This is a genomic window from Buttiauxella sp. JUb87 (assembly GCF_004361975.1).
Classification (GTDB): domain Bacteria; phylum Pseudomonadota; class Gammaproteobacteria; order Enterobacterales; family Enterobacteriaceae; genus Buttiauxella; species Buttiauxella ferragutiae.
The window spans coordinates 1-57,671 of the sequence record NZ_SNVY01000009.1 but is presented as its reverse complement, the minus strand read 5'-3'; the positions used below and the strand labels follow the sequence as shown (position 1 = coordinate 57,671).

Annotated in this window: 45 protein-coding genes and 1 tRNA gene (1 of these 46 running past the window's edge); 33 read left to right on the top strand and 13 right to left on the bottom strand. The window is 51.6% G+C overall.

Features of this window, described 5'->3' with window-relative positions; all coding sequences use genetic code 11:
- Positions 1–544, bottom strand: partial view of a helix-turn-helix transcriptional regulator gene (locus EC843_RS20940; RefSeq protein WP_133523015.1) — the 5' portion only. 326 nt of this gene lie to the left of the window's left edge; 544 of the gene's 870 nt are visible here — the first part of the coding sequence; its start codon is at positions 542–544; its stop codon lies off the left edge, out of view.
- A gap of 166 nt (positions 545–710) precedes the next feature.
- On the opposite strand from EC843_RS20940, the gene EC843_RS20935 reads away from it, so the two are divergent.
- The 5 genes from EC843_RS20935 (at position 711) to EC843_RS20915 (ending at position 5,812) form a co-directional block, all read left to right on the top strand.
- Positions 711–2,423, top strand: a complete 1,713-nt coding sequence (locus tag EC843_RS20935; RefSeq protein WP_133523014.1) for a solute:sodium symporter family transporter — start codon at positions 711–713, stop codon at positions 2,421–2,423.
- Entirely contained in the window at positions 2,423–3,922 is a 1,500-nt protein-coding gene (locus tag EC843_RS20930) for a sulfatase-like hydrolase/transferase (RefSeq protein ID WP_133523013.1), read from the top strand. The genes EC843_RS20935 and EC843_RS20930 overlap by 1 nt, the downstream gene beginning before the upstream one ends.
- A 72-nt stretch (positions 3,923–3,994) precedes the next feature.
- Entirely contained in the window at positions 3,995–4,342 is a 348-nt protein-coding gene (locus EC843_RS20925) for a YidH family protein (RefSeq protein WP_133523012.1), read from the top strand.
- Complete coding sequence (locus EC843_RS20920) at positions 4,332–4,688, top strand: DUF202 domain-containing protein (RefSeq protein ID WP_133523011.1); 357 nt, start codon at positions 4,332–4,334, stop codon at positions 4,686–4,688. Before EC843_RS20925 ends, EC843_RS20920 begins: the two co-directional genes overlap by 11 nt.
- Before the next feature lie 2 nt (positions 4,689–4,690).
- Positions 4,691–5,812, top strand: a complete 1,122-nt coding sequence (locus tag EC843_RS20915) for an anaerobic sulfatase maturase (protein ID WP_166642088.1) — start codon at positions 4,691–4,693, stop codon at positions 5,810–5,812.
- Here EC843_RS20915 and dsdA read toward each other — a convergent pair whose 3' ends face one another.
- Together dsdA and dsdX are read right to left on the bottom strand one after the other, a co-directional pair.
- On the bottom strand, positions 5,813–7,141 hold the full coding sequence (gene dsdA, locus EC843_RS20910; protein WP_133523010.1) for a D-serine ammonia-lyase: 1,329 nt from the start codon (positions 7,139–7,141) through the stop codon (positions 5,813–5,815).
- Positions 7,142–7,159: 18 nt separating this feature from the next.
- Positions 7,160–8,497 carry a D-serine transporter DsdX gene (gene dsdX / locus EC843_RS20905; RefSeq protein WP_064542110.1) on the bottom strand — a complete coding sequence of 446 codons (1,338 nt, stop codon included), beginning with the start codon at positions 8,495–8,497 and terminating at the stop codon, positions 7,160–7,162.
- 226 nt (positions 8,498–8,723) lie between these two features.
- Between dsdX and dsdC the strand changes: the two genes are divergently transcribed.
- The 4 genes from dsdC (at position 8,724) to EC843_RS20885 (ending at position 12,022) form a co-directional block, all read left to right on the top strand.
- Positions 8,724–9,647, top strand: a complete 924-nt coding sequence (gene dsdC, locus EC843_RS20900) for a DNA-binding transcriptional regulator DsdC (RefSeq protein WP_133523009.1) — start codon at positions 8,724–8,726, stop codon at positions 9,645–9,647.
- A 78-nt stretch (positions 9,648–9,725) separates the two neighbouring features.
- The gene (locus tag EC843_RS20895; RefSeq protein ID WP_064542115.1) at positions 9,726–10,505 is read left to right on the top strand and encodes a basic amino acid ABC transporter substrate-binding protein; all 780 of its coding nucleotides are present in this window, start codon (positions 9,726–9,728) and stop codon (positions 10,503–10,505) included.
- A gap of 43 nt (positions 10,506–10,548) precedes the next feature.
- Entirely contained in the window at positions 10,549–11,313 is a 765-nt protein-coding gene (locus EC843_RS20890; protein WP_064542117.1) for an amino acid ABC transporter permease, read from the top strand.
- A complete protein-coding gene (locus tag EC843_RS20885) occupies positions 11,300–12,022 on the top strand; it encodes an amino acid ABC transporter ATP-binding protein (RefSeq protein WP_064542120.1) in 723 nt (240 codons plus the stop codon). The genes EC843_RS20890 and EC843_RS20885 overlap by 14 nt, the downstream gene beginning before the upstream one ends.
- Before the next feature lie 101 nt (positions 12,023–12,123).
- On the opposite strand, the gene emrD is transcribed toward EC843_RS20885, so the two are convergent.
- Positions 12,124–13,308 (bottom strand): multidrug efflux MFS transporter EmrD, encoded by a 1,185-nt coding sequence (gene emrD / locus EC843_RS20880; protein ID WP_133523008.1) that lies wholly within the window; start codon positions 13,306–13,308, stop codon positions 12,124–12,126.
- 256 nt (positions 13,309–13,564) lie between these two features.
- Here emrD and EC843_RS20875 point away from each other — a divergent pair, with 256 nt between their 5' ends.
- Complete coding sequence (locus EC843_RS20875) at positions 13,565–13,912, top strand: DUF6404 family protein (protein ID WP_064542125.1); 348 nt, start codon at positions 13,565–13,567, stop codon at positions 13,910–13,912.
- A 60-nt stretch (positions 13,913–13,972) separates the two neighbouring features.
- On the opposite strand, the gene EC843_RS24605 is transcribed toward EC843_RS20875, so the two are convergent.
- Positions 13,973–14,062, bottom strand: a complete 90-nt coding sequence (locus EC843_RS24605) for a type I toxin-antitoxin system toxin TisB (protein WP_157092911.1) — start codon at positions 14,060–14,062, stop codon at positions 13,973–13,975.
- A 429-nt stretch (positions 14,063–14,491) separates the two neighbouring features.
- On the bottom strand, positions 14,492–14,794 hold the full coding sequence (locus EC843_RS20865; RefSeq protein ID WP_064542204.1) for a hypothetical protein: 303 nt from the start codon (positions 14,792–14,794) through the stop codon (positions 14,492–14,494).
- A gap of 198 nt (positions 14,795–14,992) precedes the next feature.
- On the opposite strand from EC843_RS20865, the gene EC843_RS20860 reads away from it, so the two are divergent.
- Positions 14,993–15,610 (top strand): DUF5666 domain-containing protein, encoded by a 618-nt coding sequence (locus EC843_RS20860; RefSeq protein ID WP_064542129.1) that lies wholly within the window; start codon positions 14,993–14,995, stop codon positions 15,608–15,610.
- A gap of 68 nt (positions 15,611–15,678) precedes the next feature.
- On the opposite strand, the gene EC843_RS20855 is transcribed toward EC843_RS20860, so the two are convergent.
- Complete coding sequence (locus EC843_RS20855) at positions 15,679–16,341, bottom strand: OmpA family lipoprotein (RefSeq protein WP_064542132.1); 663 nt, start codon at positions 16,339–16,341, stop codon at positions 15,679–15,681.
- Positions 16,342–16,507: 166 nt separating this feature from the next.
- Between EC843_RS20855 and EC843_RS20850 the strand changes: the two genes are divergently transcribed.
- On the top strand, positions 16,508–18,838 hold the full coding sequence (locus EC843_RS20850; protein WP_133523007.1) for a molybdopterin guanine dinucleotide-containing S/N-oxide reductase: 2,331 nt from the start codon (positions 16,508–16,510) through the stop codon (positions 18,836–18,838).
- Here the strand turns inward: EC843_RS20850 and EC843_RS20845 are convergent.
- Together EC843_RS20845 and tag are read right to left on the bottom strand one after the other, a co-directional pair.
- The gene (locus tag EC843_RS20845) at positions 18,807–19,247 is read right to left on the bottom strand and encodes an N-acetyltransferase (RefSeq protein ID WP_133523006.1); all 441 of its coding nucleotides are present in this window, start codon (positions 19,245–19,247) and stop codon (positions 18,807–18,809) included. The two genes, EC843_RS20850 and EC843_RS20845, sit on opposite strands and share 32 nt — an antisense overlap.
- Complete coding sequence (gene tag, locus EC843_RS20840) at positions 19,244–19,807, bottom strand: DNA-3-methyladenine glycosylase I (protein WP_121814672.1); 564 nt, start codon at positions 19,805–19,807, stop codon at positions 19,244–19,246. The genes EC843_RS20845 and tag overlap by 4 nt, the downstream gene beginning before the upstream one ends.
- A gap of 264 nt (positions 19,808–20,071) precedes the next feature.
- On the opposite strand from tag, the gene EC843_RS20835 reads away from it, so the two are divergent.
- The 4 genes from EC843_RS20835 (at position 20,072) to EC843_RS20820 (ending at position 24,422) form a co-directional block, all read left to right on the top strand.
- Entirely contained in the window at positions 20,072–20,785 is a 714-nt protein-coding gene (locus EC843_RS20835) for an autotransporter domain-containing protein (protein WP_064542143.1), read from the top strand.
- Between the two features lie 238 nt (positions 20,786–21,023).
- A complete protein-coding gene (locus EC843_RS20830) occupies positions 21,024–22,226 on the top strand; it encodes an MFS transporter (RefSeq protein WP_064542146.1) in 1,203 nt (400 codons plus the stop codon).
- A 336-nt stretch (positions 22,227–22,562) separates the two neighbouring features.
- Positions 22,563–24,245 (top strand): kdo(2)-lipid A phosphoethanolamine 7''-transferase, encoded by a 1,683-nt coding sequence (eptB, locus tag EC843_RS20825; protein ID WP_064542150.1) that lies wholly within the window; start codon positions 22,563–22,565, stop codon positions 24,243–24,245.
- Positions 24,246–24,345: 100 nt separating this feature from the next.
- Positions 24,346–24,422, top strand: a tRNA-Pro gene (locus EC843_RS20820).
- Between the two features lie 167 nt (positions 24,423–24,589).
- Here the strand turns inward: EC843_RS20820 and EC843_RS20815 are convergent.
- Positions 24,590–25,258, bottom strand: coding sequence for a DUF3829 domain-containing protein (locus EC843_RS20815; protein WP_133523005.1), 669 nt, complete (start codon positions 25,256–25,258; stop codon positions 24,590–24,592).
- Between the two features lie 774 nt (positions 25,259–26,032).
- On the opposite strand from EC843_RS20815, the gene dppA reads away from it, so the two are divergent.
- From dppA to dppF, 5 genes are all read left to right on the top strand, one after another.
- Complete coding sequence (dppA, locus tag EC843_RS20810; RefSeq protein WP_064542157.1) at positions 26,033–27,640, top strand: dipeptide ABC transporter periplasmic-binding protein DppA; 1,608 nt, start codon at positions 26,033–26,035, stop codon at positions 27,638–27,640.
- A gap of 333 nt (positions 27,641–27,973) precedes the next feature.
- Positions 27,974–28,993, top strand: a complete 1,020-nt coding sequence (gene dppB, locus EC843_RS20805) for a dipeptide ABC transporter permease DppB (protein ID WP_064542160.1) — start codon at positions 27,974–27,976, stop codon at positions 28,991–28,993.
- 9 nt (positions 28,994–29,002) lie between these two features.
- Positions 29,003–29,920, top strand: coding sequence for a dipeptide ABC transporter permease DppC (dppC, locus tag EC843_RS20800; protein WP_133523004.1), 918 nt, complete (start codon positions 29,003–29,005; stop codon positions 29,918–29,920).
- 11 nt (positions 29,921–29,931) lie between these two features.
- Entirely contained in the window at positions 29,932–30,915 is a 984-nt protein-coding gene (gene dppD / locus EC843_RS20795) for a dipeptide ABC transporter ATP-binding protein (RefSeq protein WP_064514762.1), read from the top strand.
- A complete protein-coding gene (gene dppF / locus EC843_RS20790; protein WP_064542167.1) occupies positions 30,912–31,916 on the top strand; it encodes a dipeptide ABC transporter ATP-binding subunit DppF in 1,005 nt (334 codons plus the stop codon). Before dppD ends, dppF begins: the two co-directional genes overlap by 4 nt.
- A 301-nt stretch (positions 31,917–32,217) precedes the next feature.
- Here the strand turns inward: dppF and EC843_RS20785 are convergent, their stop codons facing one another.
- Together EC843_RS20785 and EC843_RS20780 are read right to left on the bottom strand one after the other, a co-directional pair.
- The gene (locus tag EC843_RS20785) at positions 32,218–32,943 is read right to left on the bottom strand and encodes a DUF3142 domain-containing protein (protein ID WP_064542170.1); all 726 of its coding nucleotides are present in this window, start codon (positions 32,941–32,943) and stop codon (positions 32,218–32,220) included.
- Entirely contained in the window at positions 32,913–35,069 is a 2,157-nt protein-coding gene (locus tag EC843_RS20780) for a hypothetical protein (protein WP_133523028.1), read from the bottom strand. The genes EC843_RS20785 and EC843_RS20780 overlap by 31 nt, the downstream gene beginning before the upstream one ends.
- 502 nt (positions 35,070–35,571) lie before the next feature.
- On the opposite strand from EC843_RS20780, the gene bcsO reads away from it, so the two are divergent.
- The 10 genes from bcsO (at position 35,572) to EC843_RS20730 (ending at position 52,806) form a co-directional block, all read left to right on the top strand.
- The gene (gene bcsO, locus EC843_RS20775; protein WP_166642087.1) at positions 35,572–36,174 is read left to right on the top strand and encodes a cellulose biosynthesis protein BcsO; all 603 of its coding nucleotides are present in this window, start codon (positions 35,572–35,574) and stop codon (positions 36,172–36,174) included.
- Positions 36,165–36,968, top strand: coding sequence for a cellulose biosynthesis protein BcsQ (bcsQ, locus tag EC843_RS20770; protein ID WP_133523002.1), 804 nt, complete (start codon positions 36,165–36,167; stop codon positions 36,966–36,968). Before bcsO ends, bcsQ begins: the two co-directional genes overlap by 10 nt.
- A 19-nt stretch (positions 36,969–36,987) precedes the next feature.
- A complete protein-coding gene (gene bcsA / locus EC843_RS20765) occupies positions 36,988–39,108 on the top strand; it encodes a UDP-forming cellulose synthase catalytic subunit (RefSeq protein ID WP_064542179.1) in 2,121 nt (706 codons plus the stop codon).
- A complete protein-coding gene (gene bcsB, locus EC843_RS20760) occupies positions 39,105–41,462 on the top strand; it encodes a cellulose biosynthesis cyclic di-GMP-binding regulatory protein BcsB (RefSeq protein WP_133523001.1) in 2,358 nt (785 codons plus the stop codon). The genes bcsA and bcsB overlap by 4 nt, the downstream gene beginning before the upstream one ends.
- A 12-nt stretch (positions 41,463–41,474) precedes the next feature.
- Positions 41,475–45,323: a cellulose biosynthesis protein BcsC gene (locus EC843_RS20755; protein ID WP_133523000.1), complete on the top strand. Its 3,849-nt coding sequence runs from the start codon at positions 41,475–41,477 to the stop codon at positions 45,321–45,323.
- Between the two features lie 2 nt (positions 45,324–45,325).
- Positions 45,326–45,793 carry a cellulose biosynthesis protein BcsD gene (gene bcsD / locus EC843_RS20750; RefSeq protein WP_064542188.1) on the top strand — a complete coding sequence of 156 codons (468 nt, stop codon included), beginning with the start codon at positions 45,326–45,328 and terminating at the stop codon, positions 45,791–45,793.
- A gap of 9 nt (positions 45,794–45,802) precedes the next feature.
- Complete coding sequence (locus EC843_RS20745; RefSeq protein WP_064542192.1) at positions 45,803–46,798, top strand: glycosyl hydrolase family 8; 996 nt, start codon at positions 45,803–45,805, stop codon at positions 46,796–46,798.
- 840 nt (positions 46,799–47,638) lie between these two features.
- Positions 47,639–49,633 carry a biofilm formation regulator HmsP gene (gene hmsP / locus EC843_RS20740; RefSeq protein WP_064542208.1) on the top strand — a complete coding sequence of 665 codons (1,995 nt, stop codon included), beginning with the start codon at positions 47,639–47,641 and terminating at the stop codon, positions 49,631–49,633.
- A gap of 181 nt (positions 49,634–49,814) precedes the next feature.
- Positions 49,815–51,101, top strand: coding sequence for a dicarboxylate/amino acid:cation symporter (locus tag EC843_RS20735; RefSeq protein ID WP_064542210.1), 1,287 nt, complete (start codon positions 49,815–49,817; stop codon positions 51,099–51,101).
- Positions 51,102–51,318: 217 nt separating this feature from the next.
- Positions 51,319–52,806: a pitrilysin family protein gene (locus EC843_RS20730; RefSeq protein WP_064542213.1), complete on the top strand. Its 1,488-nt coding sequence runs from the start codon at positions 51,319–51,321 to the stop codon at positions 52,804–52,806.
- 689 nt (positions 52,807–53,495) lie between these two features.
- On the opposite strand, the gene EC843_RS20725 is transcribed toward EC843_RS20730, so the two are convergent.
- A complete protein-coding gene (locus tag EC843_RS20725; protein WP_133522999.1) occupies positions 53,496–54,428 on the bottom strand; it encodes a sugar kinase in 933 nt (310 codons plus the stop codon).
- Between the two features lie 232 nt (positions 54,429–54,660).
- Here EC843_RS20725 and pdeH point away from each other — a divergent pair, with 232 nt between their 5' ends.
- Both pdeH and EC843_RS20715 read left to right on the top strand, forming a co-directional pair.
- Positions 54,661–55,434, top strand: a complete 774-nt coding sequence (pdeH, locus tag EC843_RS20720; RefSeq protein WP_064542219.1) for a cyclic-guanylate-specific phosphodiesterase — start codon at positions 54,661–54,663, stop codon at positions 55,432–55,434.
- Positions 55,435–55,499: 65 nt separating this feature from the next.
- Positions 55,500–57,566, top strand: a complete 2,067-nt coding sequence (locus tag EC843_RS20715; RefSeq protein WP_064542221.1) for an AsmA family protein — start codon at positions 55,500–55,502, stop codon at positions 57,564–57,566.
- The last annotated feature ends 105 nt before the right edge of the window (positions 57,567–57,671 follow it).

Below are 57,671 nucleotides of genomic sequence, written 5' to 3'. Positions count from 1 at the left end.
ATTTGTCTTTAGAACCTGTTTGCACAATCAAGCACACCCATTGATAAATCAGCTTGGTGATAAACGCCACGGCAAGATTTTTGTTTAGCTCTATATCGCTGGTGATTAATTCGGTGATTTCACTTAACTCTTTATTAAAAAGATCACCGTTATAAATAATAGCTTGTTGCGATAAAGGGATTTCCATTGCACCAGTAGGAATGAACTCCATCCAGTATTGCTCCCAAACCAACCCTTCGCAGTGATAGGACTTTATATCCGTTGGTTTTAGGAATATGACACAATTGCCATTTAACAAAATTTGCGAATTATCTTTCAGAGTGATTTTACCTGAACCCTGGAGCGTGTAGACCGCCACCCATGAGTTTTCAATCAATGGTTTCTTTTTATCTCTTGGCCAGACAACCTGGTAGCTTACATCAGCGAGTGTATGCCATAGAGATATAAGTGATATGCCGCTTGAGATCACATTTTCGTCAATAACCAGCGGGATATTGTAGGTTGTTTCGTTTTTTACATCCCAGAGATTGTTTTTTCCATTCATTTATATTCTCCGCTGGAGTTTTATGCTCATGCCGAGCGCAGCTAATTTATCAGCTTTCTCTTGTCCCGGTAAAAATGACTATCTTAAACAGCCAGTGATCCGGTACAGGCGTAATTCCCTACAGATAACAATGCGCCGGAACATAACGATAAATAAGGGCAGTGAGATGAATGTGCAGCAAATTGTGAGCTTTTTTTCTTTCACCTTAATGGTGGCATTAATCACCTGGTGGAAGCTACGAAAAGCGGATACTGGTTCGCAGCAGGGTTATTTCTTGGCAGGGCGATCCCTTAAAGCACCGGTGATAGCCGCCTCCCTGATGTTGACTAATCTCTCCACCGAACAATTGGTGGGATTGAGCGGCCAGGCGTATCGCAGTGGGATGTCGGTGATGGCCTGGGAGGTGATTTCCGCGATTCCACTTATCTTCCTGGCATTGATTTTCTTGCCAAAATACCTGCAACGCGGTATCGCGACCATCCCGGATTTTATTGAAGAACGCTACGACAGAACCACCCGTATCATCGTGGATTGTTGTTTTCTAATTGCCACCGGCATCTGTTTTTTACCGATTGTTTTGTACTCTGGAGCGCTGGCGCTAAATAGCTTATTTCACGTCGGTGACTCTCTCGGTATTTCTCAGGGTGCGGCAATTTGGGTAATGGTCGTTCTGCTTGGACTGGCGGGGATTGCCTATGCAGTCGTCGGAGGCTTACGTGCCATTGCGGTTGCCGATGTGATTAACGGTATCGGTCTGGTAATTGGCGGTTTAATGGTGCCGGTTTTCGGCTTAATGGCGATGGGCGGCGGCAATATGCTGCGCGGACTGGAGCAACTCACCACCGTGCATAGCGAAAAGCTGAATTCTATTGGCGGAAGTAGCGACCCAGTGCCAATGGGGGCCGCACTTACCGGCCTGATTCTAGTGAACACGTTTTACTGGTGTACCAACCAGGGCATTGTGCAACGCACACTGGCATCCAAAAGCCTGGCTGAAGGGCAAAAAGGGGCGCTGTTAACGGCGGTACTGAAAATGCTCGACCCGCTGATTCTGGTTCTGCCAGGGTTGATTGCTTTCCATCTTTTCCAAGATTTGCCTAAACACGATATGGCTTACCCGGCGCTGGTGAATAAAGTGATGCCGCTGCCGCTGGTGGGCTTCTTTGGCGCGGTATTGTTTGGTGCGATCATCAGTACTTTCAATGGTTTTCTCAATAGTGCAAGTACCCTGTTTAGCCTCGGTATTTATAACCGCATCATTAATCAGAACGCGTCTTCTGAACAACTGGTGAGTGTTGGGCGTAAATTTGGCCTGGCTATCGCACTGGTTTCCGTGCTGGTTGCGCCATGGATAGCCAACGCGCCTGAAGGGCTATACAGCTGGATGAAACAACTCAACGGCATTTACAACGTGCCGCTGGTCACTATTGTTATCATGGGCTTTTTCTTCCCACGTATTCCGGCGATTGCAGCAAAAGCCGCACTGTTATTCGGCATTTGCAGTTATATCGTTATTAATTATCTGGTGTCGTTTAACTTCCATTTCCTGTACGTGCTGTTCTTCACTTTCTGCATCAACGTATTGCTGATGCTTTCCATTGGTTTCCTGAAACCCCGCGCCACTCCCTTTAAATTCCAGGATGCTTTTGCGGTGGATATGGTGCCGTGGCGTAACGCCAAAATTGCCTCGGTCGGCGTGCTATTCGCTATGATTGGTGTTTACGCCGGGCTTGCGCAGTTTGGTGGTTACGAAACCCGTTTGATCACTATCGCCAGTTACATGATTGTTGCGCTGGTGGTTATTTACCTTATTTACAGTAGCTGGCGTCAGCGTCAGGAACCCCATGTTGTCTATTCTTCTACCTCTGAGGATAAGTAATGGAACGTCCTAACATCCTATTTATTATGACCGATACCCAGGCTACCAATATGGTGGGTTGCTACAGCGGTAAAGCACTTAACACCGATAATATCGACAAGCTGGCCGAAGAAGGGATTCGCTTTAATTCGGCGTATACCTGTGCTCCGGTTTGTACTCCAGCACGAGCTGGGTTATTTACGGGTATCTATTCCAACCAGTCTGGCCCCTGGACTAATAACGTCGCACCGGGGAAAAATATCTCGACTATGGGGCGCTATTTCAAAGATGCAGGCTATAAAACCTGTTACATCGGCAAGTGGCATCTCGACGGGCACGACTACTTTGGAACGGGTATTTGCCCGCCAGAGTGGGACGAGGATTACTGGTTCGACGGTGCGAACTACCTCGCAGAACTGACAGAAAAAGAGATCGGCCTGTGGCGCAATGGCTTAAACAGCGTCGAAGATTTGCTGGAAAATGGCATTGATAAAACCTTCACCTGGGCACATCGCATTAGCAACCGGGCGATAGAGTTCCTCGCTCAATCGCCACGCCAGCAAGAGCCGTTCCTGATGGTCATCTCTTACGATGAGCCGCATCACCCGTTTACATGTCCGGTTGAATATCTTGAAAAATATCAAGATTTTTACTACGAGCTGGGCGAGAAAGCATTTGATGACTTAGCTAACAAACCCGTGCATCACCGCTTATGGGCGGAGGCGATGCCTTCACCAGTGAGTACGGATGGGCGCTACCATCACCCACTCTATTTCGCCTGCAATGATTTTGTTGATGATGAAATTGGTCGAGTCATCAATACCCTCACGCCTGAACAACGTGAAAACACTTGGGTGGTTTATACCTCCGATCACGGTGAAATGATGGGAGCGCACCAGCTCATCAGCAAAGGTGCGGCAATGTATGACGACATCACCCGTATTCCGCTGATCTTCCGTCCGCCAACCGGGCAAGCCGCTCCCGCCCAGATTGATACACCTGTCAGTCATGTGGATGTTCTGCCCACACTTATGAAGCTGGCGGGGATCCATAAGCCAGATATTTTGCCTGGTGAAAATCTTCTTGATGCTGAAGACTCACGTGGTGTGATGATTGAATTCAACCGTTATGAAATTGAGCACGACAGCTTTGGAGGGTTTATCCCGGTGCGCGGTTGGGTGACTAACCACTTTAAGTTGGTGTTGAATTTGTTCACCAGTGATGAGCTTTACGACAGGAAAAACGACACGCAAGAGATGAACAATCTTATTGATGACCCACGCTACGCCGAAAAGCGTGACGAGCTACACGATGAACTGATGGATTACATGGATAAAACCCGCGATCCGTTCCGCAGTTACCAATGGTCATGCCGCCCGTGGCGCAAAAGTGCCACTCCACGCTGGATGGGCGCATTCCGCCCACGGCCTGAAGATGATTATTCCCCAGTGGTTAGAGATTACGATACCGGGATGCCAACGCAGGGAGTGAAGGTGGAGGAGAAGAGGCTGAAGTTTTAGTTAAGTGCGGTCGCCCTCACCCTCAGGAGAAGATGAGGGTGGCCTTATAGGTATCACCAGAAAGGAAGCAGAATGAAAATCTCCAACGTAGGTGAAGCACCAGATTACCGTTTCTCACTCGCTAATGAACGAACCTTCCTGGCATGGATTCGCACCGCGCTAGGATTTCTTGCTGCTGGCGTTGGGCTGGATCAACTCGCCCCCGATCTCGCGACACCGTTAATTCGTGAAATCGTTGCGCTGCTGTTGTGCCTGTTCGCCGGAGTACTGGCGATTTATGGCTATCTCCGCTGGATGCGCAATGAAAAAGCGATGCGCCTGAAGCAGGATTTACCCTACACCGGCTGCCTGAAAATAATCAGCCTGGTGATGGTGATTGTTGCCTCGACGGTGATGGTGATGGTGGTGTATGTCGGATAATCGCCAGCGACGGCGTACCGACGATCCAGGATTACAGCCGGAACGCACTTCACTTGCCTGGTTTCGTACACTACTCGGCTACGGTGCATTGCTGGCTCTGGCGTTGCGTCATAGCTGGCATTATGCGGGTATATTTTTCTTACTGGTACTTATCATTCTGGCGACGGTGGCAATGGTGATTTATCGCTACGCTCAGTGGCGAAACCTGATGGATATCGCGATTAGCGATTTTGCAGACCGACGCACCATGCGTGCCAAATTGCTAATTGCACTGGCGGTTTGTAGCCTGGCGCTGCTATTTTCTGCGGCACATGTACGCCAGCTTGTCATGCTGGTGGGAGGTTGATAATGCGTGGTTGTCATGTGATGGCGAAGCCCACCAGTTCACAGTGCAATATTCAGTGCCAGTATTGTTTCTATCTCAATAAACCGCAGCAACCGGTGATGGACGATGCCACGCTTGACGCATTTATCCGCCAGCATATCGCCGCACAACCGAATGAGGTGGTGGAATTTGCCTGGCAAGGTGGCGAGCCAACTCTTGCCGGATTACCGTTTTATCAACGTGTGGTGGCGCTGCAAAAGCGTTATAGCGCAGGTAAACGAATCCAGAACAATATACAAACCAATGGCATTTTACTGAATGATACCTGGTGCCAGTTCTTCAAAGAAAACGGCTGGCTGGTGGGAATATCACTAGATGGCCCTGCCGATCTGCACGACCATTATCGGCGCACCCGGAGTGGCAAACCGACTCATCGCCTGGTCATTGCGGCCATTGAAAAATTAAACGCCCATCGCATCGAATTTAATTTGCTGGTGGTTATCAGCCAGCACAATAGCCAGCAACCGGAGCGCTTGTATCACTATTTGCGCACGCTCGGGACGCCGTTTTTACAGTTTATCCCGCTGGTGGAGCGCGACCACTTTGGCAACCTGACGGTTGAGTCGGTGCAGGCAGAACAGTGGGGAACCTTCCTCAAAACCGTTTTTAAACTCTGGATGCATGAAGATATTGGTCACGTCTTTGTGCAACTGTTTGATTCTACTCTCGGAGTTTGGGCGGGGTTTCCCTCGCAGATGTGTGTTCTGAGTAAAACCTGTGGACACGCTTTTGCCCTCGAGGCAAATGGCGCGCTGTATCAGTGCGATCATTATGTTGCTGCCCCGTATCTGCTGGGTAATATCCATGAAACATCGTTGAAAACGCTCAATCAGAGTCAGCAGGCGTACGAGTTTGCGCAGCAAAAACTCACGACATTGCCACCAGATTGTCGTGCCTGCTCAGAATTGCCGTTTTGCCACGGTGATTGCCCGAAACATCGCATAAAGGATAATAAAAGTGCGTTATGCGAGGGCTATCGGGCATTTTTCAGAGACACCGCGCCTTACATGAAAACGATGCGGGATTTGATCAGGCAGCACCGTTCACCGACTGAACTGATGCTGCTACTTCGTAATGCTGAGTAATTACTCCGCTTTCGCCAAATACTGCGCCATCTCAGCTTCTGGCACCATACCGCCGCCAGTCGCCCAAACGATATGCGTGGCGTTTTGCAGTTGTTCAGCGCTGAAGCCATGCATTTTATGGTAAGCCGCATTGGCGCTCACGTGCAGTGGGCCTGGCATACCTGCCAGCGCGGAAGGCTCGAGGCGAATGCTCTCTTCCTCTGCCAGCCAGCCGAGCAGCGTATACATGGTCTGGTCTTCAAGAGTATAGAAACCATCGAGCAGCCTTTGCATCGCGCGCCCAACAAACCCGGATGCCCGTCCAACCGCCAGGCCGTCGGCTGCGGTAACATTATCAATGCCCAAATCTTGCACTGAAATCTCATCATGCAGCCCGGTGTAAACACCCAGCAGCATACAAGGTGAATGAGTTGGCTCAGCAAACAGGCAGTGAACGTTGTCGCCAAACGCCATTTTCAGGCCAAATGCCACTCCACCAGGACCACCACCGACGCCACACGGTAGGTATACAAACAACGGATGTTGTTCATCAACAACACGCCCCTGCTGGGCAAACTGGTCTTTCAGACGCTGACCTGCAACCGAATAGCCAAGGAACAAGGTACGGGAGTTTTCGTCGTCGATAAAGAAACAATTCGGGTCGGATTCGGCGGCTTTACGGCCCTGTTCAACGGCGACACCGTAATCTTGCTCATACTCAACGACTGTAACGCCATGGCTGCGCAGTTTGGCTTTTTTCCAGGCGCGGGCATCGGCAGACATATGCACCGTGACATTAAAACCAATGCGTGCGCTCATGATGCCGATGGATAAACCCAGGTTGCCGGTGGAACCTACTGCAATGCTGTACTGGCTAAAGAAGTCTTTAAATTCAGGTGTCAGCAGCTTGCGATAGTCATCTTCAGTGGTCAGTAAACCGGCTTCGATTGCCAGCTTTTCGGCATGGGTCAGTACTTCATAAATCCCGCCACGCGCTTTAATCGAACCAGAAATAGGCAGATGGCTGTCTTTTTTCAGCAGTAATTGCCCCGCGATTTCTTGCTTAAACTCTTTTTCCAGACGCTTTTGCATTGCCGGAATGGCCACCAGCTCTGACTCGATAATACCGTTAGTGGCGGCTGTTTCAGGAAACGCCTGTGCCAGATAAGGTGCGAAACGTGTCAGGCGAGCATGAGCATCTTGCACATCTTCGCTGGTCAAACCTACGTAAGGTAAGCCCTCAGCGAGTGTTGTGGTTTCCGGGTTAAACCAACAGGTTTCTTGCAAATCAATCAGATCGCGAACCAGCGGAAACTCTTGAATCAATGTGTTTATTTCAGCGTTTTTCATAAGACAATCTCTTTGCGCTTAGATGATAAAGGAAAGCAGGAACGTCGCGCCCAGTGCCAGCAGGGAGGCGATAAATGTCGCCGTTGTATAGTATTTAAATGTTTCGTTAAGCGTTGCGCCGCAATATTGCTTCACCAGCCAGAATAATGAGTCGGTGACGATGGTGCAGCCAATCGCGCCGGAACCAATAGCAATGGTAATAATTTCAGGGCTGACGTTGGGATAGAGCGGTAGCATCGGCGCCACAATCGCAGTAGCTCCCATCATCGCCACTGTTGCAGAGCCAACCGCGGCATGCAGAATCAGGGCGACCAGCCATGCCAGCAGAATCGGGTGCATATGCAGGTTGGAGAGCAACACCGCCAGCGAATCCGCCAGACCACTGGTTTTCAGGATGGCGTTAAACGCACCGCCTGCACCGATAATCAGCAAAATGTTGGCGATAGAACCAAAGCCATTTTCTGTATGAGTTAACAACTGGCTCATGCCGATATGCTGGCGTAATCCGAGAACGTAATAGGCCACAAACACCGCAATAAACATGGCTGTGATTGGGTTGCCGATAAACTCCAGCACGGTATACAGCGTCCCGCCTTTCGCCATGTTCAGCTCGGCGAGCGTTTTCACCAGCATCAGGCCAATCGGCAGTAAAATTGTAAACAGTGTCGCGCCTAACGAAGGTAACGTTTCTTCTTTACGGACTTTCAGGTCGGAAAATTCGGCTGGCACGGTTTTAAACGGCAGGCGATTTCCCACTATTTTCAGGAACAACGGCCCACCGACTAACGATGCGGTTAACCCCACCAGCAAACCATACACAATCACCGTACCGACATCAGCGCCTAATTTGTTGGTGACAAACATGGCTGCCGGATGTGGCGGAACCACGCAATGCACCGCCATTAACGCAGTACATAATGGGATGGCGAGTTTCAACAGCGAGGTGTTGGTTTTTTTGGCGATAGAAAACGCCAGTGGGATCAGCAGTACCACACCGACTTCTACGAACAGCGTGATGCCACAGATCAACCCAACCAAAACCATGATCACATCAGCAGACAACCAGCGACAACGCTGCAAAGCCAGGCCAATTCGTTCAGCCCCGCCGGACACTTCCATCATTTTGCCCAGAATCGTGCCAAGGCCGATGACGGCGGCAAGGAAGCCCAGGGTGCTGCCGATACCGTTTTCAATGGCATTCACCATGTCCAGTGGGCTCATGCCCATCATGGTGCCGACAAAAAAACTAGCCAACAGCAAAGCAAGGAAAGGGTGAAACTTCAGTTTTACGATGGTAAAGACGATTAAAATTATGCTGCTAAGCAGCGTTCCCACAACCCAAATCTGAGATTCCATACCTACCTCACTCTGCGATTTATCTGCGGCTATTGGATAAAAAATGCTCCTTGCTGACAAACGATATTAATGGCACTTCACATGAGCCAGATTGATGCAAAAGAGTGATTAAGGTTGAAAAGTGACGGGTAAATTTGATTTTGGTTCGATTTTTTGCATCTTAGGACGACGTTTTCGGGGGCATATTTTACAATGCCGCCATGATCTTTTCTCTCTGGAGAGCACCATGGACCCGATTCGCGAAGTCAGAAACCGCTTACTGAATGGCTGGCAGCTATCAAAACTCTACACTTTTGAAGTTGCCGCCAGGCATCAATCCTTCGCGTTGGCGGCAGAAGAGCTTTCGCTAAGCTCGAGCGCCGTCAGTCACCGGATTAATCAGCTTGAGCAGGAGTTGGGGATTCAGCTGTTTGTGCGCTCACACCGTAAAGTAGAGTTAACACATGAAGGAAAAAGAGTTTTCTGGGCGCTGAAATCTTCGCTGGATACGCTCAACCAGGAGATCCTTGATATCAAAAACCAGGAGCTTTCTGGCCTGCTGACGATTTATTCGCGCCCTTCCGTTGCCCAGTGCTGGCTGGTTCCGCGGCTCGGGGATTTTACCCGCCGTTATCCGTCTATTTCCCTGACCATTCTCACCGGCAACGACAACGTGAATCTGCAACGCGCAGGAATTGATTTGGCACTCTATTTTGACGACACGCCTTCCTCGCAGTTGACCCATCATTTTCTGATGGATGAAGCTATCGTACCGGTATGTAGCCCGGAGTACGCGCAACGTTTTGAATTAAAAAATAAACCGGCTCACCTGCGCAATTGCACCTTGCTGCATGACCGCCAAGCATGGAGCAACGATTCGGGTACCGACGAATGGCACAGTTGGGCACAGCATTTTTCGGTCACGTTACCTTCTTCTTCCGGCATCGGTTTTGATCGTTCAGATTTAGCGGTAATTGCCGCCGTGAACCAGGTGGGAGTGGCGATGGGGCGCAAAAGACTGGTGCAAAAACGCCTCGATCGCGGTGAGCTCGTTGCCCCATTTGGCGATATGACGTTGAAGTGCCATCAGCATTACTACGCCACCACGCTGCCTGGGCGACAATGGCCGAAAATTGAAGCGTTTATTCAATGGCTTCAATCACAGGTGTAATTTTGTAGTTGCCGCCCTCCGTCAAATTATGTATTTTTATGCAAATTAAATGCATAAATAACTTATCGGGAGCGTCATATGTTAAGGAAGTTCGCAAAGTCAGTTCTTTTCGCCGGGTGCATGGTTTCTACCGTACTTTCTTCTGCTTATGCCGCACAGCAGACTTATGTCGTCGGTTCTGGTGGTACTTACCGTCCGTTTGAATTTGAGAACAGCCAGAAGCAACTGGAAGGCTTCGACATCGACATCATTAAAGCCATCGCCAAAGCCGAAGGTTTTGATATCAAACTGGTTAACACGCCGTGGGAAGGCATCTTCGCCACCCTGAATTCTGGCGACCGCGACATCATCATTTCCGGTATCACCATTACCGATAAGCGCAAAGCGATGGTGAGTTTCTCAGCACCTTATTTCCCGGCAGAGCAGTCCATTGTGGTTCCGGGTGATTCCAAAGTGGATTCCGTTAACGCACTGAAAGGTTTGAAAGTGGGCGTGGTGAACTCCAGCGCAGGCGACACCGTGGTTTCTGACACCCTGGGCAAAAACAGCACTGACATCAAACGTTTTGATAACACGCCACTGTTGCTGCAAGAACTGGCTGAAAACGGTATCGACGCCGCTGTTGGCGATGTCGGCGTGGTGAAGTACTACATCAAATCCCATCCGGATAAAGCGCTGAAAGCGGTTAAAGACAACAAATTTGAACGCCAGTATTTCGGCATCGCGGTAGCGAAAGACAATCAGGAACTGCTGGGAAAAATCAACTCAGGCCTGAAGAAAATCGTTGCTGATGGGACTTACGCCAAGATTTACACCACGTGGTTTGATAGCAACGTTCCGACTCTCCCCGCTGAATAATTTCGCATGACTCGGGGCCGTTTCGGCCCCAACAAGGACAGGTATGACCGGATTTCGCTGGGAGATAATCTCAGAATACGCGCCCCTTTTTATGCAAGGCGCGATAATGACCATCAAGTGCACCATCATTTGCGTGATTTTAGGCACCACCTGGGGCTTGCTGCTCGGGCTGGGCCGTATGGCGCATGCCGAAGACGGCCCATGGAAACATGTGCTGCGCTATGCAGTGCAGTGGCCAGTGCGCGTTTATGTTAGTGCGTTTCGTGGCACGCCGCTGTTTGTGCAAATCATGGTGGTTCACTTCGCGCTGGTGCCGCTGTTTATCAACCCACGTGACGGGATGCTGGTCACCAGCGGGCTGATGTCGGTAGATTTTGCCCGCGAACTGCGTTCTGAATACGGCGCGTTTCTGTCGTGTGTGGTGGCGATTACGCTAAACGCCGGGGCTTATGTCTCTGAAATTTTCCGTGCGGGTATTCAGTCAATCGACAAAGGCCAGATGGAAGCATCGCGTGCCTTGGGGATGGGCTGGGGCAAAACGATGCGCAAAGTGATTTTGCCGCAGGCGTTCCGCCGTATTCTGCCTCCGCTGGGTAATAATGCCATCGCGATTGTGAAAGATTCTTCGTTGGCTTCGGCGATTGGCCTGGCTGATTTGGCTTACGCCGCACGTACCGTTTCTGGCGCTTATGCGACTTATTGGGAGCCGTACCTGACGATCTCTCTGGTGTATTGGGTGCTGACGTTCATGCTCTCGCTGATGGTGCAACACATGGAAAAGAGGTTTGGCAAAAGTGATTCACGTTAAGGATTTACAGAAACAGTTTGGCAAAACTCATGTGCTGCGCGGCATCTCGTGTGACATTGCTCCGCAGGAAGTGGTGTGCGTGATTGGCCCGTCCGGTTCCGGTAAAAGTACCTTCTTACGTTGCCTGAATGCGCTGGAAAAGCCAGATGGTGGCGAGGTGGTGGTCAATGGTTTAGCGGTTCACGACCCGAAAACTAATCTCAACACCCTGCGTGCAGGCGTGGGCATGGTGTTCCAGCGTTTTAACCTGTTCCCGCATATGACAGTGCTGGAAAACCTGACGATGGCACCGATGTCGCTTAAAGGTTTGTCGAAAGCCGAAGCCGTGTCGCGCGCCGAAAAGCTGCTGCAAAAGGTTGGGTTGATAGACAAGATTGACGCCTGGCCATCGAGCCTATCTGGTGGGCAACAGCAGCGCGTGGCGATTGCCCGTGCGCTGGCAATGGAGCCGTCGATCATTCTGTTTGATGAGCCGACTTCCGCACTCGACCCGGAGTTAGTCGGTGAAGTGCTGGCGGTAATGAAACAGTTGGCGCTGGAAGGCATGACGATGGTGATTGTCACACACGAAATGGGCTTTGCCCGTGAAGTGGCCGACCGCGTGGTGTTTATCGATCAGGGTGTGATTCAGGAACAGGGGCCGCCGTCGCAGCTGTTTACTGCACCGCAAAACCCACGGACGAAAGAGTTTTTGAGTAAGGTGCTTTAAGTTTTTCCCCTCACCCCGACCCTCTCCCCGTAGGGGCGAGGGAGAAAACCGGTCTGTTCCCTCTCACCCTTGGGACAGAGTTAGGGTGAGGGTGAAAATCCTTACGCCGTTTCCTCATGCTGCTGGAATTTATGCGCCAGCGGCAGCCAGCAGAACAAAATCATCACGCCCATCGCGGTCATTAACATTCCGAGGCTAAACTGCCCGGTCTGTGGCAGCAAGGCGGAAAACCACGCCATTGCCCCAGAACCCATATTTTGCAGCCCACCAACCAATGCGCCAGCAGTCCCAGCGAGGAATGGGAATGGCTCCATTGCACCACTGGTAGCCAGCGGGAATAGCATTCCGGCGCCGAAGAAGAACAGCGCAGCAGGTACCAGTAGAGTCCAGATATTCATGAAACCGAGCCAGCCTGGGATCCACATTAAAATACCCGCAACCAGGCAGCTCAAAACCGCTTGCCACATCAACGATGAAAAACGTGCATTTTGACGGCCCGCGTACCACGAACCAAAAAATGCCGCCGGAATCGGCAGGATAAACAGAATACTCACCACCACGCCGTTAAGCCCCAGCACACCGCCCATCAATACGCCGGAACAGGCTTCAAAGACCGCTACACCCGCAAGACCACCTACCAGCATCAGCAAGTAGCAATTGAACGAGCCGCTACCCAGCAGCGTTTTGTAACTCGCCATCAGGCGTTGAGGAGTTGCCTGGACAGGGCGCGTTTCTGGCAGCCAGCGCAGCATGCAGAAACCGACAATGATGCACAGCACCAGCAGGAAGCCGTAACAAGCACGCCAGCCCCAAACGGAATCAAGCAAGCTGCCAATGATCGGTGCGATCAGCGGGCTGACCAGGATCCCCATGTTCAGCAAGCTATTGGCTGAACGAAGCGAGGCACCTTCGTAGAGATCTCGCGGCATGGTGCGCGCCATGACGCCAGCGACACCGGTTCCCATCCCTTGCAATGCACTGGCAATCACCAGGGCGGTTAAATTGGTGGTAAACAGCGCCCACACTGTTGCGAGGATGAAAATACTCATGCCCGCCAGAATGACCGGGCGGCGACCAATGCGGTCGGAAATTGGCCCGTAAACCAGTTGTGAAACGCCATAGGTCAGCAAATATGCCGCCATCACTTGCTGGATTGCACCGTTGCGCACACCGAAGTCGTGAGCCATATCGGGAATCGACGGGATATAAATGGTTTGCGTCATCTGCCCGACGGCAACCAAAAGAATTAACATCATCAGTAGGTGAATGTTGGCTAGCTTTTTCATTTTCTCAAGTGTGTTGTAGGGATTTAAATGCCAAAAGCCAGTTTATAAAACTGACTGCGTCAAAAAATCGAGAGGAATCTACCACACAAAGATAATGAAGCCCTATGGTGTCATGCTTTTTGATAGGGGATTTAATGGCAGCTTTTAAAGCCTGAACGGCAATTTTTGTTGCCAGAAATGAGTGATGTGCCGCAGTGCGATCTAAAGACGAGATATATCTTTGAAGTTAAAAATGATTATCAGGAGATACGCAGGGATGGATTTCGAAGCGAAGAAACAACGTGCGCTCAATTTACTTGCCAAAACAGGGATGTGGAAAAGCACTTATGCTCCACTCTATGTCAATTTGCTCTGGCGTTTTAATTTCAGGTGCCGGCCTCCTCATTTTGTTCCTTTTTACATGACTTTCCTGAACTTCAGCCTCTACTTTGGCGTGCTGTGGGGGGGAATTATGTGGTTTCTGCAATGGCGTCATGATGGAGATAGTGCTGAAGGTATATTGTTGAAAATACTGTCAGCGGGAGTGACGTTCGGTTTAATAATGACCATGTATTACGCCTTAAGTCGGTGGTATTACAGATTACCCGCCTGGGAAGATGTATAGCTTTTTTATTAAAAGGAGGCGGTTTCCCGCCTCCTTTTGGTGCGACTTGAAGGCCATGAATTACTTGAAGTATTTCATGGCAAGTTCAAGCAGTTGCAGCAAGGCAACCATGAGTTTCAGAAACGCAATTGCCAGTTCCATCAAGCCCATACGCTTTCTCCTGTGGCCAGGAGCACTTTCAGCCGACGAGCCTTTCCGCTGCCTGTTGCCTGCTGAATTTGTTGAGGTGATCCGATGTGCTCCTCTGAGGTTAAGGCACTGACGGCACCACCCGTTTCAGCCAGGACTTAAATTGCGCGGCGGTTTGCGGCCTCAGAGCACATCACATTCAACACACTCAGTATATCCATTATACTGTATAAATAAACAGGTAAAAGATGAAAATGCGAACAGCTTCGCAAGCCACAGATTTATGCGTTGTTCACATTAGCAGCAAGTATTTGCACCTGGGTGGGTTTCGTCGTATATTTTGGAGGTTGATGTGATCTGGTGTGCGAAGCAGTAAAAGCACTAGCAGCAAAAACAAAAAACCTCGCCTCACCAGCGGGGTTTTTTGTTTTTGTAGGTTCTGAAATTGACTTAGTTGTAAAACCCCTGGGGAACGGATTGCCCGAAACCATCGCCGCTGTCGGTGCTGTTATCCTGCCGTCCTCGTGCTTCCAGCCTGTCTGCACGCATTTTCTCACTTATTTCTCTGCGCTGCTCAGTGGTTAAATTTTCACGGCCATAATACTGATCCGGATATTGCGAGCGCATCATTAATGCCTCGTTAGTCTCTGCCGGACTAATAGTTTTATGCCCGTCATAGCCTGAAGTATCAGTCGATGAGCAGCCAATAATGGCGAGCGGGATAAGCAATATCAAAGCGTATTTATAAGCCATATTGTTTCCTGAACCAGCACGGTGGTTATCGAATTCACGCAGCGTATCACGATAGTTTAGTCGCGACTGCCAGCCGTAACACGATTCGAAGAAATCTTTAAACACACTCTTTCACGCCACTTTCCTCCCCGATTTTCATTCACGAATTACCCTTAATGAGCTTGCTAATTATTCATTCGCTGAAAACAGGAGAGAGACATGCTAAAGCATCGTTTGTCCGCTTTATTGCTCAGTGTTCTGATGCTGAGTACGGGAGTTGTGGCGGCTCAAGTTGATAATGTCATTAGGCCAATTCGCGGAACAATTGATTCGGTGAATGACCATTCAGTCATCATCACCACCCGACAGGGGGAAAAGCTCGATGTGGTTTTGACAGACAAAACCAAAGTGAACAGCATCAGCGAGGCCAAAATCAGTGATATCAAGCCTGATAGTTTTATTGGCACGGCTGCTGTCCAGCAGGCTGATGGTACGCTGAAGGCGCTGGAAGTCCATGTGTTTGCCCCAAGCTTGCGTGGCTCAGGCGAAGGCTTTAATCCCTTTGAATCTGCAGATGGTAACGTGAATACCATGACGAACGGGACGGTGGGTAAACTGGTGAATAGCCAGGGCCGCACCATGACAGTGAAGGTTAAAGACATGGAGAAAACGGTGATTGTGCCGGACGATGTACCCGTCGTCTTGATTACCCCAGGCTCACGAAACTTGCTGCAACCCGGTACCAAAGTGATGGTACATGCTGCGAAAGACGATAAAGGCCAGTTGGTGGCGCGTGGTATTTCTGCTGGCAAAAACGGGCTTACGCCACCGATGTGAATTTTTGGGTTTATACCAGGATGGAAAATCATCGCCCCGACATATGGCCGGGGCGAGAAAGCCAAAGATTAAGCTAATGGGCTCAATGTAATTTCTACGCGGCGGTTCTGCGCCTTGCCTTCAGCAGTGCTGTTGCTGGCAATTGGGTTCGCCGGGCCTGCACCGGTGGTGCGTACACGGTTAGCTGCCACGCCCTGGGTGATAAGCGCGCTACCTACGCCGTCGGCACGTTGCTGGGAGAGCTTCATATTCAGCTCGTTGCTGCCGGTGCTGTCGGTGTAACCTACGACGTTAACCGCAGTTTTCGGATATTCTTTCAGTACCATCGCCACGCCGGTCAGGGTGTTCGCCCCAGCAGGTTTAAGCGTTGCGCTGCTGCTGTCAAAAGTGACGTTGTTTGGCATATTAAGTACGATGTTGTCGCCATTACGCGTGACGCTTACGCCAGTTCCCTGCATTTTTTCACGCAGTTTAGCTTCTTGCACATCCATGTAATAACCAACGCCACCACCTAATGCAGCACCCGCTGCGGCACCAATCAGTGCGCCTTTGCCGCGATCTTTTTTCGATGAGGAAAGAGCGCCGATGCCAGCACCTACCAGTGAGCCAAGACCTGCTCCGACACCCGCTTTTCCAGCTTCACGCTCGCCGGTGTAAGGGTTGGTAGTACAGCCAGAAACTGCTAACGTGCCGCAAACTATGGCGGCAATCATCATGACGCGTTTTTTCATCTTATTTCCTTGGTGAATTAAATAAAGCAACCGCATGCTAAGCGGCGGTTGATTATGCCGTGTGAATATGTCGATGTTTCTATAGAGTCGTCTGAATTTGTAAACAAAATATCGAGTGGTCATTAGATCGCCACATGCCCATTACCTGCAAACACGGGAGCCCAAATTGGCTAGCGCATTCTCACCAAACAAGAAAATTCTCACGGCCGCACACTGGGGCCCGATGCTGGTTGAAACGGACGGCGAGCGTGTCCTCAGTTCCACTGGCGCACTGGAAACCGGGCATGAGAATTCATTGCAAAGTGCGGTTCCGGACCAGGTCCACAGTAAGGCTCGTGTGCAATTTCCGATGGCCCGAAAAGGTTTCCTGGCATCACCCGATGCGCCACAGGGTGTGCGTGGTGAGGATGAATATGTGCGGATTAGCTGGGATGAAGCGCTGCAACTCATTCACCAGCAGCATCAACGCATTCGCCAGACTTATGGTGCAGCTGCTATTTTTGCCGGTTCCTATGGCTGGCGCTCCAATGGTGTGCTGCATAAAGCAGCGACCTTACTGCAACGCTATATGAGCCTGGCGGGCGGATATACCGGGCATCTGGGTGATTATTCGACCGGTGCGGCACAGGTCATCATGCCGTATGTGGTTGGCTCCAATGAAGTTTATCAACAGCAAACCAGCTGGCCGCTGGTGCTTGAGCATAGCGAAGTGGTGGTGTTGTGGAGTGCTAACCCACTAAATACGCTGAAGATCGCCTGGAACGCCAGCGATGAGCAGGGGGTGAAGTATTTCGAACAGCTGAAGGCTAGCGGTAAAACTGTAATCGCCATTGATCCGATGCGATCGGAGACGGTGGATTTCCTCGGTGAAAAAGTGCAGTGGATTGCGCCGAATATGGGAACCGATGTGGCGTTGATGCTGGGCATTGCCCACACGCTGGCAAAAAATGGCTGGCACGATGTGCCATTCCTGGCACGCTGCACTCACGGTTACGACAAATTTGCGGCTTATCTGTTTGGCGAATCTGACGGCCAGCCAAAAACGGCGCATTGGGCGGCAGAGATTTGCGGCGTACCGGCGCAAACCATCGAAGATCTGGCGCGTTTATTTAGTGAAAAACGCACCATGCTAATGTCGGGCTGGGGAATGCAGCGCCAGCAGTACGGCGAGCAAAAACACTGGATGCTGGTGACGCTGGCGGCGATGCTTGGGCAGATTGGAACGCCCGGCGGCGGTTTTGGGCTGTCTTATCACTTTGCGAATGGCGGTAATCCGACGCGTCGCGCGGCAGTGTTGGGGTCTCTACAGGGGGCGGTGGCGAATGGAACTGATGCCGTGGAAAAAATCCCGGTGGCGCGCATTGTGGAAGCGCTGGAAAACCCTGGTGGCGAGTATCAGCATAATGGGCAGCAAAAAACCTTCCCGGACATCCGCATGTTGTGGTGGGCGGGCGGTGCCAATTTTACCCATCATCAGGACACTAACCGCCTGATTAAAGCCTGGCAGAAACCTGAGTTGGTGGTGATTTCCGAATGCTTCTGGACGGCTGCCGCAAAACACGCGGATATTGTGTTGCCGATCACCACATCTTTTGAGCGCAACGATTTGACGATGACTGGCGATTACAGCAACCAGCATCTGGTGCCGATGAAGCAGGTGGTTTCACCACAGGCGGAGGCACGTAATGATTTCGACGTTTTTGCACAGCTTAGTGCTCTCTGGGAAGAGGGTGGCGAAACGCGCTTCACGGAAGGCAAAACCGAGCTGCAATGGCTGGAAGAGTTTTACGAAATTGCGCGTAAGCGCGGAGCGGCTCAACAAGTAGAACTGCCCGATTTCCAGCAGTTCTGGGAATCTAACCAGTTGATAGAAATGCCAGAAAGTGAGAAGAACGCCGCTTTCATCCGTTTTGCTGATTTCCGCACCGATCCACAGGCTAATCCGTTAAAAACTCCGAGCGGTAAAATCGAAATCTATTCAGAGCGCATCGCCAGTTTTGCTTATGCTGATTGCCCGGGGCACCCGACCTGGCTTGCGCCGAATGAATGGCAGGGCAATGCCGCAGCAGGCCAGCTTCAACTGCTTTCATCGCATCCGGCGCACCGCTTGCACAGCCAACTTAACTATGCGGCACTACGCGAGAAATACGCCATTGCCGGACGCGAGCCGTTAACGCTACATCCTAAAGATGCCGCTGAACGTGGTATTGCGGATGGCGATTTGGTGCGAGTGTGGAATGCCCGTGGGCAGGTGTTGGTCGGGGCTTTAGTGACGGATGGCATCAAGCCGGGCGTAGTCTGTATTCATCAGGGCGCATGGCCCGATCTGAATGACGATAAGCTGTGTAAAAACGGTGCGGTTAACGTGCTGACGCTGGATATACCGACTTCGCGGCTCGCCAATGGTTGCGCGGCGAACTCTTCACTGGTGTGGGCCGAAAAATATCTCGGCCCTGCTCCGGAGGTTACAGCGTTTCTCCCTCCGGCCAGCTCATAATCCACGTCGGGTGGTGCGTCTCATTTTGCCAGGCGCTTTCTTCAATACGAAAGCCCTGGTGGTGGTAAAAATCCACTGCCCGATAATTCTTCTGGTAAACCTCAAGACTCAACGCGGGATACTGCTTTTTGACGTGTGCCATCAAAGCATTGCCAATTCCCTTGCCGATAAACGGTTCACTCACAAACAGCGCACCAATAAACAGTGAATCCATCACGCTGATAAAGCCGGCTATTTTATCGTTTTGGAGATAAACCCAGGTCACCGATTGTGGAATATAAACGTTCCGCACGATGGATTCGCTTTCATGCCAATAGCTTTCGCTAATAAACGGATGAGCATCAATGGTGCTGGCAAGCCAAAGTGCTATCAGCTCATCCATTTCATGGGGTTGTAGACGGCGGATCATTTGAGATTATCAGGGTGGCAGAAGCAACTCGTCACGTGGTCGTTGACCAGACCACAGGCCTGCATGAATGAGTAGCAGATCGTGGAGCCGACAAATTTGAAGCCACGTTTTTTTAGTGCCTTGGATAGCGCATCTGAAGCGGGGGTGGTAGTCGGGATTTCAGCAAGCGTAGCGGCTTGTGTCACTTGCGCCTGGTTGTCGACAAACGACCAGACAAATTCAGGGAATTTTTCGCCGTTGGCTTCCATCGCGAGGTACGCTTTTGCGTTATTGATAATGGCTTCTAGTTTTCCACGATGGCGGATAATGCTGGCGTCCTGAACCAGCAAGTCGACATCTTCTGGTTGCAGTAACGCCACGGCTTGCGGGTCAAAATTTTTAAAGCAGCGACGATAGTTTTCACGTTTTTTCAGCACCGTAATCCAGGACAAACCGGCTTGTTGTCCTTCAAGGCAGATCATCTCGAAAAGGTGTTGCCCATCGGTCACCGGTACGCCCCATTCTTTATCGTGATATTCCATGTAAAGCGGATCCTGAGACACCCATCCACAACGAATCATACGTTTCTCCTTCGATGAAATTTCTCGTGCCAACTTGACGTGCCAGATAAAGAGACAATAGTTAAATCAGGGCTATCCCCGTCATACTTCAAGTTGCCTCATCGTTGGCTGCGTTTACTCACCCGAATCACTTACTCATGTAAGTTCATCGGGACTCGCTCTCTGGCCGCCTCGATGCACCTTGAATTATTTTGGGGCTATCCGCAAGCCCGCCAAAAAGACTAAAAATATCGCCGGATTTGGCTCTTTCCTGGAGTCGCTTGAATGATCATAAATATATGCAGTGGTCGCCGTGTCACTTTCACCACGGTGCTGGCTTTGTGTTGTCTGTCTTATGCTACGAATGTATTTGCCTGGCAACAAGAATATGTTGTTGAGGATGCTCCAGGCGAAATGCAGGATCATTACACTTGGGACAGTAGTCACCAACCAAGTTATAACGATATTCTTGCAGAACGGATTAATTCTTCGTTTACCTCCCAAAACCAGGAGGGGCTGCTGCTCGTTTCTGGCAACGATAGTGTGACAGCTGATAGCTCACTTTTGGGTATTGGCTGGAATATCGATTTGCCTGGAAATTTCACCACCGGGCCGACCGCAAAGTACAGTTGGGATAGCTCATCGACTGGGATATATAACGAGTACGGTGATTCGGCGGTTGGCTCACGATTTACCGATCAACTGTGGCATGCCAGCGTGTCCACTGTGGGCTGGCGGGTAGATTCATCACTCGGTTATCTGCGCCCGTGGGCACAGGTAAGCTATAACCATCAGTACGGCGAGAACTTGTGGAAAGCCCAGTCCGGGATGAGGGCGAATACTGCGTCGGGCCAGGATAGCAACTGGATGGATATTACCGTCGGTGCCGATATGCCAATTAGTAAAAATATGGCGGCATTTGCTTCGATGTCACAAGCAGAAGGTTTAACCACTGGCGAGGCCTATATTTATAACGTCGGCGTTAGTGCGAAATTCTGATCATTGATTTAACCTTGGGCACTGATAATTAACATCTAATTATCAGTGTTTACGCAGCCTCCATTGATAGTAATTACTAACTGTTCAAAAAATTAAGACAACGTCCAGGTCATTCATTCCCTCTCAGAGGCATTTCATTCCGGCCTGAGTGCATCTCATGCCTTTTTCTCCTGGAATAAAATGCACTTCGTTACTCTTGGCAGCAGAAGATTTCTCTTAAATTTTGCGGACATCTGCCATGAATAATGCCAACTACAACCGTACACGCTGGTTAACTCTGATCGGCACCATCATTACTCAGTTTGCCCTCGGTTCCGTTTATACCTGGAGCCTGTTCAATAGCGCGCTGTCGCAAAAACTGGGTGAGCCAATCAGCCAGGTGGCGTTTTCCTTTGGTTTGTTAAGCCTTGGCCTTGCGATTTCTTCCTCCGTCGCAGGGAAATTGCAGGAACGTTTTGGTGTTCGTAACGTGACGATGGCTGCTGGTGTGCTGCTGGGGGTCGGCTTCTTCCTGACCGCTCACTCCGACAACTTGCTGATGTTATGGCTGAGCGCTGGTGTGCTGGTAGGCCTCGCTGATGGCGCAGGTTACCTGATAACACTCTCAAACTGCGTGAAGTGGTTCCCGGAGCGTAAAGGTCTGATTTCCGCCCTTGCCATTGGTTCATACGGCCTCGGCAGCTTAGGTTTTAAATATATCGACAGCCATTTGCTGGCAACCGTTGGCCTTGAAAGCACCTTTATGATTTGGGGTGGGCTGGCAATGGTGATGATTCTGTTCGGTTCAATGCTGATGAAAGATGCGCCATTGCAGGAAGTGAAAACAGTGAATGGTGTGACTGAAAAAGATTACACCCTTGCAGAATCTATGCGTCAACCACAGTACTGGATGCTGGCAATTATGTTCCTGACTGCCTGCATGAGTGGTTTGTATGTCATTGGTGTAGCGAAAGATATTGCCCAGGGTATGGTGCATTTGACTGCTGAATCTGCGGCTAACGCAGTCACTGTTATCGCCATTGCTAACCTGAGCGGCCGTTTAGTGCTTGGCATTCTGTCTGATAAAATCGCCCGCATCCGCGTTATCACTATCGGCCAGGTGATTTCTTTAGTCGGTATGGCGGCACTGCTGTTCGCCCCACTCAACGAAGCGACTTTCTTCGCAGCGATAGCTTGTGTGGCCTTTAACTTCGGCGGCACCATCACCGTTTATCCATCACTGGTCAGTGAGTTCTTTGGGCTGAATAACCTGACTAAAAACTACGGTGTGATTTACTTAGGGTTTGGTATTGGCAGCATCTGCGGTTCGATTATCGCGTCGGTCTTTGGCGGCTTCTATGTCACCTTCTGCGTTATCTTCGCGCTGCTGATTTTGTCCCTGGCGATTTCCACGACTATCCGTACGCCGGCACGAGAAGTTCTGCAACAAGCTCACGCTTGATAACCCTATATTAATGCCGCAAACCATGCCGCCGTGATGTTATACGGCGGCATAATTCATTGTGAAATCCCCGAAGTCATCCTTCCTTGTGTCTGTTCATTGTTATGTCGTCTAAAACGGTAAATCAGAGCGGAGAAATGTAAACAGCATCCCGGTTTAGGATTTTTGCCGATACTTTTTGCCAGCCCTATGCTCTACTAATCCGTTCCAAAAACTGGTTAATAATCGTCCTGAACGGGACTTTATTTTTTCATCGCTCAGAATTTTCCAGTCTAAAGGGAGTCTGAGTGGTGTTTATGACATTTCTTTTTTTGCTTTATTTTTTCGGACAACTGCATGAATTACGTTAAATCGATGACCCAACAGAAGCTGTGCTTACTGTTAGCGGTGTACATCGGACTATTTTTAAACCTTTCGGTTTTTTACCATCGTTTCGAAGGATTCATTCGGGAATTTAGCGGATTAAAAGCTGTCGCTATGCTGGCTGAAATCGCGGCATGCGTGCTGGTCACCTTCTTTTTGCTTCGTTTGTTATCGTTGTTTGGCCGCGCAATTTGGCGAATTTTCGCCACCCTGGTTGTAGTGTTCTCTGTTGCCGCCAGCTACTACATGACGTTACTTAATGTCGTCATTGGCTACGGGATTATTGCCTCGGTCATGACCACCGATATCGACCTTTCGAAAGAAATTGTCGGTTATCAGTTCGTGATGTGGATGATTTTGGTCAGCGTTATCCCGCTGGCGCTCATTTGGGGTAGCAACACGCGTGACACGCTGCTTCATCAGTTAAAAACACCGGGCCAACGGATCAAAAATGTGGCCATTGTGCTGCTGGCCGGGCTGATGGTTTGGGCGCCGTTGCGTTGGCTGGATAAACAACAAAACCGCACTGAGAAACGCTCGACCGTTGATATGCCGAGCTATGGTGGCGTGGTCGCTAACTCATATCTGCCATCAAATTGGGTTTCCGCATTAGGTCTTTTTGCCTGGGCTCAGGCTGATGAATCAACAGATAACAACTCGCTGATGAATCCAGCAAAGAAGTTCACTTATGTCGCGCCCAAAGAGCTGGATGATACCTATGTGGTGTTTGTGATTGGCGAAACGACACGCTGGGATCACATGGGGATTTTGGGTTATGACCGTGATACCACACCAAAACTCGCCAAAGAGAAAAACCTCGTCGCTTTCCGTGGCGAATCCTGCGATACCGCCACCAAGCTTTCATTGCGCTGTATGTTTGTGCGTGAAGGTGGCGCGGAAGACAACCCGCAGCGGACGTTAAAAGAACAGAACGTGTTTGCTGTCCTTAAGCAACTTGGCTTTAGTTCTGAGCTGTTTGCGATGCAAAGTGAAGTGTGGTTCTACGGTAATACCATGGCAGACAACTTCTCTTACCGTGAGCAAATCGCTGCTGAACCGCGTAACAGCGGCAAACAAGTCGACGATATGTTGCTGGTTGAGGAGATGAAGCGTTCGGTTGATAAGCATCCTGACGGCAAACATCTTATTATTCTGCACACTAAAGGTTCGCACTTCTCCTATGTGCAACGCTATCCGCGCAGCTTCGCTAAATGGGCTCCTGAGTGCGTCAGTATTGATTCAGAGTGCAGTAAAGAGCAGTTGATTAACGCATTCGATAACTCGGTGCTGTACACCGATACGGTGCTGGATAGCGTGATATCTGAGTTACGAGATAAACGGGCGATTATTTTCTACGCCTCGGATCATGGCGAATCGATTGATGAGAAGAAACATCTGCATGGTACGCCACGTAACATGGCGCCACCTGAGCAATTCCGTGTACCGTTGTTAGTCTGGGCTTCCGATAAATATCTGGAAAACCCGGAGCGGGCACGCGAGTTTGAGCACATGCAGGCACAAGCGAAAATGAAAGTGCCGCACCGCCATGTGGAGTTGTATGACACCATTTTGGGTTGCCTGGGATACACATCGCCGGACGGCGGTATTAACCAGAATAACAACTGGTGCCATGTGCCGAACAAGGCGAAACAGTAACTTTTTTGCCACATATGCTGGAATTTGAATCAAACGGACATAATTTTAAGTATCAGGGATTGACGGCTAAAACGGTGCGCAGTAAGATGCGCTCCGCATTCGGCGAGTAGCGCAGCTTGGTAGCGCAACTGGTTTGGGACCAGTGGGTCGGAGGTTCGAATCCTCTCTCGCCGACCAAATTCAAGAAAACCCAATCGAAAGATTGGGTTTTTTTACGTCTGTAGTTTATGGGTTTCGCGCAAATGGTGGATGACGCTAACGCTTATCCACCCTACCAAATCAAAATCAAAATCGAACCGTAGGTCGGATAAGCGTTAGCGTCATCCGACAAAACACCCGCATTGCTAATGCAGCGCATTAAAACTGCTCACCACATTGTTATAGCTGCGGGTCACTCTTCCCACCGAGCCTTTCACCATCCATTCAGTGACACCGCCAATCTGGCCTTTCTCGCCTTCGGTATAAGGAACGCTATTCTGATGTCGCTGAATGCGTTCTGCTAATAACTTGTCGTATTGGTCAGCCGCATCGAGCAGGAAGCTATAACGAATCAGGCTGGAATTATTTGATGACGGCGCTGCTTTATAACATTCTTGCGCCGCGTTAATCAGCGAATTGAGCTGCACCAACTGTAATTGTGCTTCTTCCGGGATAAACGTATCTTTGCTCACTACTTGTGTTGCTTTACTGGCATGAATAATAAGGGCGAGTGAATAATAGATTAATGTTTTCCCCTGGTTTTTTTCTATATCGGAAAGTGTGTTCAGGTAATTTTTAATATCACTTTCAGCTAAATTATCGCTCCAGTATGGGAAATCGCCATTTTGAATAGTCCCCGGGATTTTCGGAAGGTCACTACACAGGGCATGCCGGGTGTCTGTCTGTTCGGCACTGGCGCTTTCAGAAGTTTTAGGCTGCTTATCATCACATCCAGAAATTAATAAGCCTGCAAAAATGGTACTAATTAGAATTTTAGATGCTTTCTTGTGAAAGCATTCCTTGCGTAAATACATATTAATTCCAGGCGGAAAGACTCAAACATATTAATAATGCTGTAGCACGGTCAAGAATTATTCCGTACTAAAATAGGCTTGTTATTTATATTCCTTTAGTTGTTTTAATTTTTGGCACCAGTTATCCGCACCGGCATGACGACCTGTTTAACGACCAAAAGTGGGTTTCTGCCGCGGTTTGCGTTGTATCAACCTCGTGTGGACGATTTTGTGACATTTTCCATTGTATTTTGTTATGGAAAATCGTGGTTTATTACCTCGATGCTTATGTTTCATACCAGCATGATTCGCTGTAAGAGAAGTGGATCACAAAACATATCGTTCAGATAATCAGCATTCGGCAATAATTTTTACAGAAATGACACATCTGAATACGACTGTAGGTCGACTTTTAATCAGTGGAATATTCTATAAACATGGCAGTAGCATAAATTTCCCTGCTGGAAATAGAGCGACAGGCTTTTTTTTAACTTTGTTCGCCGATTCTCACCTCGGTTGTAAATCCCCCTTACCTATATTGACGTTTTACTCATCTATTGACAGATTGTAGGGCGTGAGGGGCAAATTATGGACAGTCCGCACTACCACACAGCTAGCCTGACGAAAGGAACCCCTGGTCTCACCATCGCCTCCGGGCACACCGAACGGACCGCACTCCAATAACAAAGGTCTAACGGATAAAAACAACACGACACATGTCCCGATAGATTTCTTATGTCAGCCAACAAAGCGGTAATAAGAATGAATAAGGGAACATCACAACGGAGCAGAAGAATGAGTCTTTCCTTGAAGAAGTCAGGGATGCTGAAATTTGGTCTGAGCCTGGTGGCCCTGACCGTAGCAGCTAGCGTTCAGGCAAAAACCCTGGTTTATTGCTCAGAAGGTTCCCCAGAAGGTTTTAACCCTCAGCTGTTCACCTCTGGTACCACTTACGATGCCAGCTCAGTGCCAATTTATAACCGTCTGGTTGAATTCAAAACCGGCACCACCGAAATCATCCCTGGTCTGGCTGAGAAATGGGAAGTTAGCGAAGACGGCAAAACCTATACCTTCCACCTTCGTTCAGGTGTGAAGTGGCAGGACAACAAAGATTTCAAACCAACACGCGATCTGAATGCTGATGACGTGGTGTTCTCGTTCGATCGTCAGAAGAATGCTAACAACCCGTACCACAAAGTTTCTGGCGGCAGCTACGAATACTTCGAAGGCATGGGCTTATCTGACCTGATCAGCGAAATTAAGAAAGTGGACGACAATACCGTTCAGTTCGTGCTGACGCGCCCAGAGTCGCCATTCCTGGCAGATCTCGCGATGGACTTCGCCTCTATTCTTTCCAAAGAATACGCTGACAACATGATGAAAGCCGGCACGCCGGAAAAAACTGACCTGAACCCAATCGGTACCGGTCCGTTCCAGCTGCTGCAATACCAGAAAGATTCTCGCATTCTGTACAAAGCGTTCCCGGGCTACTGGGGCACCAAGCCGCAGATCGACCGTCTGGTGTTCTCCATCACGCCTGATGCTTCTGTGCGTTACGCAAAACTGCAGAAAAACGAGTGCCAGGTTATGCCGTATCCAAACCCGGCTGACATCGCTCGCATGAAAGAAGACAAGAGCATCAACCTGATGGAACAGGCTGGCCTGAACGTGGGTTACCTGTCTTTCAACACCGAGAAGAAACCGTTTGATGACGTAAAAGTGCGTCAGGCGCTGACTTACGCGGTGAACAAAGAATCGATCATCAAAGCGGTTTACCAGGGCGCAGGCACTGCGGCTAAAAACCTGATCCCACCAACCATGTGGGGTTACAACGATGACGTGAAGGATTACACCTACGATCCTGAAAAAGCGAAAGCGCTGCTGAAAGAATCCGGCCACGCTGAAGGCTTCACCGTTGACCTGTGGGCCATGCCAGTACAACGTCCGTACAACCCGAACGCTCGCCGTATGGCTGAGATGATTCAGGCTGACTGGGCGAAAGTCGGTGTGACCGCCAAAATCGTAACCTACGAGTGGGGCGAGTATCTGAAACGCGCCAAAGCAGGTGAGCACCAGGCTGTGATGATGGGCTGGACTGGCGACAATGGGGATCCGGATAACTTCTTCGCCACCCTGTTCAGCTGTGCAGCGGCGAAAGACGGTTCTAACTACTCTCGCTGGTGCTACAAGCCGTTTGAAGAGCTGATTCAACCTGCGCGTGCTACTGACGATCACAACAAGCGTATCGAGCTGTACAAGCAAGCTCAGGTCGTGATGCATGATCAGGCTCCGGCGCTGATCGTTGCTCACTCCACGGTATACGAGCCAGTGCGCAAAGAAGTGAAAGGTTACGTGGTTGACCCATTGGGCAAACACCACTTTGAGAACGTGTCAGTAGAATAATACTGGTAGATATCCCCCTCACCCCGCCCCTCTCCCTTAGGGAGAGGGAGGAGATCGAGAGGGATTTTTTCCCTCTCCTGGGGGAGAGGGCTAGGGTGAGGGCGACAAGTCCAACAACCCGACGCCATCCTCCAGGTTTGTGGAAATTTTTGTGAGCAATACAATCCTGCCTCAATTTATGCTAACCGTCAGATTTCTGGTTGCAGGAAGGTGGCAAGCTCGGGAATCCTCAGGAGCTTACTTGAGTAAGTGACTGGGGTGACTGAGTGAAGCCAACGCACCTGTGGCCTGAAAGATGAGGGTTAGGGCGGGAGATTACAGAGAATCCGGGTTATGTTGCAGTTCATCCTCCGACGTCTGGGATTAGTTATCCCCACGTTTATCGGTATTACCCTTCTTACCTTCGCCTTCGTGCACATGATTCCCGGTGACCCGGTGATGATTATGGCCGGTGAGCGCGGTATCTCTCCTGAACGTCATGCTCAGTTGTTGGCCGAACTTGGCCTCGACAAGCCGATGTGGCAGCAATACATCCACTATATTTGGGGTGTGATGCACGGCGACCTGGGCATTTCGTTAAAAAGCCGTCTTCCAGTCTGGGACGAATTCGTTCCACGCTTTAAAGCGACCATGGAACTCGGTGTCTGCGCGATGATGTTTGCCGTTGCCGTGGGTATTCCGGTTGGCGTGCTGGCGGCGGTTAAACGTGGTTCCGTGTTTGACCACACTTCGGTGGGCCTTGCGCTGACAGGCTATTCAATGCCTATTTTCTGGTGGGGTATGATGTTAATCATGCTGGTTTCCGTCTACTGGAACCTCACCCCGGTATCAGGGCGCGTTAGCGATACGGTATTCCTCGACGACACCTTGCCGCTCACCGGTTTCATGCTGATAGACACCGCCATATGGGGCGAGCCAGGCGACTTCATCGACGCCGTGGCGCATATGATTTTACCCGCCATCGTGCTTGGTACGATTCCGTTAGCGGTTATCGTGCGTATGACTCGCTCGTCAATGCTGGAAGTGCTCGGCGAAGACTACATCCGTACCGCTCGCGCTAAGGGCCTGACTCGTATGCGTGTCATCGTGGTTCATGCGCTGCGCAACGCCATGCTGCCCGTCGTGACGGTTATCGGCTTGCAGGTTGGTACGTTGCTGGCGGGTGCCATTCTGACGGAAACCATCTTCTCCTGGCCGGGCCTTGGCCGCTGGCTGATTGATGCATTGCAACGTCGTGACTACCCGGTAGTACAGGGCGGCGTATTGTTGGTTGCGACGATGATTATCCTCGTGAACCTGATCGTCGACTTACTGTACGGCGTGGTGAACCCGCGTATACGCCATAAGAAATAAGGGGCCATCATGACGCAATCAACTGAAAAAGCAGTCACTGAGAGTAAAGTAGCCGCAGCGCCAGTCCCAATGACGCCGTTCCAGGAATTCTGGCACTACTTTAAACGTAATAAAGGGGCGGTCATCGGCCTGGTGTATGTCACCGTGATGATCTTAATAGCAATCTTCGCCAACGTTCTCGCGCCGCACGGTCCTGCTGAACAGTTCCGTGACTCGTTGCTGCACCCGCCGGTCTGGCAAGAAGGTGGTAGCTGGCAGTTCCTGCTCGGGACTGACGACGTAGGCCGCGACATCATGGCGCGCCTGATGTACGGTGCGCGCCTGTCGCTGCTGGTCGGCTGCCTGGTGGTGGTGCTGTCGTTGGTTATGGGCGTGGTACTTGGCCTGATTGCGGGCTACTTCGGTGGCCTTATCGACAACATCATCATGCGCATTGTCGACATCATGCTGGCACTGCCAAGCCTGCTGTTGGCGCTGGTGTTAGTGGCAATCTTCGGCCCGTCTATCGTCAACGCTTCGCTGGCACTGACCTTCGTTGCGCTCCCACACTATGTGCGACTGACGCGCGGTGCGGTGCTGGTGGAAGTCCACCGCGACTATGTCACCGCTTCTCGCGTGGCGGGTGCAAGCCCGATGCGCCAGATGTTCATCAACATTTTACCGAACTGCCTGGCACCGCTTATCGTGCAGGCCTCGCTTGGTTTCTCTAACGCCATTCTCGATATGGCCGCTCTCGGCTTCCTCGGCATGGGTGCGCAACCGCCAACACCGGAGTGGGGCACCATGCTCTCCGACGTGTTGCAGTTCGCACAAAGTGCCTGGTGGGTGGTCACCTTCCCAGGTGTCGCAATCCTGCTGACGGTGCTGGCATTTAACCTGATGGGTGACGGGCTGCGTGATGCGCTCGATCCTAAACTCAAGCAGTAAAGGGCTACGTAATGGCGTTATTGAATGTAAATAAATTATCGGTGCATTTCGGCGACGAAAAGACACCGTTCCGTGCCGTAGACCGCGTGAGTTACAGTGTAAATCAGGGCGAAGTTGTCGGTATTGTTGGGGAATCTGGTTCCGGTAAATCCGTCAGCTCGCTGGCGATTATGGGGCTGATTGATTATCCAGGCCGCGTAATGGCGGAAAAACTGGAATTTAACGGCCAGGATCTACAAAAGATTTCTGAGAAAGAGCGTCGTAACCTGGTCGGTGCCGAAGTGGCGATGATCTTCCAGGACCCGATGACCAGCCTCAACCCTTGCTACACCGTCGGTTTCCAGATTATGGAAGCCATCAAGGTGCACCAGGGCGGCAACAAGAAAACCCGCGTTCAGCGAGCTATCGACCTGCTGAACCTGGTGGGTATTCCCGATGCGGCTTCGCGTCTGGACGTTTACCCGCACCAGCTTTCCGGCGGTATGAGCCAGCGCGTGATGATCGCGATGGCGATTGCCTGTCGTCCTAAGTTGTTGATTGCCGACGAACCAACCACCGCGCTGGACGTCACTATCCAGGCGCAAATTATCGAGCTGTTACTGGAACTGCAGCAGAAAGAGAACATGGCGCTGATTCTGATCACCCATGACCTCGCGCTGGTAGCGGAAGCGGCACACAAAATCATCGTGATGTACGCCGGGCAAGTGGTGGAAACGGGTGCATCGCAAGATATCTTCCGTGCGCCGCGCCACCCGTACACTCAGGCGCTGCTGCGTGCACTGCCTGAATTTGCGCAGGACAAAGCGCGTCTGGCCTCGCTGCCGGGTGTGGTTCCGGGCAAATATGACCGCCCGAACGGCTGCCTGCTCAACCCGCGCTGCCCGTATGCGACCGACAAATGTCGCAGCATAGAACCAGAACTGAACATGGTGGATAACGGGCGTCAGTCCAAATGCCACTTCCCACTCGATGATGCCGGGAGGCCAACGCTATGAGTACCGATAAGGCCACTGCGCAACCTCTGTTGCAGGCCATCGACCTGAAAAAACACTACCCGGTGAAGAAAGGCATTTTCGGCCAGGAACGCCTGGTGAAAGCGCTCGACGGCGTATCATTTGAGCTGGAACGCGGCAAAACGCTGGCGGTGGTGGGTGAATCTGGCTGTGGTAAATCCACGCTGGGCCGCCTGCTGACGATGATTGAAATCCCGACCGGTGGCGAGCTTTACTACCAGGGACAAGATTTGCTCAAGCCTGACGAAACAGCCGAAAAGCTGCGTCGCCAGAAAATCCAGATCGTCTTCCAGAACCCGTACGGCTCGCTGAACCCGCGTAAAAAAGTGGGGCAAATTCTTGAAGAGCCGTTGCAAATCAACACCAGCCTGAGCAAAGCCGAACGCCGTGAAAAAGCGTTGGCGATGATGGCGAAAGTCGGCCTGAAAACCGAGCATTACGACCGCTACCCGCATATGTTCTCCGGCGGCCAGCGCCAACGTATTGCTATCGCCCGCGGCCTGATGCTCGACCCGGACGTGGTGATTGCCGATGAACCGGTATCGGCACTCGATGTTTCCGTGCGCGCGCAGGTTCTGAACCTGATGATGGATTTGCAGCAGGAAATGGGGCTGTCGTATGTGTTCATCTCCCACGATTTGTCGGTGGTGGAACACATCGCTGACGAAGTGATGGTGATGTACTTAGGCCGCTGTGTGGAGAAGGGCACCAAAGACCAGATCTTCTCTAACCCGCGCCACCCGTACACCCAGGCGCTGCTATCTGCTACACCACGCCTGAACCCGGACGACCGCCGCGAACGCATCAAACTCACCGGTGAGCTGCCAAGCCCGCTGAATCCACCACCAGGCTGCGCGTTCAACGCCCGCTGCCGCCGCCGCTTTGGGCCGTGCACGCAGTTGCAGCCACAGCTCAAAGAGTACGGTGGCCAGCTGGTGGCTTGCTTTGCTGTTGATCAGGATGAGAACGGGGAAATTCGGTAGGACGAGTGGGAGTCTGTAGACTCCGTTGTTTTTCCGTTCACCTGTACATCTGGTTATCTCTGTAACCGTTGCACACGGTGAACGTGCCAGGGGAGTTACGCCACTCCCCTGGCGGCCCCGGCGCCCGGCAAATAAATCGCCGCTGCGCGGTAAACCCCGATTATTTCCCCAACATGCAGGGTCGTTCCCGACGGCGCAACCCTGCCTGAAGGGGAAAAATCGGTGCGATTTAAGCCGGGAACAAGGGCGTCGCGGTAAGATTAGGGAAAACACGGGCTTTCGTAGGGCGGATAAGCTTGCGTCATCCGCCAGAATTAAGCAAAAACACCACTTCCCCCCGATAAAAAGAAGATGTTGCCAGCCGGGTCTGCCAGCTTTTATCCCATTCACCGTTTTGCACCAGGCCAATCTTAAATGGCACGCGCAACTTTAGCAGTGCGGGCAAATAGCGTTGATACTCCTTCACCGTGGTTTTACCCTGATAAGTCTGGATAACCAGCTCATCAATAGGCAGAGCATTGAGCTGTTGAATACTGCCCGTTTTTGCCCAATCCAGTAAACCGGTGACGCCAAGCGCAAAACGTTTATCCAGTTTATGGCGAACCCGTAACAGAAATTTTTGGTAGTCCTGCAAGCGGTAGGTTCCAGCATCAAAATCGATTTGCAAACCCACAACATGGTTCCCGGCTGCCGCCCACTTACCGGGTAAATCCAGCACGCTGTTGAGAATATCATCAGGTACATCAAGGGTGGTGGTGCGAACGGTTACCCACACGGATGGAAACGCGAGGGGAGAACGAGGTACCCCAAGCTTGATAAATTTGGCGCGGTTTTGACGAGAGACAATCTCACCCTGATGCAGGTACACCACTTGTGCATTCTGCAACGCGGGCTGTGAGCTGACCCCCGACCACAGCCAGTACGCCGTATATTCCTGATGTTTCGCTTCGCTGGGCATTGCTGGCGGCACAATAGTCGCCAGCAATAACAATAACGTTACCAGTAATAGCTGAGCAGTTTTTCCCACTGGTTACCTTTGTATTTGGTTTTCAATACGGTAAACCAATGTTTACGTGTTTCTGGTTTCACCTCTTCACCGCCACAGTCGTTGTAACCAGACGGGGAATAGCACATCACCGCCCGGTAAAGCGCATAGGTCTTATCTTCGGGTTCCGCTTTCGGATCGTTAATTATCTGCTGATAATAGGCCTGGCGATCCGGAGAGTTGCTTAACGCAGGTTTTGCTATCGCATCGCCCAGTAAGTCATTGCCACCGCCTTCCGCTTCCGTATCAATGTGTGCCGCGGTGTTGCGGAAAAACTCACCCAGGCAATTAAGTGCATGCGCGTCGGTTTTTCTTGCGATGAGTGTTTTCACCGTGTCATCCAGCGAGGCACAGAAATAACCCTTCTCGGCCCGCTCCCCATTCCAGTTAAAGATATCGAGATTGACATCATTGAACGCTTCAAGGGTGACTGGCTTAGTGATATGGCGACGTAGCGACTTATCCGTGTCGTAGCCTTCATAGTCACCCACCATCAGGTCGCGCATCAGCAGCGTATGTAGCGCGATGGTTTTCTCTTCATCATTTACCCCGTGGGTCGCCTGTTGTTGCAGCAGCGCTTTTGGCGCGGCAGTTTTCAGCACCAGCGAGCGATAACGCAGGTTTGTCACTGGACTGTCAGCGGCAAAAATAGCTTCTGGCTGCTGGTTGTTCACCATCACCGCCGCCAGATTCAGTTGTATATATTGCTGTTGTTCTACTGATTGAGTCAGACCAAGCAGATGTTTCCAGTGCGCCAGTGCCTCAGGCCACTGTTTCTGTGCTGCTAACGCGTCACCGTGCAGAACTTGCTGACTAAAGGTGAGTAGATCGCTGGAGGCTAACAAGTTGATAGAGGGGGTGGCTTCAATCACGGCGGCATAATTACCTTCATGATAGTAAAGCCAGGCGTTTTCCAAAAAGCTCCAGTACGGTTGCAACTCTGCGCTGGCAAATATCGGTTTCAGGCTATCAAGATTTTCGCGTGTCACCTCATACGACTTGTTCTGGCCTTGGTTATTCCGGAGCCAGCGTAACGTTTGGGTGAAAGTTAGCATCGGTGCCTGGGCGTCACTGATAAACGGCTCATAGTTACCGAAACTATCCCTGCTTTGGAATTTGTCATCCAGCTCAGAAATGACTTTATGCAATGAGTCTACGTCTGGTGCCTGGGCCAGGGCTTTTTCATATAACGGGGCCAGCTGTTGCCAGTCTTGTAAGTACCAGTTAATTCTGCGAAAAAGCCCGCGAGCGGAATCTGCATAACGCCCTTCAGGCCAGGTCGCTAAATAGGCATTGGCATAATCACGAGCTTCGCTTGCTGCGCCAGTATCGATTTTAGTGGCATCAAACATGCCGTATTCATCAGTCGCCTTGACGGTGCTTTTGTTGAGTGCAACGCGCATCAGCATATAGCTTGATGTTTCAGCGACCCACGGCTGGCTGCTTTTCTGCAAAGCGGTGAACAGGCTATTTGCTTCCACAAAATCGCCAAGGTAAAAGACATTCGCCCCACGGAGATAATCAGAGAAAGCTGCCGTATGGGAGCCAGGTTCGATATCGAAAGCTTCAACCGGGAGGCGGCTATCCGCTTTGTCATAAGAGTTCAGAAAAATATTACCTCGCCATACAGCCAGATGATGACGGTCTTCTGGTTTTATCGTTGGGTCATCAAGCAGTGCCGCGAAGAATTGCTCTACAGATTGCAGGTTATTGGAAATATGGCGGTTTTCTGCGTCTTGATCGTGTTCCCAGGAGGAGGTATCGACGCCTAATGTTTGCGACATTTTGCTGAATGAGGTTTCAGCGACAGGGGCGGGTGTGGTGTTCTCAGTAGAGGGGGTTGCTGTTGGATGAGGTAGATCGTTGTAGCCGATAAATCCAAAGTGATAGCTTCTGCTGCGGGTAAAATCAGGAGGCACGGGCAGGCGAGGTAACGCCAGATTTTTGCGTGCTCCTTCAAGTTGGATCAAATTCACACGCGTATCGTTATCAATATTCAGCCAGGGTACACCGTTAAGCGGGCAATCATCTTGCCATCCACAGCCAAAATCATCATAGGAAGCCTGCGCGTTAAACGTTGTAGCCGCCGTTAACCCGACCAGGGCCATCGCCATCTTATGATTAATTTTCATTGCCTCTGAACATCCTTTTACATGATGAAGGTGCTGACAACAGCATTCTGAAAAACCATACAGAGTATACAGGCTATTATTTAAATGCTTCACCCTCAAAAATAGGTGTAGTCGTGCGGCATTTTCCCCTGAAGATGGTTATATGTTTTGGAAAAAACATCCCAATCATTAAATACTCTTCATCTATGTGAAATCACAGAAGAAAGCTGCTACCTTTTAAGGGGTAGCATTAAATATTACGCAATCACAAATCAAGACTGTTTCATGCTTAGCCGGGTATTAATAAGAAAAAAAGATGGAGCTAAGACCGCAGGTGCCTATATATTGGCTCGAAATATCGTTGTTTTTCCAAAATTGAATAATAAAAAATGGAATTATAACGTTATGTAATTATTCATGGTTTATGAAGTCAATAAACCTTATTCATTGAGTTATTCACACATCAAATACAAATGTCTTATAAATCATGAGTATCGTAATGAAAAATTATGATGATTTGCAGCGTTTCAAAGATAAGACGCGTACAGGCTCTATCGACTTCAAAGATATGTCGGCGCAAAATCAGCAGTTATCGGACAGTAACTGGACGATAATCAAACAGTTAATGCATACCGAAGGCGATGACTCCGTGCTTTCCCATGCCGAAAGTATTTCCGTGCCAGCACCGCAAGCGGTAAAGGCTGATGAGTTCGATGCCAGCCATTTCAAGCCGCTGGTGGCGCAACCCATCAGCCAGTCAGCTTCTCAGGGCTCAATTCTCGACAGCCTGAACAGCGCGCTGCCAGAAAACAAAACCGAGTTATTTCAACCTGAGCAAAGCAAACACACTACCGCGACGCTGTTTGAACAACTGGCACCCGTCACCGCGCAGCCAGAACCGGTCATTGAACCGTTAAAAGAACCAATAAAAGAAACCGTAAAACCTGCCGCTGTCGCTGCGCCGCAGGGCTACGAACCGGTAAAAACAGAACCCGTGCGTTTTGACAAATTGTTCGCAGCAAAAGGGAGTACGGCGCGCAACCATCCCGCTAAAGACTTACCGCTGCAACCGTTGCTGGAGATGATCGCTTCATGCCGCTAGTGTGTGTGTGCTCGCCAAAAGGCGGGGTAGGAAAAACCACAGTTACCGCCAATCTGGCGTATGCGTTGGCTCGCGCAGGTAGCAAGGTGTTAGCCATTGATTTTGATGTGCAAAACGCGCTGCGTTTGCATTTTGGCGTGCCTTTATCTGATGGCCGTGGCTATGTGGCTAAAGCTATCGAATCGGCAGACTGGAGCCAGTCGGTTTTGACTGCCGGCAGCAATATGTTCGTGCTGCCGTATGGTGATGTCAGCGAAGAACAGCGCCTTGAATTTGAGCAGCGCCTGAGCACCGACAACCATTTCCTGATGCGTGGATTAAGCACTTTGCTTAACTACCCGGGCCTGGTCATTATTGCCGATTTCCCACCAGGCCCAAATCCGGCGTTAAAAGCGGTTTCGCGACTGGCTGACCTGCATCTGGTGACCATGCTGGCAGATACCGCTTCGCTATCATTGTTGCCGCATATTGAAAATCATCGTCTGATTGGCGAACCGCTAAACAATAAAGCCGGATACTATTTTATCCTCAACCAGAGTGACAACCGCCGCCATATAAGCCGCGATGTCACGGCATTTATGCAGCAGCGTCTTGGCGATCGTCTGCTTGGCGTTATTAACCGCGATGAAAGTGTGGCGGAAGCCAATGCTTCTCAGCAATCAATATTCGATTTTAGTCCGGCTTCCGCTGCGGCTTTTGATATTGAACTTATCAGTAAGCGAGTCGCAGGTATTCTCGACATAAAAATTGGTGATGGCGCGGTACATACCGGCCTGAGAACGTCAAATTTCTGACAATCATCCAGGATGTCCTATGAAAAAGGTCCTGTTTTATTTACTGCTATTGGTGTTAGCGCCAATAGCAGTCCTGATCATCATTACGCCTATGGACAGCCAGAAGCAGTATATCTTTGGCTTTATCAGCCTGGCGATTCTGTTTTTATTAGGCTTCAGCAAAAAGCACAGCGTGTCGATAATCATGATGCTGGTTTCAGTCTTGATGTCGACGCGTTATATTTATTTTCGTGCTACCCAAACGCTGCACTTTAATTCCGAAATAGAGGCCATCCTCGGTATAGGGTTATTTTTAGCCGAGCTGTATATCTGGGTCATCTTATTGCTGAGCTATTTGCAAACCTCGTTCCCATTAAAACGGGGGATTGTGCCGCTACCGGACGACACATCTAAATGGCCGACGGTCGATATTTATATTCCCAGCTATAACGAAAGCCTCGATGTGGTTCGCGATACGGTTCTGGCCGCGCAATGTATCGACTACCCGCGCGATAAAATCAAAATCTACCTGCTTGATGACGGTAAGCGGCGCGAGTTTGCGGTGTTTGCCGCCGATGTGGGCGTGGGCTATATCACGCGTAACGATAACTCACACGCCAAAGCCGGTAACCTCAACCACGCCATGAAACTCACTCACGGCGAGTTGATCACGGTCTTTGACTGTGACCACGTTGCGACGCGTATCTTCCTGCAAGCCACTGTAGGTGCATTCCTGAAAGACCCGAAACTGGCGCTGTTGCAGACACCACACTATTTCTATTCACCCGATCCGTTTGAACGTAACTTATCGGGCGGGCAAAACATCCCCAACGAAGGTTCACTGTTCTACGGCCCCATCCAGCAGGGGAACGATAACTGGAACGCCACTTTCTTCTGCGGTTCATGTGCCGTAATTCGCCGTAGTGCGCTGGAAGAAATCGGCGGATTTGCCGTGGAAACCGTGACCGAAGATGCGCATACCGCGCTGAAAATGCAGCGCCTGGGCTGGAAATCTGCCTTCCTGGATATTCCGCTGGCGGCGGGACTGGCGACTGAACGCCTGGTGCTGCACGTGATTCAGCGTACCCGCTGGGCGCGCGGCATGACGCAAATCTTCCGTATGGATAACCCGTTATTTGGCCGTGGCCTGACGTGGCAACAGCGTTGTTGTTACCTCAGTGCGATGCTCTATTTCCAGTTCGCTTTGCCGCGTGTGGCGTTCGTCACCGCACCGCTGGCGTACTTACTGTTTAACCTGAACATCATTCACTCCTCGGCAAGCCTGATCTTTGCTTACGCGTTGCCGCACCTGATCTTGAGCATTTATCTCAACTCGCGCATGAACGGGCGCTATCGCTACAGTTTCTGGGGCGAGATTTATGACATGGTGCTGGCGTTCCACCTGGTTCTGCCCACGGTTATCACCATGCTGTTCCCAAAACGCGGCAAGTTTAACGTCACGGATAAAGGTGCGCTGCTGAACGTGGGCTACTTCGATTTCAGCGTGGTGCGGCCTCATGTGATTATCGCGGTGTTGCTGGCGGTGGCGGTTGTCGCCGGGATTGTGCGTGCTTGTGCGCACGACTACTTTGGTGTTGACCCGAATGTTATCGCGCTGAACGTCGGCTGGGGGTTGTACAGCCTGGTGTTCCTGCTGGCGGCGATTGCCGTCGCCCGCGAAACGCGCCAGACGCGAAAAACCATCCGTATTGATGTTGAAGTCCCGGTGGTTATTCACTACGCCAGTGGAATATCTTCCCGTAGCAACACTATCGATTTGTCGATGGGCGGTTGCCAAATCGCAGTGCCGGATGACCGCCATCTCAATGATGAAATCGAAGAAATCGAGCTGCAACTGAAGTCCGGCTCTATCAGCATTCCGGTGAAAGTGATCGCTTGCGACGAGCAGGCCATTCGCCTGATGTTTGAAGAGATTCCACTGGACAGGCGTCGTGAACTGGTGCGTGTGGTTCTGGCGCGTGCCGATGCGTGGATTCGTCCGCCAAAACCGCAGGACAACCCGTTCCGTTCCCTGCTGATCATTATTCGTTGTGTGTTTGACCTGTTCTGGCTGACGTTCAAATCGCGCCGCGAAAACCGTCGCCTGCGCCAGGAAGAAGCCAAACGTATGGAAGAAGCCCGCGAGGACAACGTTGCATGAAAGGGATGAGTATAAAGCTTTGCCAGTTGTTGCTCGCGTTGACGGTTTTGGCCTCACCGGTTATGGCGGAAGACGCCACGACGGTGGAGTCACAAATTCCCCTGGATTTACCTGCACCCGACGCGGCCTTTGCGCCAGATGCTGCACCGGTATCGGAAACTGCACCAGCTCCGGCAGTGGATGCACCCACGCCATCGGTGTTTACGCCTGGCAACGTGAGCAGTATTACCGTGGCGCAAATGGGCCAACCACGTGGCGTTATGCTCAGCGGCGGGCAGTTGCAGGCGGGTATCGATTTCACGCTGCCGACCGATCAGGTCATCACCAACGCACAACTTTACCTGAACCTGAAAGTCTCTCCGGCGATGGCGGCGCGCAATACTACGCTGCAACTGATGATGAACGGTCAGCCTCTGGGAACGGTGCCGTTGGGTTCTGCCGATAGCGATGTGTCCAACTATCAGCTGGAAATCCCGGCGGCGATGGTGGTGTCGAGCAATAACATCAGCTTTAAAATCAACGATGGCGATGCCCTGCTGTGCCTGCGCGACCTGTCTGATAAATACCAGGTCACCATCATGCCGAACACGCGGTTGGATCTGGAAGGTCAGCAGCTCAATATCGGTGCCGATCTCAGCCATTTCCCGCGCCCGTTCTTTGACTCAATGCAGATGACTCCCGCTTCATTGGAGTTTGCTTTCCCGGCAAAAACGCTGCCTGAACAAGTGAGTGCGGCGGCGTTGGTTGCCTCCTGGTTGGGCATTGAGGCGGATTATCGCGGTATCTCCTTTAACGCGTTATCCGACAAACTGCCTGAGAAAAACGGCATTCTGTTTGGCAAGCCCGGCGAGCAGATTGGCGGTCTGACCTTGCCTGAAACCCAAAAACCGATGCTGCAAATCATCGATAACCCAGGCAACCCGGTTTATAAACTGTTGTTGGTGGTGGGCAATTCCGACCAGCAATTGCGCGCTGCGGCGTGGCGTTTAACGCAGGGGAAATTCCCTGGGCAAACCGCAAGCACTGCGGTAGAAAACCAGACAATCCCAGTGAGCAAAGCCTATGACGCTCCGCGCTGGATCTCCACTGAACACCCGGTGCGTCTGTCCGAGTTGATGCGTAAAGACCAAAGCCTGACGGCGACCGGCATCTGGCACGAGCCATTAAGCGTGGCATTCCGCGCGGCTCCGGATCTGTTCTTGTGGGATGGCGACACCATCCCGGTGAAAATCGGCTATCGCTTCCCGACGGAAAACTGGATTGATGAAGAACGTTCTTACCTTTCCCTGACGCTCAACGGCACTTTCCTGCATAACTTGCCGGTGAATAAGCAAGGCGCGCTGGAAACGCTGTGGCGCAAAGTGGGCGGCGATGCGCGCCAGGAAGAGTACAACCTGGCGCTGGAGCCGTACCTGATTTACGGCGACAACCAGTTGTCGCTGTACTTCAACATCCAGACCAAAGAATCGGCACCGTGTAGCGTGCTGCTCAATAACAACATTAAGAGCCGTATCTCCGACGATTCATGGATTGATTTGAGCAAAACGCGTCACTTCTCGTTGCTGCCAAACCTTTCTTACTTCGTGGGTGCGTCGTTCCCGTTCTCCCGCTTTGCTGACTTTGCCCATACCGTGTTGATGCTGCCAGAAAACCCTGGCGAGGCTGAAATCAGCACGCTACTGAATATGGCTGCCCGTTCGGGTAATGCAACCGGCACCTCGTTAAACAACAACACGGTGATGTTTGGCGTGCCAACGGCGGGCGCAAACTTGCAACGCCTTGAACATAGCCACGTGCTTTCCGTTTCGACCATCAATCAAAGCGCGTTTAACAAAACGCTGCTGGCACAGTCGCCGTTTAACAGCAACGAGCATTCGTTCGGCGTCCGTGAACGCTCAATCTGGCAAAAAATACAGCACTGGATTGAAGGTGACTGGGGATCGAAAGGCATTGCGGCTGACCGCTATTTCTCATCTAACGAAGCGTGGCGTGGGTTTGTCAGCTTCCGCTCGCAGTGGAACCCTGACCGTGTGGTGGTGATGGCGATTGGCAGTACCGACGAACAGCTTTCGCGGCTGCAGACCGACTTAAGTTCTTCGCGCATCAACGCCGGTATTCGTGGCGATGCCGCCATCATTACTGATGAAAACGGGGTGCGTAGCTTCCGTGTTGGACAACAGTTCCCGAGCGGCCAAATGCCGTGGTACATGATGGTGGTCTGGTATGCCAACCAGCATTCAGCGTTGCTGGCCATTTTAGGTTTGTTGTTCGCCTCGGTTATTGGTTTGAGCTTGTACGCCCTGTTGAAAAAACGCGCGCATAAACGTCTTAATCCTCAGGATGATGGTAAGTAAAGGTGGTGCTCAATGAGTCATAAAAACAAAAACGCCCGCCGCTTGTTAACTCTGTGCTTCTTTGGCGGCCTGGCGTTTAGCGCGACCGCTGCGGAAAACAACCCGGCGTTAAAAGCGTTGTTTGACCAGGCCAATTACTGGCATGAAAAGTCACATGACGAGCTGGCAAAAGACGCGTTGCAGAAAGTGTTGATGGTTGATGCCAATAACACCCAGGCGATGTACCTGATGGCGCTGTGGGCACAGCAAGCCGGGGATATTAAAGGTGCCGCCCAATGGCGCGAACGCCTGGCTTCTGTTTCGCCACAAGACGGTAATTTGCAGGCGCTGGATAACGCTAAACAGATTCAGCAAATCCCGCGTGGGCAGCTGGATTTAGCGCGTCAGCAGGCGCGCAGCGGCAATATTCCCGCCGCGCTCGCCACCTGGCGCAGTTTGTTTAATGGCGACCAGCCGCCGCCGAGCCTCGCGCCAGAATATTACCTGACGATGGCGGGCGACAAATCGCTGTATCCGCAAGCGGTGGCTGGTTTACGCCAGTTTGCCGCGCAAAATCCGCAGGACAACGGCGGGCGTATTGCGCTTGGTAAAGTGCTGACCTACCAGGATGCCACGCGTCGTGAAGGCATGGACATCCTGCAAAATATGGCGAGCGGTAGCCAGGATGCCGATAAAGCCTTGCGCCAGGCGCTGTTGTGGCTCGGCCCAACTGCCAGCGACGAGCAGTATTATCAAACCTTCCTGCAACGCCATCCGAAAGATACGGTGGTGCAAGAGCACTACCGTAAAAGTGTTGGCGGTGCCGCAAAAGGCGAAGGGTTTAACGCGCTCAATAGCGGCAACACCGAAGTGGCAAAAAACCAGTTTGAACAAGTGCTGCAAAACAACCCGCAAGACGCCGATGCACTGGCCGGGATGGGCTACATCGCGCAGCGTAAAGGCGATTACACCGCCGCCGCAGAATACCTGAATCGCGCCGCCAGGCAGGGTGGCGATCAATCTGGCGAGCGCAAACAACAAGCCGATGACGCCGAGTTTTACGGGCAACTGGCGAGCGCTCAGGCAGCATTCAAACAGGGCAATATTAGCCAGGCCCTGGCGCTCAGCGCACCTCTGGCGCAGCAAAGCGGTGAACGTGGAAATGCTGCGAAGTTATTCCGTGCGGATGTCCAGCGCCATAACAAAGATTACGCCGAGGCAGAGCAGACTTTACGCAGTATTTTGAGCGAACAACCGAATAATGGTGCCGCGCGCGAAAACCTCTATTACGTGTTGCGTGAGCAGAATAAAACCGCCGAAGCGCAAGCGATGCTGCAAACCCTGCCTGCCAGTTTGCAGGCCAAATTGCAGCCGCGCGTTTCTGGCGGTAATCCAGCCGATCCGCTGCGCCGCCAGGCACAGCAGGCCGCGGCAAATGGCAACCCGCAACAAGCCATCGCTATTTTGCAGCAGGGCGTGGCGCGTTATCCGTCCGACCCGTGGCTGCGTCTTGATTTAGCGCGCCAGCTCCAGAAACAGGGGCGTCGTGACGAAGCCAGCAATGTGATGGCGGCTTCTTTCCGGCCAAACGCCTCCAATACAGAACTGTACGCGGGGGCATTGTTTGCCAGCGAAAACAATGCCTGGCAGCAATCACAAACTTTATTGTCGCGTATTCCCGCGTCCAGCCAGACCAGCGACATGCGCAGCCTTGCGGCACGTGTGAACTACAATCTGCAAATGTCGGTAGCGGAACGCTACCTCGCGCAGGGCGATACGGTGGCGGCGGCGAATACCTTAAAAGCGCTGGCGATGCGCCCGCCGCAAAGCCCGGCAGATGCGGGAAAACTGGCAAAAATGCTGGCGCAAACCGGCGATGTCAGCACGGCGGTAACGATTGTGCGCGACAATATGCGCCGTGGCGTGCAGGGCAACGCCGGTGATTATGGCGACCAGATTGCAGTGCTGAACCAGGCCGGGCTGGGGCGTGAAGCGCAGGCGTTTCTGGCGAATCCAGAATTGCAGTCGCGCAGCACACCAACGCAGCTTGCCAGCGTTCGCAATGGCTACGTGATCAACGAAGCTGACCAACTGCGTACCCAGGGCAATTATGCGGCGGCGTACGATAAACTTATCCGCGCGATGCAGAACGACCCGCAAAACACCGACCTGATGTTTGCGATGGCGCGTCTGTATCAGTCCGGCAAAATGAACAAAGAAGCGGGCGTGGTTTACGACTACCTGATGACGCGTGACACGCCGCAACAAGATGCGCGCGCGGGTGCCATCGACGTGGCGCTCGCCAGTAAAGACGTCGATAAAGCGAAACAGCTGGCCACCGGGTTGCGCAACGATGAAACGCCGGATCGCCTGCTGTTACTGGCGCGCGTGGCCGAAGCCGATGGCAACCACCAGCAGGCGATGGGCTACCTGCGCACCGCGCGTGGCAAACTGCTTGGCCTGCAAGGAGCCGAAAGCGGAACCGCGCCAACGCTCGGAGGCCTGGCATTAGCCGATAACCCGTTCACCCCGAAAACCTCCGTCGCCCCACAAGCCACCGCCGCTAACTCGCTGTATGGCGAAGCGATGCCGTGGCAAGTCGCACAGCTGGCGCGTAATCCACAAACCGCACCGCCGGGTACCACGCGTACCGATCTGCCGGTCGAGACGGCACAGGCAGGCACCTTGCGCCAGGTGGATAACATGATGGAACAGCTGACCGACAAAACCGCCACCTGGGCGCGTGGTGCGGTGGCTGTGCGTGGGCGAGATGGCGAAAGCGGTCTGAGTAAACTCACCGAAATCAAAGCGCCATTGCAGTGGTCGACGGTGCCGTTTGGCGACTCACGTTTAGATCTTAACGTTACGCCAATCAGCCTGAATGCGGGCAGCTCGTCTGACGAATCCAGTCGCCGCTTTGGTACCGGCGCGTTGATTCAGGGGCAGGTTGGCGAGGAGCTGTATAACGCCTCGACCACCACGCCGCCAGAACTGCCAAATATCGACAAGATAAAAGTGCCTTCACAAGGCTCGCAAAGTGCTGCGGGTGTGGAAGTTGGGATGGCGTTAACCGGCGAACAGTACAAACTCGACGTGGGCTCCACGCCGTTAGGCCAGGATTTAAATACCGTGGTCGGTGGTGTGCAGTGGTCGCCACAATTAACCGATTACCTGAAATTGATTCTGACCGGCGAACGACGTGCCGTGGTCGACAGCCTGCTTTCTTATGTCGGTGTGGAAGACAAATACAGCGGCAAAAAATGGGGCCAGGTCACCAAGAACGGCGGTAGCGCGCAACTGAGCTACGACGATGGCGATGCGGGTTTCTACGCGGGTGTGGGTTTGTATAACTACATTGGCGAAAACGTACCGAGCAACGGCAATGTTACCGGGAATGCTGGCGTTTATATTCGCCCGTTCCATGCTGATGACCGCGAACTGAAAACCGGTATCAGCATGACGTATATGGATTTCTCGAAAAACCTCAGCTATTTCAGCTATGGGCAAGGCGGTTACTTCAGCCCGCAAGACTATATCAGCGTCTCCTTCCCGGTGGATTACACCCAGAAGTTTAATAACTGGGATATGTCGGTGGGCGCATCGTTGGGTTATCAGTCCTATAGCCAGAATCAAAGCCCGTACTTCCCGACCGATTCGGCGATGCAGGCGCAACTGGAAAATTACGTCGCCAACGGCTTTGCGAAAGAAGCGTGGTACAGCGGCAGTAGCGAAAGCGGCATTGGCTATAATCTGCGTGCCGCAGCCGATTACAAAGTTAACAAAGACATGACGATTGGTGGTCAGGTGGGTTATGACACCTTTGGTGATTACAACGAAAGTACCGCACAGCTCTACTTCCGTTACCTGCTGGGGAATAATTAATCATGAATGACGCGCAGTTGTTGCAGTACTTTCAGAATCAGCAGACCCAACCGGGCTGGTTCTCTTTGCTCCACATCATGATTGATAGCATGGTGGCGAATGCGGGTGAAGAAGAAAGCCGCCCGTTTCTGATGCAAATGGGTGACACGCTGGCGGCACGTCACCCATTAGCATTAGCGCGAACTGTGGGCGAACTCGAATCACAGATAAATGTTCAGCTCGCCCGTTTCAACTGGGGCTATATTGATATCGAAGCCAGCGAAACGGCGATGCTCATTCGCCACATGGCTTTACCTGTTCCCGCAGACGAAGCGCAGCAAGTTTCCTGGAGTCACGCATTTAGCGCTGTTCTGGAAGGTGTCTACGCTCGTTGGTTACGCGATCAGGGCGGTAAACCGCATGTGTCGCTGTGGCGCGAGTCTTCACCGTCAGCAACAGTGGTACACTTTCGATATCAAAATAGTCGATGAGGTGCTTTGATGTTGCAGCGATGCAAAACGCTGATAGTGGCAGTTGTTGCCTTGTTCTTCTGCCAGCAAGCGCTGGCTGACACTGCCTGGGATAGCTATAAATCCCGTTTTTTAATGCCCGATGGCCGCATTGTCGACACCGGGAATAAAAACGTCAGCCACACCGAAGGCCAGGGTTTTGCCATGATGATGGCCGTGGCTAACGACGACCGTGCCAGTTTCGATAAAATGTGGAACTGGACGCGAAAAACGCTGAAAAACCCCGATAATGGTCTGTTCTACTGGCGATATAACCCCGTTGAAGCACAACCGATCACCGATAAAAACAACGCCGTCGATGGCGATACTTTTATCGCGTGGGCGCTGTTAAAAGCGGGCAACAAGTGGCAGAACCCCGATTATCTGAAAGAATCAGATGCCATCACTAAGGCGTTGGTTGCCCACAACGTTATCCGTTTTGCCGGTTACCAGGTGATGTTACCTGGCGCTAACGGTTTTAACCTCAACAGTTATGTGAATCTCAACCCCTCTTACTTTATCTTCCCGGCGTGGCAGGATTTCGCTAACCGCAGCCATTTAACGGTGTGGACGGATTTGATTAACGATGGGCAGAAACTGTTGGGGAAAATGCACTTTGGCGAGCCTCAGCTCCCGTCTGACTGGGTTTCATTGTATTCCGATGGGCGTACTGTTCCGGCAAAACAATGGCCAGCGCGCTTTAGCTACGATGCGATTCGCGTTCCGCTGTATGTGTATTGGTTTAATCACAGCAGCCCAGAGTTACAGGCTTATAAAACCTGGTGGGGGCGTTATCCACGTGAGAAAACACCAGCCTGGGTGAACGTCACCACTGGCGATACCGCGCCGTATATGATGGATGGCGGGTTACTGGCGGTGCGTGATTTAGTGTTCCAGCCGGGGAGCGTTGCACAGCCGCAAATTACGGCGCAGGAGGATTATTATTCTGCGAGTTTGAAGATGCTGGTGGCGTTGTCGGTACGGTGATTTTTTTGCCATCACCCTGGCAATTTTGTCAGGGTGAGATCTGTAAGCCTCTCTGATTCTCCGTTCACCTGTGCGTTCAGTTATCTCTTTAATTACAGAAAACGGTGAACGTATCAAGGGGTTAACGCCAACCCCTTGATAATCCAGGCGCCCGGCAAATCAATCGCCGCTAAAGCGGTAAACACCGTTTTTCACCCAACATTCGGGGTCGTTCGCGACCCGTTCCCGACGATCGCTCTCTCACGTGGTTCCCGACCACGTGACCCCGACTGAAGGGTAAAAAACGGCGCGATTGAAGCCGGGGACAAGGTCAAAACCGTTCTGGCCTTTGACTTTGAATTTCGGGTCCGGCTTAAATCGCCTCCATTTTGACTCCAGGTGGCAGGGTCCAGCCGTCGGGAACGGCTGGAGGGCGCGATCGTCTGGAACGAATCGCAACCGACCCTGACACGGAGGCAAAATGGAGGTTTACCGCTTGCGGCGATTTATTTGCCGGGAGTCCGGGTTCTTAGGGTGGCGACGGTGGCCACCCTAAGACGTTCACCGGTTCCGTGGTGACATAAATACACTTTCGCCTGGTGAACGGAACCTTCTTCGAACCGGCAGGAAACACCCTTCAAAGATGTGACTAAGAGATAGTCCTCAGGGAGAAGGCCTGGACGAGGGTTGTTTTCTCGAGGCGCTTTCCAAAATTCCCCCCCGCAATCTGGCAGCACCGAAAAAAACCGCCAGCATCCATACCACGCTGCATGCAGATTCGGTTTCTCAAGCCTAAAACCCACCACAATGCAGTATACTCAGCCATGTCTATTTAGGGCTTAGTTTTTGCGGAGTGTCAGTTTGCGAGTCAGTCGTTCATTAACGATTAAACAGATGGCAATGGTGTCAGCCGTTGCTTTACTGTTTATTTTTATTTTTATCGTGGTGCAGCTTTTTCACTTTGTGCAGCAAAGCCGCTACGACACAGCAAGCCAGATGGAGAAAATCGCCCATTCGGTGCGTATTCCGCTGTCTGAAGCTATCCTGAAAGCGGATATTCCCCAGGCTGAGTACATCCTGAGTCAAATTCAACCTTCTGGCATTATCAGCCGGGCGGATGTAGTACTGCCGAATCAATTCCAGGCGTTGCGCCAAAGATTTACCCCGGAACGCCCGATTCCCGTCTGGATTGCACGCCTGTTCGAACTCCCGGTTCAAATATCCCTACCGCTTTATTCACTGGAACGCCCGGCAAATCCGCAGCCGCTGGCTTATCTTGTGCTGCAAGCTGACTCCTGGCGGATGTACAAATTCATCATTAGTACGATTTCGACGTTGCTGACGACATATCTGCTGCTGGCGCTCATTTTGTCGGTTGCGATCAGTTGGTCGATAAACCGTTTGATTGTTCATCCACTGCGTAAAATTGCCCGTGAGCTCGATAGTTTAACCCCGCACGATGCGGCGAACCATCAACTCAATCTACCTCCTCTTCACCACGATGATGAGATAGGCATGCTGGTGCGCAGCTATAACCGTAATCAACAAATGTCGCAGCGCTTACATGAAGAAATGAGCGCGATGAGCACCCGAAACACAGTTACCGAGTTGCCAAATAAGGCGTTGTTACTGGCGTTGCTTGAACAACTAACGGCAAGCGATAACAAGAATGCGTTGATCGTGATTGCCAGCGAAACTTTGCAGGATACTGCCGGGGTGCTGAACGAGGAGCAGCGTGAAATGCTGCTGCTGACGCTGGTCGAGAAAATTAAAGGTGTTCTGCCACCGAATATGGTGCTGGCGCAGCTCAGCGGCAACGATTTTGGCATTATTGCCCATGGCGTTCAGGATGCCTGGCAGGCAATGGCACTGGCGAAGCAAATTCTCGCGGTGCTGAACGAAAAGTTACCGATTCACTCGATTTCCCTCAAACCGACGGCCAGCATCGGCATTGCGATGTATCACGGGGGTTTGACCGCAGAACAGCTGTATCGCCGCGCCGTTTCCGCCGCGTTTTCTGCCCGTCGCCATGGCAAAAATCAGATTCAATTCTTTGACCCTGAACAGATGGCCATTGCGCAACGCTATTTGACGCAAGAGCAGGATTTACTGACGGCATTAGAAAACCAGCAGTTTGCTATTTGGCTACAACCGCAGGTCAATTTGCGCACCCGTGAAGTCGTCAGCGCGGAAGTTTTACTGCGCATGCAGCAGCCTGATGGTAGCTGGGGTTTGCCGGAAGGCTTGATTGAGCGTATCGAAGATAGCGGTTTGATGTTCACAATTGGTAACTGGATCCTTGAAGAGTCTTGCCGTGTGCTGGCGGGCTGGCAAAGCCAGGGTGTCACCATGCCGCTGTGTGTGAATATCTCTGCGCATCAGTTACTGCACGAGGAAATGGGTTCGTCACTGCTGGAATTAATGGCGCGCTATCGTATCCAGCCAGGGATGTTAATTCTGGAAGTCACGGAAAGTCATAATATTGATGATCCGAAAAAAGCGGTCAGTATTTTGCGTCCGTTGCGCAAAGCAGGGGTGCGCATCGCACTGGATGATTTTGGCATGGGTTATGCCAGCCTGCGTCATTTACATCACCTGAAATCGTTGCCGGTGGATGTGCTGAAGCTCGACAAGAGTTTTGTGGATGGCTTGCCGGAAGATAACACCATGGCGGGGGTGATTATCGGTATGGCGAACACGCTGGGTCTGAAACTGGTGGCGGAAGGAATTGAAAACCAGGCGCAGTGCGACTGGTTGTTGAACGCCGGTGTGAGCATTGCTCAGGGTTATCTTTTCTCCAGGGCACTGACTCTTAAAGAGTTTGATGCCAGGTATTTATCCAGCGCTAATCAGTAAATTAGTTGTTGCAAATGTTATTGGGCTGGCGCGAGTCAGCTCAATTATTTAACAATTTTGTTTACAAATAAGCGCTGTGTCACTTCTGAGCGTTTTTGAGAGTGGTATTTTTGCTTCCGCAGGCCGAGGTCATCTACCTAAATCCTGGTACTGCGGAATATCTACCTCTCAAGGACACGCTATGAAACTCTCTCTTTTTAAAAGCCTCTACTTCCAGGTCCTTACGGCGATAGCCATCGGTATCCTGCTGGGTCATTTTTACCCGGAATTAGGCGCGCAGATGAAACCGCTCGGCGATGCGTTCGTTAAACTGATTAAAATGATTATCGCGCCGGTTATCTTCTGTACGGTCGTCACCGGCATTGCAGGCATGGAAAGCATGAAAGCCGTGGGGCGCACGGGCGCTGTGGCACTGCTTTACTTCGAAGTGGTCAGCACCATCGCGCTGATCATCGGCCTGATCGTGGTTAACGTCGTCCAGCCAGGGGCTGGGATGAACATCGACCCGGCAACGCTTGATGCCAAAGCTGTCGCCATGTATGCCGAACAGGCACAACAACAAGGTGTGGTGGCCTTCTTGCTGGATGTGATTCCTGGTAGCGTGATTGGCGCATTTGCCAGTGGCAATATCCTGCAAGTGCTGCTGTTTGCGGTACTGTTTGGTTTTGCACTGCACCGTCTTGGTCAAAAAGGCCAGTTGATTTTCAACGTGATTGAAAGCTTCTCGCAGGTCATTTTCGGCATCATCAACATGATCATGCGCCTCGCGCCAATCGGTGCTTTCGGTGCTATGGCGTTCACGATTGGTAAATATGGCGTCGGCTCGTTGGTGCAGCTCGGCCAGTTGATTATCTGCTTCTACATCACCTGTATCCTGTTTGTGGTGCTGGTGTTGGGCAGCATCGCGCGGGTGACAGGTTTCAGCATCTTCAAATTTATCCGTTACATTAAAGAAGAGCTGCTTATCGTACTGGGTACTTCTTCGTCTGAATCCGCTCTGCCAAGAATGCTCGATAAAATGGAGAAACTCGGTTGCCGTAAGTCGGTAGTCGGGCTGGTGATTCCAACCGGATACTCGTTTAACCTCGATGGCACCTCAATTTATCTCACCATGGCAGCGGTGTTTATCGCGCAGGCCACCAACACCCATATGGATATTGTCCATCAAATCACACTATTGGTGGTGTTGCTGCTCTCCTCTAAAGGCGCTGCAGGTGTGACAGGGAGTGGTTTCATCGTGCTGGCGGCAACCATTTCAGCGGTGGGCCATTTGCCACTTGCGGGTCTGGCGTTGATTCTCGGTATCGACCGCTTTATGTCTGAAGCGCGTGCGCTGACAAACCTGGTCGGTAATGGCGTGGCAACGGTTGTCGTGGCGAAGTGGGTGAAACAGTTGGATGAGAAGCAACTGGTAGAAACGCTCAATAATCCAAACTCTGCGAAAAAAGTGAACGAAATCTCTTCTTAATCCCCTCAATTGCCCACGGCGACTTGCCCTCGCTGTGGGCTACTGCGCATAATTGACCCTTGAGCCAAAATTTTTGGCGTTTTTTTTCATTTTAAAAGTGACGTTTGCGCGAAGATGCGGTCAAACGGAGTGGTGAATTATCACCGTGGCGGCTTTTTTGCGTAATCTTTTGTCGCCATTACACTTTTTAATCAGGATTGTTTTTCCAGGGGTTAACATGCAGGGCACCAAAATTCGACTCTTAGCTGGCGGATTGCTGTTGGTCGCCGCCGCCAGTAATGTGCAGGCAGAAGCACTACAGCCCGATCCAGCCTGGCAGCAAGGTACGCTGGCCAATGGTTTTCAATGGCAAGTCCTGGCCACACCTCAACGCCCAAGCGATCGTATTGAAATTCGTCTGTTGGTGAATACCGGCTCATTGAATGAGACCACCCAGCAGAGCGGCTTTAGCCATTTCTTACCGCGCATGGCACTGACACAAAACGGTAGCTTGCAGCCATTGCAGGTACGTTCACTATGGCAGCAAAGTGTGGACCCGCAGCGTCCGCTGCCTCCAGCCGTTGTTTCGTATGACTTCACGTTGTTTAATCTTAGCCTGCCTAATAACCGCAATGATTTACTCAAAGAAGCGATAGCTTATCTGGCGGAAACCACCGGTAAAACGTCGATCACCCCGGAAACGGTGAACGTTGCGCTGCAAACTCAGGATATGGTGACAACCTGGCCGATGGACACCAAAGACAACTGGTGGCGCTATCGCTTGCAAGGTTCCTCGCTGTTGGGCCATGACCCGGCAGAAGATCTCAAGCAGCCGGTTGATAACGAACAACTCAACGAGTTCTACAAGAAGTGGTACACCCCGGATGCGATGACCTTGATTGTGGTGGGTAACGTCGATAGCCGTAGCGTTGCCGATCAAATCAATAAAACGTTTGGCACCCTGACGGGCAAACGTGAAACGCCTGCTCCGGTTGCGACTCTTTCTCCGCTCAAGCGTGTTCCTGTGAGTTTAATGACTGACAGTGTGAGCCAGGACAGGCTCTCACTGATGTGGGACAACGCCTGGCAGCCTATTCGTGAATCGTCTGCGATGCTGCGTTACTGGCGTGCCGATCTCGCCCGTGAGGCTCTGTTCTGGCATGTGCAGCAGAACCTTAGCAAGCAGAACATCAAGGATCTTAACCTGAGCTTCGAGTGTCGCGTGTTGTATCAGCGTGCGCAGTGCGGCATCAACCTTGCGTCACCTAACGATAGACTGAATGCGAATTTGGCGAGCGTCAGCAAAGAGCTGGTTAACGTGCGTGATAAAGGGCTGTCGCAGCAAGAGTTTGATGGGTTAATTGCGCAGAAAAAAGCGGAACTTGCCAAGTTGTTTGCCACTTACGCGCGTACCGACACCGATGTGTTGATCAGCCAGCGTATGCGTTCGCTGCAAAACCAGGTGGTCGATATCGCTCCGGAACAGTATCAGAAACTGCGCGGGGATTTCCTGAACAGCCTGACATTAAGCTCGCTGAACCAGGATTTACGCCAGCAACTGTCGCAAGAAATGGCTTTAGTGCTGTTGCAGCCAAAAGGCGAACCTGAGTTCAACATGAAGGATCTGCAAGCGACGTGGGATAAGGTGATGGTGCCAGCTAAAGCACTGCCGCTGACTGATGAACCTAAGCAGGAAGTTTCTTCGGATACGCCGCAGGCGCAGTAACGCCCTAGCCCTCTCCCTCATATACACATCTTTGAGGGGCGCTTCCTGCCGAGCCGGAGAAGGTTCCGTTCACCAGGCGACAGCGTGTTTATGTCGCGACTGAACCGGTGAACGTCTTAGGGTGGCCACCGTCGCCACCCTAAGAACCCGGACTCCCGGCAAATAAATCGCCGCAAGCGGTAAACCTCCATTTTGCCTCCGTGTCAGGGTCGGTTGCGATTCGTTCCAGACGATCGCGCCCTCCAGCCGTTCCCGACGGCTGGACCCTGCCACCTGGAGTCAAAATGGAGGCGATTTAAGCCGGACCCGAAATTCAAAGTCAAAAGCCAGACCGGTTTTGACCTTGTCCCCGGCTTCAATCGCTCCGTTTTTTACCCTTCAGTCGGGGTCACGTGGTCTGGAACCACGTGAGAGAGCGATCGTCGGGAACGAATCGCGAACGACCCCGAATGTTGGGTGAAAAACGGTGTTTACCGCGTTAGCGGCGATTGATTTGCCGGGCGCCTGGATTATCAAGGGGTTGGCGTAAACCCCTTGATACGTTCACCGTTTTCTGTAATTAAAGAGATAACTGAACGCACGGGTGAACGGAAAATAAGCGAGGCTTACAGATCTCACCCTGACAAGATAGCCAGGATGAGTTGTGTACAAGAGACAGCCCACAGGGAGAGGGCCGGGTGAGGGTTGCCTTAAGAAGGCATCGCCTCTTTCGGGATAATCGCCCCGCGATACTGAATCACGGTACTCGCCGTCAAATGCCCGCGTTTTGCCGCTTCTTCAGCACTACCACCAGTCAAACGTATCGCCAGATAACCCGCGCTGAAAGAGTCACCAGCCGCTGTGGTATCGATAACTTTTTCTTTCGGTAATTTTACCGCTGGCACTTCTAACATCGGCTCGCCCTGAATCGCCACCAGGCAAGACTCTGCGCCGCGCTTGATGACCACTTCACGCACGCCAGCTGCCTGAGTACGGTGAATCACTTCTTCAACCGGCTTCGCGCCCCACAGCAAATCTTCGTCATCCAAAGTCAGGAACGCGATGTCAGTGCAGGTCAGCATTTGCTGGTAAACCTGTTGCGTCTCTTCACGGCTGGCCCACAGGCGCGGACGGTAGTTGTTATCGAAGATAACCTTGCAACCGTTAGCGCGGCACTGAGTCAGCAGCGCCATCAGCTTTTCACGGCTCGCCGCGTTGAGGATTGCCAGGCTAATCCCGCTTAAATACAGGTAATCGAACTGAGCCAGCTCTGCGCAAATCGCCTGAGCTTGCTCGCTCTCCAGCCAGAAACGGGCTGCGGCTTCGTTACGCCAGTAATAGAAAGTACGCTCGCCGGTTGAATCAGTTTCGATGTAATACAAGCCTGGTAAACGGTGCTCCAGGCGCTGTGTCAGCTCGGTGTGAACGTTTTCTTGCTGCCATGCGTCGAGCATTTGTTGGCTGAAGTTATCTTCACCCAAAGCCGTGACGTAATGGACTTCTAGCTCGTTTGCATCGACCTGGCGGGCGATATAAACGGAAGTATTTAGGGTGTCGCCACCAAAGCCGCGGCTAACTTCCGCACCTTTTTGCGACAGTTCAATCATACATTCACCGATAACGGCGATTTTGCGCGTTGGCATAGCAGTAAACCTGAATTGATGAAATTACCGCTAGTTTGCTGGTCGGCTAAAAACGAGTCAAACAATTTAAAACGATGTTTCGGAAAACTTTGAGCTAAGGCAGTTTATTGCCAATGTGAACCAACTCTCTTTCATTAAGGTTGTACTCAAAGCGAACATAAAGTTCTCATGCGCTACGCCGATAACTTGACGATGGGCCATCCGAGTTATCAAGGTAAACAGGACGTACATGATGAAGTTTAATCAGATCACTCACCGGCTGAATACGCTTGAGGCGAGTGTCGAAAGTTTGCAGGAGCGGCGGTTCTGGTTGCAGTGCCAGCGGCAGTACACCTTCCAGCCGATCTACAAAATCGATGGTCGATTAATGGCGATAGAACTGCTGACGGTGGTCACGCACGCGGATGAGCCGGAGGTGCGTATTGCCCCGGATCGCTACTTTTCATCTGTCTCCAGTCGCACGCGCTTGATGGTCATCGAAGAGCAACTCAATTTGCTGCGCAGTTGGGAATCCATCTTCCTTGGCTATGGCATTTTAGCGTCGGTGAATGTCGATGGCCCGACTCTTGTGGCAATGAAGCATCATCAGTCGATTCTAAGGCTTATCAACAAAATGCCGTGGGTGCGCTTTGAACTGGTGGAGCACATCACCCAACCGCAAGCCGTGACACTGGCAGGAATGCACGAATTCGGCCCGCTGTGGCTGGACGATTTCGGCACCGGTGTTGCCAACTTTTCTGCTTTAAGCGAGATGCACTACGACTACATCAAAGTCGCGCGTGACTTGTTCATCATGCTGCGCACCAGCGACGAAGGCCGGAATTTATTCAACATGTTGCTGCAATTGATGAATCGCTATTGTAAAGGCGTCATCGTCGAAGGTGTCGAAACTGAAGCGGAATGGCGCGCTGTGCAAAACTCCCCCGCGTTTGCGGCACAAGGCTATTTCCTCTCCCGTCCCGTTCCATTTGAACAGTTAGAGAGCGTACTAACTCGCCTGTCCTGATGCCGTTTTGGTCACGCTCAACTATCTTTAGTTAAAGCGAGCCACATCAGGAGAAGGTAAAAGGCATGACTAAAACTGGAAAGGTCGCCAGCGGTGTCGTCGGGGGTTTATTGTTGTTGGTTGTGGTGGCAATCATTGTGATTGCGACGTTCGACTGGAATCGGCTCAAACCGACTATCAACCAAAAAGTCTCGACAGAGCTGAATCGGCCCTTCGCCATTCGTGGCGATTTAGGCGTGGTATGGGAGCGTAACAAAGAAGAAACCGGCTGGCGCAGTTGGGTGCCGTGGCCGCATGTTCACGCCGAAGATATTATTCTGGGCAACCCGCCGGATATTCCTGAAATCACTATGGTGCATCTGCCGCGCGTAGATGCCACGCTTGCACCTCTCACGCTGCTCACTAAAACCGTTTATATCCCGTGGATCAAGCTGGTTCAGCCCGATGTGCGAATCATTCGGCTGTCGGAAAAAAACAATAACTGGACGTTCAACCTCGCCAGTAGCGCAGCGCAAGATCCCAATCAACCGCCGTCAGCGTGGTCGTTCAAAATGGACAATATTCTGTTCGATAAAGGCCGCATCGCTATTAACGACAAACTCACTAAAGCAGAGATGGAAATCCTCGTTGATCCACTTGGCAAACCGTTACCGTTTAGTGAAATACAAGGGCACAAACCCAAAGGCAAAGATGCCGCAAAAGCCGGAGATTATGTCTTTGGCCTGAAAGTTCGTGGGCGCTACAACGGCGAGCCGATAGAAGGCTCCGGTAAAATTGGCGGTATGTTAGCGCTGCGCAGCGAAGGCGAAACCGCCTTTCCGGTGCAGGCCGACGTGCATTCTGGTAACTCACGCGTGGCGTTTATCGGCACCATCAACGACCCGATGAAAATGGGTGGTGTCGACCTGCAACTGAAGTTCTCCGGTGATTCGCTGGGCAACCTCTACGATCTGACCGGTGTGTTATTGCCGGATACGCCACCGTTTGAAACTGACGGGCATTTACTGGCAAAAATCGATGCAGAAAAAGGCTCGGTGTTCCGCTATCAGAACTTTAACGGACGTATTGGCGACAGCGACATTCATGGCTCGCTCACTTATTCGCAAGGCAAACCGCGGCCGAAACTGGAAGGCGACCTTGAATCTAAACAGCTTCGGCTGGCCGATTTAGGCCCGTTGATTGGCGTGGATTCCGGCAAGGGCGCGCAACAAAGCAAAAAGGCGGAACAAGCCAAAGGCGAGAAAACCGTGCAGCCGGGCGACAAAGTTCTGCCGTATGACCGTTTCGAAACCGCCAAGTGGGACGTAATGGATGCTGACGTGCGCTTTAAAGGCGGGCGCATCGAACACAGCGGCACGCTGCCGCTCAGCAATCTCACCACGCATGTGATCCTTAAAAATGCCGACTTACGCCTGCAACCGCTAAAATTCGGCATGGCGAACGGCACCATCAGCGCCAACATTCACCTTGATGGCAACAAGAAGCCGATGCGCGGAGAAGCGGATATTCAGGCGCGTCGCTTGCAGCTCAAACAGCTGATGCCAAAAGTGGAATCGATGCAGAAAACCCTCGGGGAACTGAACGGTGATGCGGATTTGCGGGGTCGTGGTAACTCCATTGCGGAGCTGTTGGGCAGCAGCGATGGCAACCTGAAATTGCTGATGAACGACGGGTTAATCAGCCGCAACCTGATGGAAATTGTCGGCCTGAACGTCGGGAACTACGTCGTCGGGCAAATCTTTGGTGATGATGAAGTGCGGATTAACTGTGCGGCGGCGAACCTTGATTTACGCGGCGGCGTGGCGACGCCACGTATTTTTGCCTTTGATACCGAAAACGCGCTGATCAACGTCACCGGCACCACCAACTTTGCCAGCGAACGGCTCGATTTAACCATTGATCCTGAAAGCAAAGGGGTGCGAATTCTGACATTGCGCTCGCCACTTTATGTGCGCGGCACGTTTAAGAACCCGGATGCCGGGGTGAAACCCGGCCCATTGATTGCCCGTGGCGCGGTGGCTGCGGCACTGGCAACGCTGGTGACGCCAGCCGCCGCACTGCTGGCGATGATCTCGCCTTCCGAAGATGGCGGCAATCAGTGCAGCCGTATTTTGGGGCAGATGAGGAAGTGACATTTCCCCCTCACCCAGGCTGTCTCTTATACACATCTTTGAGGGACGGTTCCTGCCGAGCCGGAGAAGGTTCCGTTCACCAGGCGACAGCGTGTTTATGTCGCG

What these genes read in the sequence shown, in the direction of transcription:
- EC843_RS20935 (WP_133523014.1), top strand. Translation starts at nt 711, where the DNA reads ATGAATGTGCAGCAAATTGTGAGCTTTTTTTCTTTCACCTTAATGGTG.
- EC843_RS20930 (WP_133523013.1), top strand. Translation starts at nt 2,423, where the DNA reads ATGGAACGTCCTAACATCCTATTTATTATGACCGATACCCAGGCTACC.
- EC843_RS20925 (WP_133523012.1), top strand. Translation starts at nt 3,995, where the DNA reads ATGAAAATCTCCAACGTAGGTGAAGCACCAGATTACCGTTTCTCACTC.
- EC843_RS20920 (WP_133523011.1), top strand. Translation starts at nt 4,332, where the DNA reads ATGTCGGATAATCGCCAGCGACGGCGTACCGACGATCCAGGATTACAG.
- EC843_RS20915 (WP_166642088.1), top strand. Translation starts at nt 4,691, where the DNA reads ATGCGTGGTTGTCATGTGATGGCGAAGCCCACCAGTTCACAGTGCAAT.
- dsdA (WP_133523010.1), bottom strand. Translation starts at nt 7,141, where the DNA reads ATGAAAAACGCTGAAATAAACACATTGATTCAAGAGTTTCCGCTGGTT.
- dsdX (WP_064542110.1), bottom strand. Translation starts at nt 8,497, where the DNA reads ATGGAATCTCAGATTTGGGTTGTGGGAACGCTGCTTAGCAGCATAATT.
- dsdC (WP_133523009.1), top strand. Translation starts at nt 8,724, where the DNA reads ATGGACCCGATTCGCGAAGTCAGAAACCGCTTACTGAATGGCTGGCAG.
- EC843_RS20895 (WP_064542115.1), top strand. Translation starts at nt 9,726, where the DNA reads ATGTTAAGGAAGTTCGCAAAGTCAGTTCTTTTCGCCGGGTGCATGGTT.
- EC843_RS20890 (WP_064542117.1), top strand. Translation starts at nt 10,549, where the DNA reads ATGACCGGATTTCGCTGGGAGATAATCTCAGAATACGCGCCCCTTTTT.
- emrD (WP_133523008.1), bottom strand. Translation starts at nt 13,308, where the DNA reads ATGAAAAAGCTAGCCAACATTCACCTACTGATGATGTTAATTCTTTTG.
- EC843_RS20875 (WP_064542125.1), top strand. Translation starts at nt 13,565, where the DNA reads ATGGATTTCGAAGCGAAGAAACAACGTGCGCTCAATTTACTTGCCAAA.
- EC843_RS24605 (WP_157092911.1), bottom strand. Translation starts at nt 14,062, where the DNA reads ATGGGCTTGATGGAACTGGCAATTGCGTTTCTGAAACTCATGGTTGCC.
- EC843_RS20865 (WP_064542204.1), bottom strand. Translation starts at nt 14,794, where the DNA reads ATGGCTTATAAATACGCTTTGATATTGCTTATCCCGCTCGCCATTATT.
- EC843_RS20860 (WP_064542129.1), top strand. Translation starts at nt 14,993, where the DNA reads ATGCTAAAGCATCGTTTGTCCGCTTTATTGCTCAGTGTTCTGATGCTG.
- EC843_RS20855 (WP_064542132.1), bottom strand. Translation starts at nt 16,341, where the DNA reads ATGAAAAAACGCGTCATGATGATTGCCGCCATAGTTTGCGGCACGTTA.
- EC843_RS20845 (WP_133523006.1), bottom strand. Translation starts at nt 19,247, where the DNA reads ATGATCCGCCGTCTACAACCCCATGAAATGGATGAGCTGATAGCACTT.
- tag (WP_121814672.1), bottom strand. Translation starts at nt 19,807, where the DNA reads ATGATTCGTTGTGGATGGGTGTCTCAGGATCCGCTTTACATGGAATAT.
- EC843_RS20835 (WP_064542143.1), top strand. Translation starts at nt 20,072, where the DNA reads ATGATCATAAATATATGCAGTGGTCGCCGTGTCACTTTCACCACGGTG.
- EC843_RS20830 (WP_064542146.1), top strand. Translation starts at nt 21,024, where the DNA reads ATGAATAATGCCAACTACAACCGTACACGCTGGTTAACTCTGATCGGC.
- eptB (WP_064542150.1), top strand. Translation starts at nt 22,563, where the DNA reads ATGAATTACGTTAAATCGATGACCCAACAGAAGCTGTGCTTACTGTTA.
- EC843_RS20815 (WP_133523005.1), bottom strand. Translation starts at nt 25,258, where the DNA reads ATGTATTTACGCAAGGAATGCTTTCACAAGAAAGCATCTAAAATTCTA.
- dppA (WP_064542157.1), top strand. Translation starts at nt 26,033, where the DNA reads ATGAGTCTTTCCTTGAAGAAGTCAGGGATGCTGAAATTTGGTCTGAGC.
- dppB (WP_064542160.1), top strand. Translation starts at nt 27,974, where the DNA reads ATGTTGCAGTTCATCCTCCGACGTCTGGGATTAGTTATCCCCACGTTT.
- dppC (WP_133523004.1), top strand. Translation starts at nt 29,003, where the DNA reads ATGACGCAATCAACTGAAAAAGCAGTCACTGAGAGTAAAGTAGCCGCA.
- dppD (WP_064514762.1), top strand. Translation starts at nt 29,932, where the DNA reads ATGGCGTTATTGAATGTAAATAAATTATCGGTGCATTTCGGCGACGAA.
- dppF (WP_064542167.1), top strand. Translation starts at nt 30,912, where the DNA reads ATGAGTACCGATAAGGCCACTGCGCAACCTCTGTTGCAGGCCATCGAC.
- EC843_RS20780 (WP_133523028.1), bottom strand. Translation starts at nt 35,069, where the DNA reads ATGGCCCTGGTCGGGTTAACGGCGGCTACAACGTTTAACGCGCAGGCT.
- bcsO (WP_166642087.1), top strand. Translation starts at nt 35,572, where the DNA reads ATGAAAAATTATGATGATTTGCAGCGTTTCAAAGATAAGACGCGTACA.
- bcsQ (WP_133523002.1), top strand. Translation starts at nt 36,165, where the DNA reads ATGCCGCTAGTGTGTGTGTGCTCGCCAAAAGGCGGGGTAGGAAAAACC.
- bcsA (WP_064542179.1), top strand. Translation starts at nt 36,988, where the DNA reads ATGAAAAAGGTCCTGTTTTATTTACTGCTATTGGTGTTAGCGCCAATA.
- bcsB (WP_133523001.1), top strand. Translation starts at nt 39,105, where the DNA reads ATGAAAGGGATGAGTATAAAGCTTTGCCAGTTGTTGCTCGCGTTGACG.
- EC843_RS20755 (WP_133523000.1), top strand. Translation starts at nt 41,475, where the DNA reads ATGAGTCATAAAAACAAAAACGCCCGCCGCTTGTTAACTCTGTGCTTC.
- bcsD (WP_064542188.1), top strand. Translation starts at nt 45,326, where the DNA reads ATGAATGACGCGCAGTTGTTGCAGTACTTTCAGAATCAGCAGACCCAA.
- EC843_RS20745 (WP_064542192.1), top strand. Translation starts at nt 45,803, where the DNA reads ATGTTGCAGCGATGCAAAACGCTGATAGTGGCAGTTGTTGCCTTGTTC.
- EC843_RS20735 (WP_064542210.1), top strand. Translation starts at nt 49,815, where the DNA reads ATGAAACTCTCTCTTTTTAAAAGCCTCTACTTCCAGGTCCTTACGGCG.
- EC843_RS20730 (WP_064542213.1), top strand. Translation starts at nt 51,319, where the DNA reads ATGCAGGGCACCAAAATTCGACTCTTAGCTGGCGGATTGCTGTTGGTC.
- EC843_RS20725 (WP_133522999.1), bottom strand. Translation starts at nt 54,428, where the DNA reads ATGCCAACGCGCAAAATCGCCGTTATCGGTGAATGTATGATTGAACTG.
- pdeH (WP_064542219.1), top strand. Translation starts at nt 54,661, where the DNA reads ATGAAGTTTAATCAGATCACTCACCGGCTGAATACGCTTGAGGCGAGT.
- EC843_RS20715 (WP_064542221.1), top strand. Translation starts at nt 55,500, where the DNA reads ATGACTAAAACTGGAAAGGTCGCCAGCGGTGTCGTCGGGGGTTTATTG.